The following is a 57,295-nucleotide window of genomic DNA, read 5'->3' on the forward strand; positions in this document are numbered from 1 at the left end:
CCGCCAGCCGCCAGCCGCCAGCCGCCAGCCGCCAGCCGCCAGCCGCCAGCCGCCAGCCGCCAGCCGACGGTCGGCAGCACCCCGAGCCACCCTGGCCCTCGCCACCACACGAGGACCAGCCCTCATTCCCGGGCCGCATCCCATCCCCCCGTTCACCGGGTGCGGCCGGGCTCCTCAAATGTGAGCGTCAAGTGCGAGCGCAGACTTTGACCAACTTCTCGACCAGCGGCGCGAGCAACTTCTGATCCTCGGGCCTGCCCGGCTCATACTCCACGATCCCCAGCCCCACTACTTCGAACCGCTCCGCCACCGCGCTGACCAGTCCAAGCAGCCCATCAGGTCGCATCCCGCCCGGGGCCGGCGTCCCCACGCTCGCGAAGACCTCCGGATCCAGCACATCAAGATCGATATGTAGGTAGACGACCTTCTCCTCGAATCCGCGCTCCTTCGGAAAACCAGCCCGCCCCTGATCGAAACCAGCTGAAGCGATCGCATCGACCAGCGTCGCGGGATCCGGCATACCCAGGTGGCACACCCCACTCGTCTCAACGAACGTACCCTCGGCCGGATCGAGATCCCGTACCCCGGCGAGCACGATCTGCCACGGACGGACCGGCTCCTCGGGCACCAGCCCCGCCGGTCCTTCACCGGTGAGGGCCCGCAGCACCATCCCGTGAAACGCCCCAGACGGTGAGTCGGCCAGCGTATTGAGATCCCCATGAGCATCGAACCAGACGATCACCAGCCGATCCCCGTACTTCCGCCGAGCCGCCGCCACCGGCTCCAACTCGACCCCGCAATCACCTCCAGCGGTGACCATGAGCCCCTCGCCCACCTGCGACATCATCGCCCGCACCCGAGAAGCCGTGATGATCAGATCATCATCGACTTCAACGCGCAGTCGCCGCCCCGCAGGCACCATCCCCGCCAACAACCGGGCACCCTCCCGAAGCCGCTCGGCCGTAGCTGATCCCGACCCCTGCCACTGCGGCACCTCAACAACCGTCACTTCCGACAAAACTCCCTCTTTCCCCCAAAGAGATGTATTTTCCCCTGATGTAGCGCGCCGTCCAAGTCGAGCCACTAGCCTGATCGTCGTGCTGCCGGAGGGCGGGGCCGAGGCGAGCGCGCCACGTGGGAAGAGCCCCGACCACGATGAGCTGTTCGACCACGCCGCCATGGAGTTTAGGACCGACTGACGATGAGCGCGGATGAGGATTTCAAGCAGGTCGGCGCTGAGCTGGCCGACCTGGGTGTACAGATCTCCAGGATGATGGGGAGTCCCGCACTCAAAGATCAGGCGGGGAAGGTGTTCGCGAGCCTGCAGCGTGACGGCGCGATGGTGTTCCGGCTGGTCAGGGACACCCCCGAACACACTGCCGCGCTCCAGCTGGCGGGGGCATCCCTGTTCGACCCCTCGGGGCAGGGCAGGGTGATAAAGGACTGGGTGGTCGTACCCCACTCCTCGGCCGAGAAATGGACGGATCTGGCTGAGGCCGCCCTCAGCCGCCCACGCTGATCAGTAGGCCATGCCGTCGGTGTGGCGGTGACTGCCCTAGTCGGGCAGGACGCGGTGCACGGTCGAGGTGGGCACGCCCAGGCGGGCGGCAATGCGGGCCGGGCTCAGCCGGTGTGTGAAGCGGATCTTGACGATCCGTCGTTCGGTCCGAGTGCCGGTGCGATGCGGGCTGTGATGGGACCGGCTGGGGCGGTCACTCATGCAGGCCGCCCCCTGCCGTCGGTAGCGCTCAGCCCATCGCCGCGCTGTGGTGTGCGAGACCTGAAAACGTTCGGCGGCCGGCCGCAGCGGCCATTCCTCATTCACGACGCAGCATGCCAGGCGAAGACGCCCCGTTCGGTCAGCAGGGCATTGCGGTGGGGCACGAGAACCTCCGGCGGGCGGTGCGTTTCTTGGTCGATACACACCACGCCCGGAGGTCATCACCATTTCAAGATCCTCGACGGCGAGTCACCGATCTTGTCCTTATGTCACCAAACGTCCGTGGTCAGTACAGCTAGCGCAGCCACCGCAGGGCGGCGTCGGCGCAGTCCTCGGGGCTGCTGTTGAAGGCGATGGCCGCGTCGGGCGCGTGCTGCCGGACCAGATTGACCGTCTTCTCGAAGAATTCGAGCAAGGGCTCGTACTTGCGGATGCCGCCGCCGATCACTATGCAGGCGTAGTCGTAGCGGGTCAGCGCCTCCACGATCGCGCCTTCGGGGTTGTCGTCAAGTGCCAACAGGCACCAGTCGGCCTCGATACCGTGATCGTCGAAACGGGCCTGACCGCGCGCCATTGCCGCCTGGACCGGCTCCAGGGCCCAGCCCTGGATCTTGGCGGGATCGAGACCGACCACCAGTACTCGTGCCACTGTCACGCGTCCTCCTTCTCCAAGAACGTTTCCGCCAGCGCGAGGGTTGAAGGTGGTGTCTGGGCGTACCGACATAGCCGATCTCCTCCAGAGGGCGCCACGTTAGCCCGATCCTGCCACGCACGCTTCTCGACGTGCTCTCGTCAGAGCGGCAGGAGGTCGTGCCAGTGCGATGCCCACGAACGTTCGCCGGGTATCCGTTCCTCCTCCTCTCGCCGGTAGGGGGCCCCTTCATTAGGGCCTCTGCGATGGCGGGTGGTTTCTTCCGTCTCGCCGGTTGGGTGGATCTCTCTGGGAGGGCCTCTGCGATGGCGGACGGCTTCTTGCCTCTCGCCCGTTGGGCGGATCTTTCCGATCGGGCCCCAGCCATGACGGACCGTTTCTTCCTCTCGCCCATAGGGCGGATCCCCTCAAGAGGGGCCCCAGCCACGATTGACCGTTTTCTTCCTCCTCTGAAGGGGCATCGCCTCCGAAAGGACCCCAGTCACCAGGGACCGTCACAGAGATCGAGACAGTCGTGTGACGAAACACCGGCGAACCCTCCTGGCCACCCCACTGGTCGGGGCCAAGAACTGCGCCGTTCGCGTCGTCTCCTAGGCCGTAGTCAGGCCGGCCTGCTTGGCAGCGGCGGCCACCGCCTCGAAGCCGTACTGGAGCATCTCCGCCTCATAGGCGTGTACGGCCTCGACGAGCGGCAGCCCGCGGTCGCGGGCATCAGCGAGTCGGCGCGTGAGCAGGGCGGCGTCGCGCAGGGCCACAGCAGCGCCGATCCCGGCCGGCACCATGCAGTGGATGGCGTCCCCGACCAGTGTCACCGGGCCGCTCGGCCACGGCTTCACCGGCTCCGACGTCCGCATGGATGCGGTGCGGACCGTAGCTGGGTCCGCCCGCCGGATGATTTCCCCGAGGCGGGGGTCCCAGTCGGTGACGCGTTCGCGGGCGGCGTCGCGCAAGCCGGCGCCGTCCAGCGCCGACACGTCGTCGGGGGTGCCGAGCACCCACATCACGTAGTCGCGGGTGTCAGTGAACTCCAGACCGGACCGGAGTTCAGCCGCGGCCTCGCGTGGGTCGCGCCGAAACCGGTGCCCGGCCAGCGGCATGAACCGGCCGCCGGAGCCGACGACGGTGGAAAACCCGTCCAGGGACTCGGCGGGGGTGATCGCCGCCACGTCGCTGGTCAACGGGGTCTTGCCGAAGATCAGCCGCATGCCGACGTCCACGACCCGGGCGTACGGGAGCAGCTGGCGCCGGACCCGCGACATGGACCCGTCGGCGGCGACCAGCAGGTCAGCCTCCTGTACGGCGCCGTCGGCGAAGCGTGCCCTGACCCGGTCACTGGGAAGGACCTCAAACCCGGTGAACTCGCTCCCAAACCGGGTCACCTTCTCCAGTTCGGCGAGCAGGATCGTACGCAAGGTAAGCCGGTCGACGCTGATGCCGCTGTCGGGAGTGAGCTCGGCCGCTGGGTCGTTGACCACGAACCTGTTGAGGACAGTGAGATCACTGGCGAAGATCGTCACGCCCGGGCCGGGCGTCCCCGCCGTGGCCAGCACCAGGCGGTGAAGGTGTTCGGGCAGGCAGTCGTGGAGGGCGCGGTTGCCCTCCGCTGCGATGTGGATGCGATAGCCCTGCCCTTTGGCCGGCTCCGGGTCGCGCTCATGCAACGTCACCTGGAATCCGGCCCGTTGTAACCCGTGGGCCAGGCATGGCCCCGCGAGCCCGCCTCCAATGATCGCGACATGCATTGACGCCTCCTGAGAATCCGTCTCCATAGTCGAGATATTACTCGTCAGCACGATCGCGTCAAGATATATCGCGTATTCCTGACATCCATGCTGATCGCTCTTGATCACATGCATTGAAGGCGAAAAGTCCGCATTGAGCGGGAAGCGGCGTCCATTGAGCTACTCAAGGCAATCGCCTATGCCTGGCGATAACGTCCTGCCGACAATCTCGAATCATCCCCAGAGCGGGGCGGCCTTGCGCCGCCGCTCGCCGCACGTGGCGCGCGACCTCCGGGGTAACGGCCTGCACCGCCCCATGCGATCGATTGCCTCAGCAAGATGACACGGCACGTGGATGCCTCAGTTTGGCGAGCCTGCCTCAATCTCGACGAGACAAGCAGGGGGCGGGGCCGGGCGGAGCAGGCCAGGGCGGAGCAGGCCAGGGTGGAGCAGGCCAGGGTGGAGCAGGCCAGGGTGGAGCAGGCCAGGGTGGAGCAGGCCAGGGTGGAGGCAGGCAAGGACGGAGCGCGACAGGGCGGTCCGGGGCAGGACGGAGCGGGACAGGCACGCAGGGCGGAGCAGGCAGGCGGGCTAGCGCGGGGCGGAGCAGCGCAGGGCGGAGCGGGGTGGGACAAGTTGAAATGGCGCCCCGAGTGCCCAGCCGGTAAAAGTGCAGCTAAGCGTGCGCCGCAGCCCCTCGGGTACGCGTGTTGGATCGGTCCCGTACGGGCGTCACCACTTCTGCCAAGAATCACGTGAGCAGGAAGCGAGCCACTATAGGCTCGAGTGTCCCTCGACAAGCTCGACAGTCCTCAACCCCGCCAAAGCGACGAAAGTGACAGAAGATCGATGAGTTCGGTTACCGTACGGGTGCCCGCGAAGGTCAACGTGCAGCTATCCGTCGGACCGCTTCGGGAAGACGGCTATCACGACCTGGTCAACGTCTTCCACGCCGTATCGATCTTCGATGAAGTGGTCGCCAACGAGTCCGAGTCGATCACCGTCACGGTGGGGGGCAACTGGGCGGACCGGGTCCCGATCGATGATCAGAATCTGGCGATCCAGGCCGCGAGAGCCCTGGCCAAGCACGCGGGCCGCACCTATGGCGCCGCGCTGGTGATCCACAAGGCCATCCCCGTGGCCGGCGGCATGGCCGGGGGGAGCGCGGACGCGGCGGGGGCTCTGGTGGCGTGCAACGAGTTGTGGGGGCTTGGGCTGCCGTTCGACGATCTCATGGAGATCGCCGGCGACCTGGGTAGTGACGTGCCCTTCTCGATGCTCGGGGGCACGGCAGTGGGGATCGGGCGAGGTGAGCAGCTCAGCGAGTTGCCGACCGGCGGCCGGTTTCACTGGGTGTTCGCGGTGGCGGAGGGCGGACTGTCGACGGCCGCCGTCTATGCCGAGTGCGACCGGCTCCGTGCCGCGACCGGTGCGGAGACTCCCTGGCCGCAGCTGAGCGACCCCCTGCTGGAGGCGCTCGGCGCCGGGGACGCTCGCAAGCTGGGCGCGTACCTCACCAACGACCTTCAGCCCGCCGCCCTGACACTTCGCCCGCAACTGGCCCGCACTCTCGAAGCCGGTCGCCAGTGCGGCGCGCTCGGCGCGATCGTCTCCGGCTCCGGTCCGACCTGCGCCTTTCTCGCGACCGACGCCGCCCACGCCGACCGCATGGCCGCCGCCCTCACCACGGCCGGCATCACCCGCACCGCCATCCCCGCCCACGGGCCGGTCGCAGGCGCCGTGGTGGTCTGACGGCGTTGACGCATTACGCGTCCTAGGGTCCGGGGACGCTATTAGCGGGTGGTGACGCTACGGATCGAGCCGCACGTCAGTGGCGTTGAGCGGTGGCGAGCCGAGGTAATCTCGCGGCCACGCACGGCTGGACGCTATACGACAGCCCGCCAGGCTCCCGAGATGAAGCGGCCCCCACCGGCAGCCCCACTGGGTCAGGCGGGGGCGTATGGGGATCTGTCGGCCGGCCGGTTCGTTGATCAGCTCGATCTCGGCGGCCAGGACACCCAGAGCTTCCTCCTCCAGCCTCCGATCGGATGTAGGTCACGGGGCTGGTGGGATTGACCTTCTCAGGTCGGAAGCAAGGGACGAGAGCTGATGGGCGACCGCGCGGCCGTGGAGGACTTCGGCCCGCGCATTGCCGTCAATCTGACCGCTCTCTGTGCCGCGAGGTGCGTGCAGGCACGCGATGGTGTCCCACTGAGTGGTGGATCCACGATCTCGCTGCCTGGCTTCTACCAGGGATGGTCAGGGCCGAGTGGCCGGGAAACCACACCACTGTGCCCATGCCAGGGCGGTCGGCTGGGCCGCCGCCCTGGTTCTCGTTGTCGTCAGCCCTCTTCTGTTGTGATCAGGAGCGTTGGCCGGCCTGGTTCACGATCTTGGCTTCGAGCTGGGCGGTCAGGCCCACCGTGCCCGCCTTGAAGGTCTCCTTGCTGTCGTCGGCCCACTTGTAGGTCCGGTCCTTCAGCCGCGTTGAGTTGGTGCCCAGGTAGCGGAAGGTCTCCGGGTCCAGGATCAGATAGCTGCGTACCTCGGCGTCGGTGAGACTGAATGCCACACCTCGCCGTCCGTCGGCGACGGGCACGTCCTGCGTCACCGTGATGCCCTTGATCGTGGGCAGCGCGCGGAAGAGCGCGGCCCGTACATCGGGGGCGAGCCACTGCTCGGTGATGAGCTGGTTGATCTCCATGAAGAGCATCCCCGGCGGGACCTGGCCGTTCAGCTCCTGCGGCCCCCGGTGGTCTTCGTCGAGGATGGCCGCCTCGATCTTGGCAATCACCCCGGCCGAGGTGACAGGGGGCTTGGCCAGCTCGGTGGGGTTCATGATCGCACTGCCCTGGAACATCAACTTGCCGCCCTGATACCAGGCCGACCGCTTGCCGTCCACGCTGGTCCACCGTTCCCAGGTGTCGCGCCGGTCTCGGTCGACGTCTCCTTCGACGCCGGTAAGCTGCAGTTCCTTGGTGTAGAGCCACTGGCCGGGACCTGGCGTCGGCGTGGGATCGTTCTCGGCCGCGCGGGCGGCGCGCTCGCCCAGCTCGGCCACGCTGGCCACCGGTGCCATGTCCGGCTGGTCCCTGAGCGTCACGACGGTCCCGCCGACGACCAGGGCCAGCGCCGCGGCCACCGCGACCCGCCGGCCGAGCCTTCTCGCGCGGGTCGCGGTCGGCTTCCCTACGGTCCTCGGCCCGTGGATCGCCGTCACCGGCTGTGTGGCCTCAGGCCCGTGGATCGCCGTCACCGGCTGTGTGGCCTCAGGCCCGTGGATCGCCGTCACCGGCTGGGTGGCCCAAAGCCCGTGGATCGCCGTCACCAGTCGTGCGGCCCATGGCTCCTGGTTCGCCGTCACCGGCTGTACGGCCCCTGGCTCGCGGATCGCCGTCATCAGCCGGGCCCTGGCCGCATCTGCGGCTTCGACGGTCATCGCCGGGGTGGTGTTCCGGCGAAACTCCTTGATCGCGTTCATCACAGCTCCTCGTCCCCGAGCACGTTCCTGGCCTTCTTCCGCGCCCGGTGCAGCCGTGACCGTACGGTCCCCACCGAGATGTCCAGCGCCCGCGCCACCTCCTCGTACGACATGTCCTCCCATGCCACCAGCAGTAGTACGTCCCGATGCCCGCGTGGCAACGCCGCCAGCGCCCCCGCCAGCTCACGATCCCTGCCCTGCGCCGTCACCCGGCGTGTCACGGTGTCGGCCAGCGCCTCAGGCAGAGGGTCCACCCCTGTACGACTCAGCGCCCGCAGCAGTCGCTCCTCCTGCCGCCGATGTCTGGCGATCAATGTGGTGGCGATGCCGTACAGCCACGGCCTGGCCAGTGCGAACGACGTGTCGTACGTCCCGCGCCTGCGGAAGGCCGCCAGGAACGTCTCGGCTACGATGTCGTCGGCGGCCTGCGTGCCGAGCCGCCGCGCCGCGTACAGGTGGATCTGCTTGGCGTAGCGGTCGAAAAGCGCGGCGAACTGCTCTGGGTCGTGCGCCGATCGACGGATCAGTTCTCCGTCGTCGATCTCGACGGTCTCAGCACTCAACGCCTCTCCTCCGTGAGTAGGTATTTCACCGTGCTGTCTCCCGGAGGGCGTCACCGAGTTCCCAAGAGTCGTGAGGCGGCGGAGAATGCGACGTCGCCCGCAGCTCATGGCGATGTTCGGTCGGCCGAGTTCAGTCGGTCGATCAGGAGAGTCGATCAGTGACCGGCACTATCAGTGCATTAGGGCTGGGGTTTCGGTTGCTGCGCCGGTCGGATGGTGAGGGTGAGGCCGGATTGGTGTCGTCACCACAGCGCCTTCGAGGCCGATACCCTGGTAGGGCCATGAATCTGGTAAATCTCGAGTCTGTTTCCCATGCCTACGGGCCCAAACCGCTGCTCAACGACGTCTCCCTCGGGGTCGAGGTCGGCGAGCGCATAGGTGTCGTCGGACGTAACGGCGGCGGCAAGACCACGCTGCTGTCGGTGATCGCGGCAGAGGTACGCCCGGACAGCGGCCGGGTCACCCATACCCGGGGGCTGCGGGTGGGCGTGCTGTCGCAGCATGACGCGCTCGATCCGGCGATGCCCATCCGGGAGATCGTGCTGGGTGAGAAGGCCGAGCACGAGTGGGCGGGGGATCAGGGCGTCCGCGAGATTCTCGGCAATCTCATCGGTGATCTCGATCTCGACGCCAAGGCGGGGGATCTGTCCGGTGGCGAGCGTCGGCGCACCGCGCTGGCCCAGCTGCTCATCGACGAGCACGACCTGATCATGCTCGACGAGCCGACGAACCATCTCGACATCGAGGCCATCGCCTGGCTGGCCGGTCATCTGGCCGGACGCAAGAGCGCGCTGGTGGTCGTGACGCACGACCGGTGGTTCCTCGACGCGGTCTCCACCAGGACGTGGGAGGTCGTGGACGGGCGGGTCGAGCGGTATGAGGGCGGTTACGCCGCGTACGTGCTCGCGAAGGCGGAGCGGGCGCGCATCGCCCAGGCCGCCGAGGAACGCCGCCAGAACCTTATGCGCAAGGAGATCGCCTGGCTGCGGCGCGGCCCGCCCGCTCGCACGTCGAAGCCGAAGTTCCGGGTGGAGGCCGCGCAGGCGCTGATCGCCGACGAGCCGCCGGCGCGGGAGAGCGTGGAACTGCTGAGGTTCGCGGCGGTCCGGCTCGGCAAGACCGTCTACGACCTCGAAGACGTCACCCTGCACGCCGGTGGCCCCGGCAGTGGGCCGCTGGTGCTCGACGAGTGCACCTGGCAGTTCGGGCCGGGCGACCGGGTCGGGCTGATCGGGGTCAACGGCTCCGGCAAGTCGTCCGTGCTCCGGCTGCTCGCCGACACGGTCCAGCAGGACTCCGGGCGGATGATCAGGGGCAAGACGGTACGCCTGGCACACCTGTCGCAGGAGCTGGCCGAGCTCGACCCCACCCGCCGGGTGCTGGAGACGGTCGAGGAGATCCGCAAGTACATCCAGGTCGGCAAGAAGGAGTGGTCCGCCTCCCAGCTGCTCGAACGCCTGGGCTTCAAGGGCGAGGCGCAGTGGAAGGTCGTCGGCGACCTGTCGGGTGGCGAGCGGCGGCGGCTGCAGCTGCTCAGACTCCTCATGGATGACCCCAACGTGCTGCTGCTCGACGAGCCGACCAACGATCTCGACATCGAGACGCTGAACGAGCTCGAAGACCTTCTCGACGGCTGGCCCGGCACCCTCATCCTGGTGAGCCACGACCGCTACTTCCTCGAACGTGTCACGGACAAGTGTGTGGCGCTCCTGGGCAACGGCAAGCTCTCCTTCCTTCCGGGAGGCGTGGACGAATACCTGGCCCGCCGAGCCCAAGGCACCGCCCTGACGGCGCGAACGACCTCACCCCAGTCGGCGGCCCCCGCACCGATCCAGCCCGCAGCCCCTCAGGAGGGCATGTCGGCCAAGGAAGAACGCGAGCTGCGCAAGGAGCTCAACCGCCTCGAACGCCAGCTCGACCGGCTGGGCGACCAGGAAGCCAAGCTCCACGCCGCCATGGCGGACGCGGCCAGCGACTACGCCAAACTGGGCTCCCTGGACGCCCAGCTCAGGGACGTTCTCGACCAGAAGGACGCAGTCGAGGCCGAGTGGCTCGAACTCGCCGACCGCCTGAGCGACTGACCGCCTGACTCGGGAGACGGCCAAGGACGATCCGAAGAAGGCGGCCAAGGACGAGTCGTCACGGCGAGCAGCCCGTGAGCCTTCACGACCGGCGCTTGACGGTCGCCCGCCCGCGACGGCGGGGCGGGCAACCCATGCGAAGCCGTACAGGAAAAGAGGTTGTCAAAAGCGGCGGCCTCGAACGCGACGCGGCGTCAGGAATCGAACGGCGTGAGGAGGGTGCGGAGCAGGGCGGAGAGGGTGCGTTGGTCGGTCAGCGGCAGGCCGGCGAGGAGGTCGTGCTCGCGCCGCAGCAGCCCGGCGAACGCCGCGTCCACCCGCGCCAGCCCGCTCTCCGTCAGCGACACCAGCACCCCTCGCCGATCCTCCGGGTCCGGCCGGCGCCGCACCAGGCCCGCCTGGGCGAGCCGGTCGATGCGGTTCGTCATCGTGCCCGACGTGACCAGGGTGGCCCGGATCAGGGCTCCGGGACTCAGCTCGTACGGCTTGCCCGCGCGCCGCAGCGCCGTCAGCACGTCGAACTCCCAGGGCTCCAGAGCGTGCTCGGCGAACGCCGCCCGCCTGGCCCGGTCGAGATGCTTGGCCAGCCGCGACACCCGCGACAGCACCTGGAGGGGCTCGACGTCGAGGTCCGGACGCTCTGCCCGCCAGGCCGCCACCAGCCGGTCGACCTCGTCCTGCGGCTCCTCGTTCATGACACCGCCTCGCCATGAGATCGCCGGGTCGGGGGGAGCGCATCCTGCGTCATGGTCAGAGTGTACTGTCTTGACATCGAGATACATATCTCGATATCAATTATCTCTATGTCGAGAGATATCTGGGATCCCACCATATACGCCAGGTACGCCGACGAGCGAGCACGCCCGTTCTTCGAGCTGACCGCCAGGATCGGTGCCGACAGCCCTGATTATGTCGTGGACGCCGGCTGTGGCACCGGCGAACTCACCCTCGAACTCGCCCGCCGCTGGCCCCAGGCTACCGTGGAGGGCTTCGACGCCTCCCCGGCCATGATCACGGAGGCTCGCCGGCACCAGCAGCAGCGGTTCACGGTCGCCGATGTCACGACATGGCGGCCCGACCGGCCGGTGGACGTGCTGGTGTCCAACGCCGTCCTGCAATGGGTGCCCGCGCATCGCGACGTGCTGGAGCACTGGGTCGACGCGCTGAGCCCCGGCGGCTGGCTGGCCTTCCAGGTGCCCGGCAACTTCAACGCCCCCAGCCACGTGGCGATCCGCGAGCTCTGCGCCGCGCCCGCGTGGTCCGATCGGCTCGGCGACCTCAACCGGGGCATTCCGGTGGACGACCCCATCGACTACGTCGACTTCCTGAGCGGCTGCCGGGTCGACGCCTGGGAGACGACATACGTCCATCTCCTCCAGAGCGACAACGGCGACAACGCGGTACTGAACTGGATCTCCGGCACCGCCTTGCGCCCGGTCTTCGACCGGCTGGACCCCGACGAGCAGAAGAAGTTCACGGCCGAGCTGGGGGCGCGGCTCGACGAGGTCTATCCGGCCAGGCCGTACGGGACGCCGTTCCCGTTCCGGCGCGTCTTCGTGGTGGCCCAGAAATGATCACCGGCCTGCACCACGTCCAGCTCGCCGCGCCCGCGGGGAGCGAGCCGTTGTTGAGGGAGTTCTACGGCGGAGTACTCGGGCTCCAGGAGGTGCCAAAGCCGCCTGAACTCGCCAAACGTGGCGGCGTCTGGTTTCGTGGCCGAGGGGTGGAGGTGCATCTCGGCATCGAGGACGGCTTTCGGCCGGCCAGGAAGGCGCACCCGGCGTTCCTGGTGGACGACCTCACCGCCTACAGCACCGAACCGCCCGACGACCTGCTCCCCGGCTACCGCCGGATCTACCTCATGGACCCCGTGGGGAACAGAATCGAGCTCCTCCAAGGCGTGTGAAGTTCGTCCAGCGGTGGCATGATTGTCCAAATCGGCCAAGGCTATGAGGTGCTGTGGGCATCGAAATCGAGGACAAGTTCGACGTTCCCCCCGACTACGCGATACCCGACCTGAGCAAGCTGGCAGAGATCTCGGGCCCGAAGAGTTACCAGCTTGTGGCGCTCTACTACGACACGCCCGATCTGAGGCTGGCCACCCGGGGCATCACGCTCCGGCGAAGACGCGGCGGTGACGACGCCGGCTGGCATCTGAAGTTGCCCAAGGCCAAGGGCGTACGCCAGGAGATCACCTACCCGCTCACCCGGAGCACGAAGATCGTGCCCGCCGAGCTGGCCGAGCTCGTCCGCGCCTACACCCGCGGCGCGGAGCTCCAGGTGGTGGCCGAGCTCGACACCCGCAGGACGGTCACGCTGCTGCACGACGGCCCGACCGGGCTCGTCGAGATCGCCGACGACCGCGTCAAGGGCACGGTCTTCAACGGCAAACCAGACGGCGAACCAGCAGGCGGGCCGCGGGTCGTGCGGTGGCGCGAGGTAGAGGCGGAGTTGCTGGAAGGCGACCAGGCCCTGCTCGCCAAGGTCGGCAAACGGCTCAGGAAGGCCGGAGCCACCCCGTCGGAGTCGGCCAGCAAGCTCGCCAGGCTCCTCGAACCACCCCCTCTCGCCCAGGCCCCCACGAAGGACGGCTCGGCCGGCCAGACCGTCATGGACTACCTGGCAGGCCAGGTGACGGCCCTCCTCTCACAAGATCCCCGAGTACGGCGAGCGGAACCCGACGCCGTCCACCAGATGCGCGTCGCCTCCCGGAGGCTGCGGAGCGCGCTCAAGGCGTTCGGCGGCATCGTCACCGGCACCAAGCGGGTCCAGGACGAGCTGCGCTGGCTGGGCACCGTGCTCGGCGAGGCGCGAGACCTGGAGGTGATCAGGGACAGGTTCGCCCGCGAGCTGGCGGCACTGGCCCCCGAGCTGGTCACCGGCCGCATCCTGGCCCGGCTCGGCGACGACCTGCACGCCCGCGAGCAGGAGGCGTACGGGCGCATCAAGGACACGCTCAGTGGCGAGCGCTACTACGCGCTGCTCAACGCCCTCGACACGTTGACGGCCGGCCCGAAGTTGACCAAGGCCGCGGCGGAGCCGGCACACGACAGGCTCAGCGACGTGGCCGCCGAGAACTGGGACCGGGTGGCCAAGACCTACGACACCGCCCAGGCGATCTCGGACCTCGATCGCCGCGAGCTCGCCATGCACGACGTCCGCAAGGCGGCCAAACGGGCCCGCTACACCGCCGAGGCCCTCCAGCCCACGCTCGGCAAAAGCATGGTCAAGCTGGCCAAGCACGCCGCGGCCGTACAGGAGGTGCTCGGCACGCATCAGGACGGCGTGGTGGCGCAGGAGACGCTGGTCAAGGAGGCGGCGGCCGCGCGGCAGGCGGGTGAGGACACCTTCACGTACGGCCTGCTCATCGGCCTCGAACGTGGCACGGCGGAGCGAGCACACGCGGACTTCCCCAAGGTCTGGGCCGAGACGGCGCGAGCCATTAGGAAACTACTATGAGTGACTTACCCGTCATACCTTTCGCACGACAGGACGCCCTGGAGGTCCCCGCGGCCTATCGGGAGCTGCGGGCCGAGAAGGGCATCACCAGGGTGCGGACCCGGGTGGGCGACGAGATCTGGCTGGTCAGCGGCTACGAGGACGCCCGCAAGCTGTTCGCCGACCCCCGGCTCGGGCGCTCGCACCCCGAGCCGGAGAAGGCCGCCCGCGTCTCCGGCTCCGCGCTGCTCGGCGGCCCCCAGGGCGACAGCGCGACCGAGAAGGCCGACAACGAGCGGATGCGCCGGCTGTTCATGCCCTCGTTCTCCGCCCGCCGGATGAAGGCGCTCAGCGATCACGTGGGGACCCTGGTCGACGAGCGGCTGGACCACCTGGCCACTCTGACGCCGCCCGCCGACCTGCACGCCGAGCTGTCCTTCCCGCTGCCCGTGCTGGTCATCTGCCAGCTGCTCGGCGTCCCCTTCGAGGACCGGGCCTACTTCAGCGGCGTCTCCAGCCGCATGGGCGACGTCGCGGACGAGGCCAAGGGCATGGCGGCGCGCGAGGAGCTGGGCGCGTACATGGCCGGGCTCATCGAGCGCAAGCGGCACGAGCCCGGCGAGGACGTCCTGTCGGATCTGGCCGGGGTGCTGGACGACGACGGCAGGGTGGCGCAGCTGGCCGGCGGACTGCTGTTCGCCGGGCACGAGACCACGGTGAACCGCATCGACTACGGCGTACTGTTCCTGGAGGCCAATCCCGACCAGCGCGCGCTGCTCAAGGCCGATCCCGGCCGGGCGCCCGCCGCCGTCGAGGAGATCCTGCGCATGGCCTCGCCCAGCCTGCACGGCCTGCCGCGCTACGCCCACGGTGACATCGAGATCGGCGGGGTCACGATCCGCAGGGGCGAGGCCGTGCTGATCATGCCCGGCGCCGCCAACAGGGACGAGCGGATCTACTCCGACCCCGACACCTTCGACGTCGGCCGGAAGTCCCTGGACCCGCACCTGAGCTTCGGGTACGGCCCGCGCTACTGCATCGGCGCCAGCCTGGCCAGGGTCGAGCTCGAAGGGGTCTTCAGCCGGCTCTACCAGCGCTTCCCGGACCTGCGCGTGGCCGTGCCGCTGGATCAGCTCCGCCGCAACGAGGGCCGGATCACCGAGGGCGTCGCCGAGCTCCCCGTCACCTGGTGAGCCTCAGGTCGGGTAACGCTCCACGCTGACGACCCGCTCGCCCAGCCGGTGCAGGACGGCGAACGCCCCCTTGCGCAGGTGCACGTCCTTGCCGCTGAGCGAGCGGATCAGATCGGGCAGCACCTTGCCGTGGCTGGACACCGCCGCCGCCATCCTGAGCTCCGCGACCAGCGCGGGCGTCTTGTCCGCGTCCTGGCCTTCCTCGCTGAGCAGCGGCTCGGTCCTGATGTTCCGGCCGTACGGCTGGAGCGTCTGAACGCATCGGAGACTGGGCGAGCTGACCAGGATCTCGGGACGGTAGGCGGGCAGCACCCGGGCGACCGTCTCCGCCTGGGCCCGGCCGTCCGTGTCGAGGGGGCGCAGGGCGTCATCACCCTGCCACGCCTGCCGGGAGCCCGCGGAGCCATGCCGTACCAGGACAAGGGGGACGGTGGCCAGCGGCGCCGCCTCCAGCGAGTGGAGCAGGCCCGCGTCCCATTCCCAGGTCAGCAGCTCGCGGGCGCGGTCGAGCGGCAGCCAGCGCAGCTCGTCCACCTCGTCGCCGGGGGCGAACGCCACGCTCTCGTCCGTGGCCTGGGCCGCCCAGTAGTCCACCCGCTTGAGCCGGTCCGTGATCAGATAGTGGACGGGCGGCAGGGCGCGGCCGAGCGTCGTGACCAGGCCGGTCTCCTCGCGCACCTCGCGCAGCGCCGCGGCGATCACGTGCTCGCCCTGCTTCAGCTTGCCCTTGGGGAAGGTCCAGTCGTCGTAGGCCGGGCGGTGGATGACGGCCACCTCGGGGCGGTGCTCGTCACCGCGCCACACCACGGCTCCGGCCGCGCGGAGCGGATCAGTCATCAACGCTCCTCCAGCGGCGGGTGCCGATCAGAATGCTCTGCAGGTCCTCGCCCGGATGACGCACCCAGGTGCCGTCGGAGTTCAGCAGCCACGCGCTCGTCGTGTCGGCGGTGGCGCGGTCCATCAGGTCGATGAGGTACGCCCTGTGCTGCTGGCTGGTCACCTTGACCAGGGCCTCGACCCGGCGTTCCAGGTTGCGGCGCATCAGGTCGGCGCTGCCGATCCACACCTCGGGCCGCCGGCCCAGGCCGAACTCGTAGATGCGGGAGTGCTCCAGGAAACGCCCCAGCACCGACCGTACGCGGATGTTCTCCGACAGATCCGGGATACCAGGGCGGAGGGCGCAGATGCCCCGCACCCACAGGTCCACCTGCACACCGGCCCGGGACGCCCGATAGAGGGCGTCGATGAGCGGCTCGTCCACCAGGGAGTTCGTCTTGATCCTGATGCGCGCGGGACGGCCCGCCTCCTGGTGCGCGATCTCCCGCTCGATCCTGGCCATCAGGCCGCCGCGCAGCGAGTGCGGGGCGACGAGCAGCCTGCGGTAGGCCGAGTGGTTGGAGTAGCCGGTCAGGTGGATGAACAGGTCCGTGACGTCCTCGCCGACCAGCGGGTCCGCGGTGAGCAGGCCGATGTCCTCGTAGTGCCTGGCCGTCTTGGGGTTGTAGTTGCCCGTTCCGATGTGGCAGTAGCGGCGCAGCTCGCCGGACGGCTCCTGCCGTACGACCAGGGCCAGCTTGCAGTGGGTCTTGAGCCCGACCACGCCGTAGACCACGTGGCAGCCGGCCTTCTCCAGCTTTCGCGCCCACTCGATGTTGGCGTGCTCGTCGAAGCGGGCCTTGATCTCCACCACCACGACGACCTGCTTGCCCGACTCGGCCGCGTCGATCAACGCGTCCACGATCGGGGACTCGCCGCTGGTCCGGTAGAGCGTCTGCTTGATCGCCAGGACGTTCGGGTCCTCGGCCGCCGCCTCGATGAAGCGCTGCACGCTGGTGGCGAAGGAGTCGTACGGGTGGTGCAGCAGCACGTCCCGCTCGCGCAGCGCCGCGAAGATGTCGTCGTCGGCCAGCACGGCCTCAGCGGGGACGAACGGCCGGTAGCTCAGCTCGGCCCGGTCCAGGTCGGCGAGGGCGTGCAGCCCGGTCAGGTCCAGCGGCCCGGCGAGCTGGTAGATCTCGTGCGGCGCGACTTCGAGCTCCTCGACGAGCAGGTCGAGCACCTCGGGCGTGATGGTGTCCTCGACCTCCAGCCGCACGGCCGGGCCGAAGCGGCGGTTCTTCAGCTCCCGCTCCAGCGCCTGCATGAGGTTCTCGGTGATGTCCTCGTCCACGTCGAGGTCCTCGTTGCGGGTCACCCTGAAGGCGTGGTGCTGGACGATCTCCATGCCCTTGAAGAGCTGGCCCAGATGGGCCGCGATGACATCCTCCAGCGGGACGAATCTGTCCTTGGAGGCGGTGACGAACCTCGGCAGCTGCGAGGGCACCTTGACCCGGGCGAACACGGTGTGATCGTTCGCCGGATTCCGCACCAGGACCGCCAGGTTAAGGCTGAGTCCCGAAATATAGGGGAAGGGGTGTGCGGGGTCGACGGCCAGCGGCGTCAGCACCGGCCGGATCCGCTCCCTGAACAGTTTGCGCAGCTCCGTGCGCTCCTCGCGGCCCAGGTCGTCCCATCTGACGATCTCGATGCCCTCGGTGGCGAGCTGCGGGCAGACCTGCTCGTGGAAGACGGCCGAGTGCCGCTTGGCCAGCGTGTGGGAGATCGCGGCGATCCGGGCCAGCTCCTCGCGCGGTTTCAGCCCGCTCTTCGTCCTGAGCAGCAGTCCGGTGGCCATCCGCCGTTTCAGCCCGGCCACGCGTACCCGGAAGAACTCATCCAGGTTGCTGGCGAAGATGGCCAGGAAGCGCACGCGTTCGAGGAGGGGGAGGGAGGAGTCCTCAGCCAGTTCCAGGACGCGTTCGTTGAACTGTAGCCAACTCTCCTCACGGTTGAGGAACCTCTCCTGTGGCAGAGGGAGGTCACTCTCGGGCTGAAGCGGTTCCGCGGACATATGAGAAATATGCCCCATTTGGTTGAACGGAACGTGAACTAAGCGGCAACGGCTTATTCCACCTGGTCAGCCTGCTCCAACCGAGCCGCGCGCTCGACCAGCCGGGCCTCCCGCTGGCGCAGCTTCTCCTCGCGCTCGCGGGCCTTCTCGGCCTCCTTCAGCAGCCGCTCGCGCTCCTTCAGCTCGCGGACCCTGGCCTTCTCGGCCTCTTTGAACTCCCGCTGGCGGGCCTTCTCGGCCTCCTTGAGCTCCTTGTCGCGGGCCTTCTCCAGCTCGCGCAGCTCCTTCTCGCTGGCCCGCGGCACGGCGACGACGGGGTGGGCGCGGCCGGAGGCGGTGATGGCCGGCTGCGGGTTGAGGCCGGTCAGGCCGTTCCAGGCCAGGTTCACCACGTGGGCGGCGACCTCCTCGCGGCCCGGCTTGCGCACGTCGAGCCACCACTGACCGGTCAGGGCCACCATGCCGACGAGCATCTGCGCGTACATCGGCGCCAGCTTGGGGTCGTAGCCGCGGGCCACGAACTCGTCGGCGAGCACGTCCTCGACCTGGCTGGCGATCTCGCTGATCAGGCTCGCGAACGTGCCCGTGCCCGAGGCGGCGTGCGAGTCGCGCACCAGGATGCGGAAGCCCTCGCTGCTCTCCTCGATGTAGTGGAGCAGCGCCAGGGCCGCCCGCTCCAGCTTGATCAGCGAGTGGGAGGCGGAGAGCGCCTCGGTGATCATGCTGAGCAGCTTCTGCATCTCCCGGTCGACCACGACCGCGTAGACGCCCTCCTTGCCGCCGAAGTGTTCGTAGACCACCGGCTTCGAGACCTGGGCCGTTGCCGCTATCTCCTCGATGGAGGTCCCGTCGAACCCCTTCTCGGCGAAGAGCGTGCGGCTGATCTGGATCAGCTGCTCTCTTCGCTCTCTGCCGGTCATGCGCCTGCGAGATCTGGGTTCGGTCACGGTTTCCATAATGGCGGTGCTCGAAGAAGAGCCCGTCATCAAAGGATCGGTCAGCAATGAGCCGGAATCAGCCAATGCGCTTCGCCGCCAGGCGTTCGGGGGTCGGCCAGCGTACGTCGTGGACCCAGCCGAGCCGCTCGAAGATCCGGATGAGGCCGGCGCTGAGGTCGATCTGACCCTTCAGCGCGCCGTGCCTGGCGCAGGTGGGGTCGGAGTGGTGCAGGTTGTGCCACGACTCGCCGAAGGAGGGGATGGCCAGCCACCACACGTTGCGCGACTTGTCGCGGACCTGGAAGTCCTCCTCGCCGAACACGTGGCAGATCGAGTTGATCGACCAGGTCACGTGGTGCAGCAGGCCGATGCGGACCAGCGAGCCCCAGAACAGCGCGGTTAGCGCGCCCTGCCAGGACCAGGTGACCAGGCCGCCGAGGACGCCGGGCAGCAGGAGCGAGGTGAGGGCCAGCGGGCCGAACCACTTGTGCAGCTTGACGACGTCGTCGTCCTTGACCAGGTCAGGGGCGTACTTCTCGCGGTTGGTCCGGTCGGCGTCGAACATCCAGCCCATGTGGGCGTACAGCAGGCCCTTGGACAGCGACTTGAAGCCGGGCCCGAAGCGCCACGGCGAGTGCGGGTCGCCCTCCTTGTCGGAGAACTTGTGGTGCTTGCGGTGCGTGGCCACCCAGTCGAGCACGGACATCTCCAGCGAGAGGCTGCCCGCGATACCCAGCGCGATCTTCAGGGGCCGCTTGGCCTTGAACGAGCCGTGCGTGAAGTAGCGGTGCAGGCCGACGGTCACGCCGAGCCCGCTCACGACATAGAAGACGAACGCGATGACGATGTCGCTCCAGCCGAGACCCCATCCCCACGCGAACGGCACCGCGGCCACGATCGCGATGAGGGGGAGCCCTACCACGAGGGCGAAGGTGACGAGCTCGGCCTTGGTCCGGGGGTCGGGTTCGATGTCGGGCTTCGGTCCAGGGGAGGTGCGCTCGGTGATAACGGTCATGGGCTACCTCTCACGACATGTATGAGGATGAATGTCCTGGCTACGCCACCGTAACCTACGCCATCGTAAGTTAGTAAGACCTAAGCGGCGAGTGTGGCGAAGGCGACTTCTGTCCCATGAGAGGAGTAGCTTCTGTATCTTGCGGCTTTTCGGGCGGTCTGTTATGTGGCGCGCGCGTGGGCCAGGGATCGGTATCGTAGGAGTGCGTCGGACGCTCAGGTGTCCGATTTGGTCCCGGATCGTCTAATCGGCAGGACAAGTGGTTTTGGTCCACTTTGTAGGGGTTCGAGTCCTCTTCCGGGAGCTTGGAGGCACTCCCCGCCGCTAGAGCGCGAGTGTCGGTTGGGTATCCTCACGGTGTCGGGAGGGTGGCGGTGCGAAAGCTGCCGCCCCGAACCGCCCAGCCACAGGGAGCCCCAGTCCGTGAGTGTGCCGCGCCCGGCCGCAGTCATCGTCCTCGCCGCAGGCGAGGGCACCCGGATGAAGAGCCAGACCCCCAAAGTCCTTCATGAGATGTGCGGCCGCACTCTGGTCGACCACATGCTCACCGCCGCTCGCGACCTCGGTCCCGAACGGCTCATCGTCGTCATCGGCCATGCCTCCGAACGGGTCGGCGCGCACCTGGCGGAGACGAGTCCCGACGCGCGCGCCGTCGTCCAGCGTGAGCAGCGCGGCACCGGCCACGCCGTGCGCACCGTGCTCGAAGAGCTCGGCACGATCGCCGGCACCGTCCTCGTCACCTACGGAGACGTGCCGCTGCTGCGTACGGAGACCCTCGCCGAGCTGCTCCACCGGCACACGGGTGACGGCAACGCGGTCACCGTGCTGACGGCCGAGGTGCCCGACCCGACCGGCTACGGGCGCATCATCCGCGGCCCCGGCGGCGCCGTCCTGGAGATCGTGGAGGAGAAGGACGCCACCCCGGAGCAGCGCGCCATCACGGAGATGAACTCCGGCATCTACGCCTTCGACGGGCTGTTGCTCGCCGACGCCGTCAAACGGGTCTCGACCGACAACGCGCAGGGTGAGGAATACCTCACCGACGTGCTGTCCATCCTGCGGGAGGACGGCCACCGGGTCGGCGCGCACGTCGCCGCCGACTTCACCGAGGTCGAGGGCGTCAACGACCGGGTACAGCTGGCCTTCGCCCGCAAGGTGCTCAACCAGCGGCTGCTCGACGGCCACATGCGCGCCGGAGTCACGATCATCGACCCGGCCAGCACGTGGATCGACGTCGGCGTCGAGATCGAGCCCGACGCGGTCGTCCACCCGGGCACGCAACTGCACGGCCATACCGTCATCGAGGCCGGAGCGGAGGTCGGGCCGGGCTCCACGCTCACCGACACCAAGGTCGGCGCGGGCGCGGTCGTGCGCAACGCGGTCTGCGACCACGCCGTGGTCGGCCCGGAAGCCAGCGTCGGCCCCTACGCCTACCTGCGCCCCGGCACCGTGCTCGGGCACAAGTCCAAGGCGGGCACGTTCGTCGAGATGAAGAACACCCAGGTCGGCGAGCGGTCGAAGGTGCCGCACCTGTCGTACGCGGGCGACGCCACGATCGGTGACGACGTCAACATCGGCGCGGCCGTGATCTTCGTCAACTACGACGGCATCAACAAACATCGCAGCAAGGTGGGCGACGGCGCGTTCGTCGGCTGCGACTCCATGCTCCTCGCCCCCGTGACCGTGGGCGACGGCGCGTACACCGCGGCCGGTTCGGTCATCGACGGCGACGTCCCTCCGGGCGCGATCGGCGTGGCCAGGGCGCGACAGCGCAACATCGAGAAATGGGTCTTGCGCAGGCGCGCGGGCACGAAGTCGGCTGCGGCGGCCGAAAAGGCGCTGGCCGAGCAAGAGCAGCAGGAGAGTGGCGCATGACCGAGCTTGCCGAGGTCATCATTAACAACCGCACCGTGGTCACGAGACCGACGAAGGAGATCTCATGACCAGCATCAAGCAGCCGGGCGAGAAGAACCTCATGCTCTTCTCCGGCCGGGCCTACCCGGAGCTCGCCGAGGAGGTCGCCGAGCACGTCGGCGTCTCCCTCACGCCCACCAAGCTGATCGACTTCGCCAACGGCGAGATCTACGCCCGCTACCTCGAATCCGTCCGCGGCTGCGACGCCTTCGTGATCCAGAGCCACACCGGGCCCATCAACCAGTGGATCATGGAACAGCTCATCATGGTCGACGCGCTGAAGCGGGCCTCCGCCAAGCGCATCACCGTGGTCATGCCGTTCTTCGGCTACGCCAGGCAGGACAAGAAGAGCCGCGGCCGCGAGCCGATCACGGCCAGGCTGATGGCCGACCTGTTCAAGACCGCGGGCGCCGACCGGCTCATGTCGATAGACCTGCACACCTCGCAGATCCAGGGCTTCTTCGACGGCCCCGTCGACCACCTGTTCGCCATGCCGGTGCTCGAGAGCTACCTGAAGAACCGGCTCGACCTGGCCAACACCACGGTCGTCTCGCCCGACACCGGCCGGGTCCGGCTGTCGGAGCGCTGGGCCGACACGCTCGGCACGCCGCTGGCCTTCATCCACAAGCGCCGCGACCTCGACGTGGCCAACTCGGTGAAGGTCAGCGAGGTCGTCGGCAAGGTGCAGGGGCGCACCTGCGTGCTGATCGACGACATGATCGACACCGCGGGCACCATCTGCAAGGCCGCCGACGCCCTCTACGAGCAGGGCGCCACCAACGTGATCACCGCCGCCACCCACGCGGTGTTCTCCGATCCCGCGGTCGACCGGCTGAAGAACTCCCGGATCTCCGAGGTCATCGTCACCAACACCCTGCCGTTGTCCCAGGCCAACAGGTTCGACAAGCTCACCGTCCTGTCGATCGCGCCGTTGATCGCGCGCGCGATCACGGAGGTGTTCACCGACGGGTCGGTCACCAGCCTGTTCGAGGGCGACACCTGAGCCGGTAGACTTTTACGGTTGCGTTCGTAACGCCTTCCGCTAGGGCGGGTGAGGGGGAGCGCAAATCCCGCAATGCATCCCTAGGAGATGTCGTGTCTGAAGTACGTATCGCCGCCGAGCCGCGCACCACGTTCGGCAAGGGCGCCGCTCGCAAGATCCGTCGTGACAACAAGGTGCCCGCGGTCCTCTACGGCCACGGCACCGACCCCAAGCACCTGACGCTGCCCGGCCACGAGGTTCTCCTCGCGCTCCGCACCGCCAACGTGCTGATCCACCTTAAGGGCGACGGCGTCGACGAGCTCGCGCTGCCCAAGGGCGTTCAGCGCGACCCGATCAAGGGCTTCGTCGAGCACGTCGACCTGCTCCTGGTCCGGCGGGGCGAGAAGGTCACCGTCGACATCCCGGTCACCACGGTCGGCGCCGTCAACTCCGAGGGCCTGCTCGACCAGCAGCTCGTCTCCGTCTCGGTCGAGGCCGAGGCCACCCACATCCCGACCGGCGTCGAGGTCGACGTCGAGGGTCTGGTGATCGGCACCGTGATCACCGCCGCCGACCTCAAGCTGCCTGAGGGCTCCACGCTGATCGCCGAGGGCGAGACCGTCATCCTCCAGGTCATCCCCAAGCCGGTCGAGGAGCCCACCGAGGCCGAGGCCGAGGCCGCCGAGGCTGCCGCGACCGCCACGGTCACCGAGGAAGCCGGCGAGTAGCACACCGCTGTTCGGCGACGGGGCAGCCGCCGGCTGCCCCGTTTCGCTTGTGGGAGACACTAAGGAAGGCACATGGACCGCTGGTTGATCGTCGGGCTCGGCAACCCGGGCGCCGAATACGCCGGCAACAGGCACAACGCGGGCTTCATGGTGCTCGACGAGCTGGCCGCCAGGGCCGGCGGGCGGTTCAAGGCGCACCGGAGCCGGGCCGAGGTGCTGGAGTCCAGCCGCGCGGTGCTCGCCAAGCCGCTGACGTACATGAACCTGTCGGGCGGCCCGCTCAAGGCACTGTCCGACTTCTACAAGCTCGGTCCCGACCGGCTGATCGTGGTCCACGACGAGCTCGACGTCCCCTACGGCGCGCTGCGCGCCAAGCTCGGCGGTGGTGACAACGGCCACAACGGGCTGAAGTCGATCACCAAGGTGCTCGGCACCCGCGACTACCTGCGGGTCCGCTTCGGCATCGGGCGCCCGCCCGGCCGCATGGACCCAGCCGCCTACGTGCTCAAGGACTTCGCCACGGCCGAGCGCAAGGACCTGGCCTTCCTGGTCGACCGGGCGGCCGACGTGGTGGAGTCGCTGATGGAGCGCGGGCTCGAAACCACGCAGAACGAGTTCCACCGCGCCGATCTCCACATTTCCGGCCCTCCTCGCTGACCATCGCATAGAGGCGTTCGCGGTTTCCCGCGTGTCGCTCAGCGCTACGATCTGGTGACTGTCTGTTGATCAACGGTCACGTGGAGGATTCGTGCGCGACGGCGAAGGGCTGCTGACCGCTGCCCGGTCCGGCCACGCCAGGTCCGGGCGGCTCAGTCCGCACCTGCCCCCCTGGATACGCGCCTACCGCGTTCGCACCATGCTCGGCGACTTCCTGTGCGCGGGGGCGGCGTCCGGCTTCGCGTTCTTCGTCAGGTTCGGCGGTTTCACCGCCTACTCCGCGCCGTACCTCATGGTCAGCGTGGCTCTGCCGGTGCTGTGGGTCTGCACGGTCGCCTTCAACCGGGCGTACGAGCCGCGCATGCTCGGCATCGGGCCCGAGGAGTTCCGCCGCGTCGTGCAGTGCGGCGTCGCGCTGACCGCCGCGACGGCCATCGGCTCCTACGTGACCAAGACCGACATCGCCCGCGGCTACGTGGTCCTCGCCCTGCCGCTCGTGACACTCCTCACTCTTTTCTGCAGGTACGCCCTGCGCTGCTCGCTCCACCGCCGCCGGGCCGCGGGCGCGTGCATGCGCAAGGTAGTGGCCGTCGGGCACGCCTCCGCGATCGCCGAGCTGGTCCATCTGTTCCGCAGGGAGCCCTATCACGGCATGGAGGTCGTGGCCGCCTGCCTGCCCGACGACGCGCCCGGCGAGCGGGTCGGGGAGGTGCCCGTCGCGGGCGGCTTCAGCGACGTGTCGATCGTGGTCGACCAGTCCGGCGCCGACACCGTGGCCGTGCTGGCCTGCCCCGAGATGGACGGTCAGGCGCTGCGGCGGCTGGCCTGGCGGCTGGAGCGCACCCGGACCGACCTGGTGGTCGCCCCGGCGCTGATGGACGTGGCCGGGCCGCGCACGATGATCCGGCCGGCCGCCGGGCTGCCGCTGCTGCACGTCGAGCACCCCGAGCTGGCGGGGGTCAGGCAGCTGGTCAAGAACGGCTTCGACCGGGTGGTGGCCGCCCTGCTGCTGGTGTGCCTGGCTCCGTTGCTGGGCGGGCTGGCGCTGGCCGTACGCGTGACCAGTCCCGGGGCGGCGCTGTTCAAGCAGATCAGGGTCGGCAAGGACGGCCGGCCCTTCATGATCGTGAAGTTCCGCACGATGCGGCGCGGTTCGGAGCAGCAGAAGATCACCCTCGTCAGCGACAGCGACGGTGTGCTGTTCAAGGTCCGCAACGACCCCCGGGTGACGCCGCTCGGCACGCTGATGCGGCGGCACTCGCTCGACGAGCTGCCGCAGCTCATCAACGTGGTGCTCGGGCACATGTCACTGGTCGGCCCGCGCCCGCCGCTGCCGGAAGAGGTCGCTCGCTACGGCGACGACGTCCGCCGGAGGCTGCTGGTCCGGCCGGGGCTGACCGGGCTGTGGCAAGTCAGCGGAAGATCCGACCTGTCCTGGGAGGAATCCGTCCGCCTCGACCTGCGTTACGTGGAGAACTGGTCTCTTATGTTGGATCTACAGATTCTTTGGAAAACCTGGTCGGCCGTCGCCCGCGGGCAAGGAGCTTATTGATGACGATTCGGGACGACCACGCCCTCGCCGCCGACCTGGCGACGGAGGCCGGCGAGCGGTTGCTGGAGGTTCGCAGGCGTTCCGGTTTCGCCGACGCGTCCGCGTTGCGGGCCGAGGGTGACCGTAGCGCGCACGTCTTCCTGATGGAGTCGCTGGCCCGGCTGCGGCCGAGCGACTGCGTGCTCTCCGAGGAGGCCACCCGCGAGGAACGCCTCGACCCGCGCAGGCAGAGCGCCTCACGGGTGTGGATCGTCGACCCGCTCGACGGCACCCGCGAGTTCTCCGAGGAGGGCCGGTCCGACTGGGCCGTCCACGTGGCGCTCTGGGAGCAGGGCGCGCTGAGAGCGGGGGCGGTGGCGCTGCCCGCCCAGGGCCGCACGCTCAACACCGCCGAGCCGCCCACGCTGCCCACCTTCGACCCCGCCGTCAACAAAGGCAGGTTCCGCATCGCGGTGAGCCGCACCAGGCCGCCCGAGTTCGTGCAGAAGCTGGCCTATCTGGTCGGCGCCGACCTCGTGCCGATCGGGTCGGCCGGAGCGAAGATCTCCGCTGTGCTCACCGGCGAGGTCGAGGCGTACGTGCACGCCGGAGGCCAGTACGAGTGGGATTCGGCCGCGCCCGTCGCCGTCGCGCAGGCGGCCGGGGCCCACGCCAGCCGCATCGACGGCTCGCCGCTGACCTACAACCAAGCCGACCCCTCACTACCGGATATCCTTGTTTCCCTACCGGACTTGGCGTCTGCCCTGCTCGCCGGGATTCGGGACCTGCATCGCTGAAGGCCGGAGGAAGCCCCTATGCTCCAGCGCGACTACACGACGTCGCAGCTCGACGTACTCGAAGCCGAGGCCATTCACATCATGCGTGAAGTGGCGGCGGAGTTCGAGCGCCCCTGTCTGCTCTTCTCGGGCGGTAAGGACTCCATCGTCATGCTGCGGATCGCCGAGAAGGCGTTCTGGCCGGCACCGATCCCGTTCCCGCTGATGCATGTCGACACCGGCCACAACTTCGACGAGGTCATCGAGTTCCGCGACCGCCGTTCCGAGGAGTTGGGCGCCCGCCTGATCGTGGCCAGCGTGCAGGATTCGATCGACGCCGGGCGCGTGGTCGAGGAGACGGGCCGCCGCGCCTCGCGCAACCGCCTGCAGACCACCACGCTGCTCGACGCGATCGAGGACCAGGAGTTCGACGCCGTCTTCGGCGGCGCCCGGCGCGACGAGGAGAAGGCCCGCGCCAAGGAGCGGGTGTTCTCCTTCCGCGACGACTTCGGCCAGTGGGACCCCAAGAACCAGCGCCCCGAGCTGTGGAACCTCTACAACGCCCGGATCCGCAAGGGCGAGCACATCCGGGTCTTCCCGCTGTCCAACTGGACCGAGCTCGACATCTGGGACTACATCCGGCGCGAGGGCATCGAGATCCCGTCCATCTACTTCTCCCACACCCGCAAGGTCTTCGAGCGTGACGGCATGCTGCTGCCCGACTCCGAGGTCGTCAAGCGGGGCGATGACGAGCCGCTGTTCGAGGCGGTGGTGCGCTATCGCACGGTGGGCGACATGACCTGCACCGGGGCCGTGCAGTCCACGGCCGCCACGGTGGAGGAGATCATCGAGGAGATCGCGGTCACCCGGATCACCGAGCGCGGGGCCACCAGGGCCGACGACCGCGCCTCGGAGGCCGCCATGGAGGATCGCAAGCGGGAAGGCTACTTCTAAACCCATGGACATTCTGCGTTTCGCCACGGCGGGAAGTGTCGACGACGGCAAGTCCACCCTGATCGGCCGCCTGCTCTTCGACTCCAAGGCGATCTTCGAGGACCAGCTGGAGGCGGTCGAGCGCACCTCGCGCGACCGCGGCACCGAATACACCGACCTGTCGCTGCTCACCGACGGCCTGCGGGCCGAGCGGGAGCAGGGCATCACGATCGACGTGGCCTACCGTTACTTCGCGACGCCGCGCCGCAAGTTCATCATCGCCGACACGCCCGGCCACATCCAGTACACCCGCAACATGGTCACCGGCGCCTCCACCGCCGACCTGGCGATCATCCTCATCGACGCGCGCAAGGGCGTCCTGGAGCAGTCGCGGCGGCACGCCTTCCTGACCACGCTCCTGCGGGTGCCCCACCTGGTCCTGGCCGTCAACAAGATGGACCTGGTCGACTACTCCGAGGAACGCTTCGAGGAGATCCGCGAGGAGTTCACGGCCTTCGCCTCGAAGCTCAACGTGGCCGACCTGACGTTCATCCCCATCTCGGCGCTCAACGGCGACAACGTGGTCTCCCGGTCCGAGAACATGCCCTGGTACCACGGCTCGTCCCTGCTGCACCACCTGGAGAACGTCCATATCGCCTCCGACCGCAACCTGGTCGACGTGCGCTTCCCCGTCCAATACGTGATCCGCCCGCAGCGGGCCACCGACCACGCCTTCCACGACTACCGCGGCTACGCGGGCCAGGTGGCGGGCGGCGTGCTCAAGCCCGGCGACGAGGTCGTCCACCTCCCCTCGGGCCTGGCCACCCGGATCGCCTCGATCGACACCTTCGACGGGCCGGTGGAGGAGGCGTTCCCGCCCATGTCGGTGACGCTCCGCTTCGAGGACGACATCGACATCTCGCGCGGCGACATGATCGCCCGGCCCAACAACCAGCCGCAGGTGGCGCAGGAGATCGACGCCATGATCTGCTGGATGGCCGACAGCGCCAAGCTGGCGCCGCGCTCCAAGCTCATGATCAAGCACACGACGCGGACGGCTCGGGCGCTCGTCCGCGACCTGCACTACCGGCTCGACGTCAACACGCTGCACCGCGACGAGACGGCCACCTCGCTGTCGCTCAACGAGATCGGACGGGTGTCGTTGCGGATCACCCAGCCGTTGTTCGTGGACGACTACTCGCGTAACCGGCTGACCGGTGGGTTCATCCTGGTGGACGAGGCCACGAACGGGACCGTCGGAGCCGGCATGATCATGGACCTGCGTTGACGCGCTCCCCGGGATGAATCCCGGGGATTCCGCCTGTGCCGCATGGTGTCATGCGGCATTTCGGTGGCTTCCTGCTTCGTCGGTCGTGCCCGGCGCTTGCGCGCTGGGTGTGGGGTCTTATCTGCCTCCACAGGCGTTTGGGGTCTCCGCTTCCCGCCCATCTCAGGTTCGGGTTTCCGTCCAGCGGCGACCTGCCGCCTCCCGGCGGCCAAGATGTTGATCGCGGCGTTCACATCCCGGTCATGCATCACGCCGCAGGCGCACACCCACTCCCGCACGTTCAGCGGCATCACCTGCGCCAGGTTCCCGCACGCCGAGCAGAGCTTGGAGGAGGGATGGAACCGGTCGATCCGGGCGAAGGTACGACCGTGGAGTTTCGCCTTGTACTCCAGTACGCCCACGAACGCCGACCAGCCCGCATCGTGCACGCTCTTGGCCAGCCGCGTACGGGCCAGCCCCTTGACCGCCAAGTCCTCCACATAGATCGCTTGGTTCTCGCGAACTATCCGCATAGAGGCCTGATGGTGGAACTCCCGGCGCGCATCGGCGACCTTCGCATGCTGCCGGGCCACCTTCATCCGGGCCTTGGCCCGGTTCGCCGATCCCTTCTCCTTGCGCGAGGACAGCTTCTGCAGGCGCTTGAGTTTCTTCTCGGCTCGGCGCAGAAACCGGGGCGAGTCGATCTTCCGGCCATCGGCCAGCACCGCGAAATGCCCCAACCCCAGATCGATACCGGTCTCCACCTCGATGCGGGGCAACGGCCGTTCGGCGACCTCGACCACGAACGAGGCGAAGTACCGGCCCGCCGCGTCTTTGATCACCGTCACACTGGACGGATCGGACGGCAGGCGGCGTGACCAGCGCACCGTGAGGTCACCGATCTTCGGCAGGGACAGTTTCCCGCCTGTCGCGATCGTGAACCGGGCGTTCCTGGTGAACCGGATCGCCTGCCGGTTGTCCCGTCGAGAGCGGAACCGGGGTGGCTCCTACTTCGCCGGATCCGCCGACGGTGCACCGTTGTCGATCGTGCGCCAGTACATCGAGCAGCAGAACCCACTGCTCTGAGCCCAGCGCCTCCCGGATCCGGACTGCCAGCGTCCTCTTGGGGAACGCTGCTCGCACCACCCGGGCGGTCAACTCCGGCACGTCCCGACCCGCCCAAGATTCTAACGACATGCCCGCTCTTTGCATCCGACCAGCAACTTGCAGTCACTACAACCATGCACGGCAAACAACTACGCTTCGACTCGATTGATGAATTGCTCAGCAGAGTCCTGAAGGGCGGAGCACTGCCGATGAACCCGGTAGCCGACCGGGTCGTGGCCGACGTCCAGCGGGCCGGGCGCCCGCGTCAGCGCGCCCATGGCTGAGGGCTTGGCTTGGCCCAGGTGGCTCGGGACCTTAGGTAGATCCTTTGTCGTTTCGCGGATGGGGTGATTACTCTCCGCGCTAGCCTCTCCACGTTCCGTATCCGTGACGTGAAGGCCATTCCCCCGTGACGCATCGTTCGACCGCCTTCCGGGTGGTCTACCTGGGCGGCCTCGGCCGTAGCGGCACCACGCTGCTCGAGAGACTGCTCGGCGAGATCCACGGCGTGGCACCCCTCGGCGAGGTCGTACACCTCTGGGCCCGAGGCGTGCTGGCCGGCGAGCCATGCGGCTGTGGCGAGCCCTTCCCCGCCTGCGCGTTCTGGCGCGAGGTCGGCGAGACCGCGTTCGGCGGATGGACACAGGACCTGGCCGAACGCGTCCTCACCCTGCGACACCGCGTCGATCGCACCCGCAGGATCCCCCGCCTCGCCCACCCGGAGCTCGCCGAGTACGCCGGCACCTACCAGCGCCTCTATGACGCCGCGGCCAAGACCGCCGGCGCGAGGACCGTGATCGACTCCGGCAAACACGCCTCCCTGGCCTTCTGCCTCGCGGCGGCCGGGGTGGACGTGCATGTGGTCCACGTGGTCAGAGACCCGCGGGCCGTCGCCCACTCCTGGCGCAAGACCGTCGAACGCCCCGAGGACGGCCGCCCGATGACCCGCTGGGGCTCCGCCCGCACAGCAGCCCACTGGACGGCCCAGAACCTCGCCCTGGACCTCCTCGCCACCCGCGGCGTCCCGGTGACGAGACTCCGCTACGAGGACCTCCTGGCCGACCCAGCGGCCGCTCTGGCGACATTGGCCGACATCCTGGGCCTGGACACGGCGCTGCCGTTCCTGACCGGCACGACCGCCCACCTGACCACCGCCCACACCGCGTCGGGCAATCCCATGCGCTTCACCGTCGGCCCGGTCGAACTGCGACGAGACGACTCGTGGCACTCCGGCCTCCCGCGCCACCACCGGCGCCTGGTGACGGCACTCACCTGGCCGCTCAGGTCCCGGTACGGCTATGGGGAGGCGGCGGCATGAACGGGTCTCGCGCGGTCGGGCCTCGGATGATCGGGTCCCGTGGGGCCGGGTCCCGTGCGGCCGAGCGTCATGTGATCGCGTCTCGTGCGGCCGAGCGTCGTGTGGTCGGGTCTCGTGAATTGGTCGCCGACGCCGCAGCGTGGGCCGTACCTCTGGAAGTGGGGGTCGCATGAGTGCGTCCGTCGGCGTGGTGATCCCCACTCGGGGCGACCGGCCCGAACAGCTGCGGGCAGCCGCCCAAGCCGTCCTGGCCCAGGACTACCCGGGCCGGATCTCGCTGGTCATCGTCGTCGACGGTGGCGATCCCGCCGCCGTCGCCGAGCAGGTGGCCGATGTGGTGACGCCGAGCGCCGCCACGAACGCCCGCCACCGCGTGCTCGTCCTGCCCAACGCCCTCAGCGCCGGGCTGCCGGGCGCGCGCAACACCGGCATCTCCGCGTGCGACACCGATGTGGTCGCCTTCTGCGACGACGACGACGTGTGGCTGCCGGGCAAGCTGGCCGCGCAGACGCAGGCGATCGAGGATGGCGCCGAGTTCGTCAGTTGCGGCATCGAGATCGAGTACGGCGTACGCCGGGTGCCGAGGCTCGCGGGCAGCGACACGGTCACGGCGGCCGACCTGGTGCGCTCGCGCATGGTGATGGTGCACTCGTCGACGTTCCTGTTCAAGCGTGGGGCCCTGTGGGTGGACGAGAGCGCCCCGGCCGGCCAGAACGAGGACTGGGACCTGGCCCTGCGCGCGGCCAAGCGGCATCCGATCGCGAATATCGATCGCCCACTTGTACGTATCCGTTGGGGCAATTCCCACTATGTCGCCTGCTGGGCCGACCGCATCGCCGGGCTGGAGTGGATGCTCGCCCGACACCCCGAACTGGCCGTGGATCCGCGCGGCGCGGCGCGGGTCTACGGCCAGCTCGCCTTCCACCACGCCGCGCTGGGGCGGCGTCGTGAGGCCGGTCGCTGGGCCCTGCGCACGTTCGCCGAGCGCATCGGCGAGCCACGCGCCCCGATCGCCCTCGCCGTCGCCGCGGGGCTCATCTCCGCGCCGGCGGTGCTCGCCCTGCTCCACGATCGAGGGCACGGCATTTGAACGCCGTCACGGCGGACGTGGTCACCGCAGGCGTGGTCACGGCGGGCGTCGTCACAGGGAGCTCCGGCGCGGGGTTCGGTGCGGGGAGTCCTGATGTCGACCCCGCCACACGGGGTCCGGATACCGGGGCTTGACACGGGTGAATTCACGGGGGCGTTGGGAGAGGGGCCGGGGATGGCTGGGGAGCGGGCGAGGCCGACGCGGGTGCTGGTCGGGGGGGTTGCCGTCGATCCGCTCACCGAGCGCCAGGTCGTCGAGCACGTGGACGGTGAGCTGGGCGCGGGCAGGGGCGGGCGGATCGTGACGCCGAACGTCGACATCTGCCGCGCCGTCGCGAAAGACGTCAAACTCCGTCACCTCGTCAACTCCGCGGACCTCGTCGTGGCCGACGGGATGCCGTTGGTGTGGGCGTCGCGGCTGCTCGGCACGCCGATACCCGAGCGGGTCACCGGGGCCGACCTGATCTGGTCGTTGAGCAAGCTGGCCGCTCGCCGAGGGTGGCCCGTCTACCTTCTGGGCGGCCCGCCGGGGGTGGCCGTGTCCGCCGCTCGTGAGCTCACCGCCTGCTATCCCACGCTTCAGGTCTGCGGAGTGGACGCGCCGCCCTACCGGTTCGAGAGTGGTGCCGGTGAGCGTGAGCGGGTGCGGCGGAAGGTCGTGGGGGCGGAGCCGAAGATGGTGTTCGTCGGGCTCGGGTTTCCGCGACAGGATCGGCTGATCGCGCGGCTGAGCCAGGATCTGCCGGGGGCGTGGTTCGTGGGATGCGGGTCGGCGATCGCGTTCGCCGCCGGTACGGTGCCCCGGGCGCCCGAGTGGATGCGGGGAGCGGGGCTGGAGTGGGCGTTCCGGCTGGTGAGCGAGCCCGGCCGGCTGGCCAGACGCTACCTGGTCGACGACCTGCCGTTCGCGGCCCGGCTGCTGGGCGACTGCCTGAGGGCACGGGCCTCGTCGGGAAGCGCACGCGAATAGGTCGCCTGCCGACGGTCGCGCTTCCTCGAGGACTCCTCCAGACCCGCCCAGACCCGTTCAGGCGCTCATCAAGCGGAAGTGAGCTCCCGTACGCGGGCCGCTTCCGCCCGGGTCAGGCCGAGGGTCGCCGTTTCGAGGGCGCGGCGCGAGTTCATGGGCCGGAAGGCCGTGCGTGACAGGCCCGACCAGGCGAAAGCGCTCCCTACTCCGGCGGGGGCCGTGCACGCTCGGGTGATGCGGCGCTCGGCCGCGGGTGACCAGGCGAGGCCCGCGTACGCGTACAGATGCCGGAAGCCCGGGACCGGGGCGGCGGCCAGTTCGTCGTAGGAGGTCAGCAGGATGCCGGGAGTGCGGGCGAGGATCGCCTGCGTGACCCGCCACAGCGCCGCCGCCTTGGCGATGCGGTCCTGGGAGCCGACCAGGGCGCGGAGGTCCAGGAGTTCGGGGTGGTCGCGGACGAGCAGGGGCTGTTCGAGGAGTTCGTGGAAGTAGACGGTCCAGCCCAGGCGTTGCCAGCTGGCCACGAACGCCACCGGGTCCCGGGACAGTGCGATCACCTTGCAGCCCAGCCGCGTGGCGAACCAGCCTGCCGAGAGCACCGCGAACGGGTCGTCGAGCAGGGCCCGCCGCCCCAGCAGGCGGCCGAGCGTGAAGGCCGTGCCGTAGCGGGTCATGCGGGCCAGATCGTACGGCGAGCGGTTGGTCCGCAGTTCGGCCAGGTAGCGGTAGCGAAGTGCGACCGTGTCCCGGAAGGCGGGCAGCCAGTCGGCGGCGTTGTCGTCGCAGATGTACTGGAACCGGTGGGTGACCTGGGCCCGCAGGACACCGGGACAGCGGCCGGGCGGGTGCTGGGGGTTGAGCGGCTCGTTGACGTAGACCAGGTCGCCCCCCGCCGCCAGCATCTTGCCCGTCCAGCTCGTGCCGCTCCTGGGCAGGCCCGTCACCAGGATGGGACCGCTCATGCCGCCACCGAGGAACGCGAGAAGCGAGCGCCTGCGGAGCGAAGGGTGGGGCCGGTCACACCGCGGTCCAAGGGCACGCGCGTGAGGCGCGGGGTGCGGCCGGTCACGCGGTGGTCCAGGAGCGGAAGCGGAGTGCGGGAAGGCTGTGGCGGCCGAAGGGGTGCAGGCCGTAGCGGTGGTGCAGTTGCCAGAGCGGGAGCAGGTTCTTGGCGATCATCCCGCCCGCCCAGCCGAGCACCGCCCCGAAGGCGCCGTGGGCCGGGATGAGTGCCACATCCAGCGCGACCGTGCAGGCGATGGCCGCCACCAGGTTGAGCAGGCTGGCCGTGGTGTGCCCGGCGGCGGTCAGGACGACGTCGACCATGCCGCACGCGGTGGCCATCATCATCGTGCCGGCCAGCACCAGCGCCACCGGCACGGCGGCGCCATAACCCGGCCCGAACAGGCGCAGCAGCCACGGCGCCAGAGCGGCGTACCCGAGCCAGATCGGCCAGGTGAGCAGCACCAGCCAGATCGTCGCCGCCTGGTACAGCTCCCGCGCCCGCGCCAGCTCGCCGTCGGCCAATGCCCTGACCAGGCGCGGTTGCACGGCCTGCGCCAGCCCCTGGTTGGCCAGCTGGCCGACGACCTTGAACCGGGTGGCGGCGGTGTAGACGGCCGCCTGGACCGGGCCGCCGAGCAGCGCGACGACCACGATGTCGAGCCGCTGGAACACCGCCTGGATGGCACCCGCCGCCGAGCGCGGCGCCGTGTAGCGCCACAGGTCGCGGCCGGTGCCCGGCAGGTACGGCGTACGCGGCAGCCGTTCGCGCAGCCGGATCGCGGCGAGCAGCGTCACCGGCAGGTACGGCAGCGCCCACGCGAGCGGCAGCCACTGCGGCCTGGCGGCGACGGCCGCCGCGGCGACGAGCAGGAGCTGGAGCGCCGGCAGCGCCATCCCGTCGAGCAGCACGGTGGGCCGCATGGCGCCGAAGCCGCGGGTGGCGGCGAGCAGGAGGTCGGCGGCGACCATCACGGGCAGGACCGCCGCCAGCAGGCCGAGTCGCGGGTAAAGGGCCGCTCCGCAAGCAGTGGCGAGCAGGATCGCCGGGACGAGAGCTGCCCGGATATATCCGGAAATGCCGTGGTGGTCGGCGGTCTGGGCGCGGGCGATGAAATAGATGAGGCCGTTGCCCGCGTCGAGCTTGGCCACGCCGGCCACCATGAGGGCCAAGGCGGTGGCGGTGAAGAAGGTGCCCGCCTGATGGGCGCTGAACGCCCTGGTGACCACCACGACCAGCAGAAACTGGGCCCCGGCGCTGATGACGGCCCCGGCGATGCCCGCGATGCCGCCCCTGGCCACCTGGCCGAGCGGCCCCGCCAGGCGAAAGGTCAGCGCCGCCACGACGGGTCACCGCCCAGCCAGCGGGCCAGCCGCGTGTCGTACACCTCGAAGTGGTCCCTGAGCCGCTGCCTGACCGCCTCGGGCAGCGGCCGGGGGAGTGGCCGTCCGTTGTGGCGTTCGAAAACCGGGTAGCCCAGGTGGGGCAGGCCGAGGAAGTCCAGGACCCGGTCGTACGCGCGTTCCGGCTCGGCGAAGAAGCGGTGGCTGTCGAGCACCAGGACGCGTTCGCGGCCGAACAGCGGCTCCAGCCGGTCGAGTTGCTCCGCGTAGCGCCCGCGCGCCAGGTAGGCGTGGTGGCGGTGCGCGTGGTGGACGGTGTGGGGCCGCTCGCGGATGCTCAGCTCGGCTCCCGCCAGCCGCCGCTCCTCCAGCTCCAGGGCCCGCTCGAAGTCGGACTCGGTCTCGTAGCCCCTGGCCAGCTCGTGGGCGTGCGCGGAGCACGCCCGCTCGACCGGGTCGCGCACCAGCACGATGAGCCTGACCCCGGGCAGGTCGGCCGCGATGCGCTCCCCGGCCAGCGGATGGAACAGGTAGTAGGGCGACGACTCGAACGCCTGCGGATGCGTGCCGTGGCGGCGGGCGAGCCGCGCGGCGGCCACCCGGAGCGGAAAGTGCCCCTGGTACCAGGGCAGGCCCCGCCCGTAGTCGGCGTCGAAGTAGTGGACGCCCTTGTGCAGCACCGGTTTGAGCAGTAGCGGGTGCCGCGCCAGAGCCCGGTACAGCGACGTGGTGCCGCACCGCTGCGCTCCGGCGATCAGGAACGACGGCAGCATCCGTACGCTCGAGGTGAACCTCCCGGTGGTCCGGGAGACGGACAGGACCGACTGCTTCATGGTGTTCACGTCAGCGGCTCCTGGTGATCGACGAGGGGGTTGAGCCATGTGTCCGGCGGCCCGAGGGGTTCGTGGCCGTCGGCGGCGTGCCGGTCGGCCAGCGCGATGAGGTAGTGCAGGGTCGTCCGCCTGGCCTCCGCGGCCGACAGCCCGAGCGGCGCGAGCACGGGTACGGCCTGCGCCAGGCAGGCCCGCGCGGCCGTGGCCGGGTCCATCCGCCGCAGCGCGCGCTGGAAGAAGTGGTGCACGGCGTCGAACCCGTAGGGCACGCCGACCGCGTAGCGCTCCCAGTCCCAGACGAGCAGCCGCCCGTCATCGGAAGGGGCGATGTTCCAGGGCGACAGGTCGCCGTGCCAGGCCGCTCCCTCGGTGCCGCCGGTGCCCGCGATCTCCTTGACGGCCTCGGTGAGCAGGGCGGCGGGGACCCGGCCGCGCCTGATCGGCAGCGGCGAGAGGGCCAGGACGGAGAACTCGCCCCACCGCTCGTGGCGCAGCACGGTCGGCGCGACGACCGTCTTGAGCGCCAGAGCACCCAGCTTCCTGAGCGTGGCGGCCTCGCCGTCGACCAGCTCGCGGGCGCGCGGGGTGTCGCCGACCTTCACGAAGGCCAGGCGGGAGCCCTCGCCGTACGCCTCCAGGATGGGTTTGCGGTTGGCCCGGCGGGCCGGCCGTACGTGGAGGACGGTCTCGACGGGAACGCCGAGGACGCCGCTCAGGTACGTCTCGATCGAGCCCTCGACCGGCACCATGACCGGACGGCCCAGCAGCCCGTGCCATCGGCGCCGGGGCGCCAGGCGGCGCGGCAGCAGCCGGTGCGGCAGCACGCTGTAGGCGCGCGGCGAGCCGGGGCCGGGGTAGAGCGACCGCACGGTCTGATCGAGGTAGCGCAGCCGCAGCTTCGCGTCGTTCACGCGGCCTCCCCGGTGTTACGCCACAGGAGGGCGAAGGAGATGAGGTAGAGGCTGAGCGGCGTGACCAGGCCGTCGTACACGAACATGTAGAGCAGCACGAGGATCATGACGAGCACACCCGCGAGCCCGATCGGGCTGCGGTCGGGCCAGTGGCGCCGGATCGCGCCCAGGAAGAACGCCACATAGAGCGCCGCGCCCGCGAAACCCTGGGTGATGATCAGCAGCCAGAGCTGACCGTCGCTGCCCAGCGGCGGATGGCCGCAGCCGCCGCACCACTCGGTCTTGCCGGTGGTGATCGTGCGGTGGTTGCCCATGGCGTTGCGGGTGTTGCCGTAGCCGATGATAGGCGAGTGCGTGGCCGCCGAGATGGTCGCCGACACGGTGAAGGCCCTGATGTCGTTGGAGTGCGGATTGTCCAGGCGCTGGCCGACCAGCGAGGCGAGCGGGCTGAGCGCGAACACCAGCGTCGCCGCCACCGCCGTAACGCACAGGGCCAGCCTGGTGCGTCCGCCGACCCGGACGACCAGGTAGAGCCCGGCCAGCCCGAGGCCGATCCAGAGGCCGCGGTTGAGCGAGTAGACGATCGGGATGGCGGCCACGGCGGTCAACGAGATGGCCACCGCCTTGCGACCGCCCCCGCCGTAGACCCACCAGCCGACCACGAACCAGATGAGCAGCACCGACACGTTGCTGCCCCACGCGTTGGCCCACTCGAACGGCGCCTCGGGGCGCGGCGAGGCGTAGCCGAGCACCTTCTGAGTTTGGGCGGCCGTGGGGTGGATGAGGTTCTGGACGAAGGCGTTGTCGCTGATCCCTCTAGGCAGCACCATCTCCACCGGCGAGGTGAACTCCAGCCGGGGGAAGAACACGCCGAGCAGCCCGCCCGCCACGGTCGTGACGAACAGCACCCCGAGCATCCGTACGAGCCTGAGCTGCGGTAGCTCCCGCTCGGTCAGGTTGCCCAGGTAGAGCACCATGATCAAGAGCGCCGCGTAGAGCGCGAACCGGATGAGGTAGCCGATGACCCGCCCGGCGTTGAACGCCCCGTACGTGTCGGGCGGCATGTCGGCCAGCATCAGCGCACTCACCGCGTAACCGGCCAGGAGCAGCAGCCACAGCCCGAACCCGCGCGGCACCCGGATCGGCCGGCGCCGCCAGAGCACGACGGCCATGGGCACCGCCAGGACGATCACCGACAGGCCGCCGAAGCCGAGCGCCCACCACACGGGATAGCCGATGAGGAGCGCGCCGATCGGCCACGCCGGACCTCTCATGCCGAGGAGCCCGGCGGGCGGGGGAGCGAGGTCATGGGAGCCGCCTCGGCGGACTGGCCGGGCTCCAGCTCGCCGCTGGCGACCAGCTTGCCGAGCGGGTTGCCGTCGATCGGCTCGGGTCGCGGGGTCAGGTCCGTCGTGGTCACCACACCGATGATCGGTACGTTGTGCCTGCCCAGATGGCGTACGGCGGCGGCCACCTGTGTCGAGGTGGCCCGGCGGAGCCCCACCAGCAGCAAGGCCGCGTCGGCCCGGGCCAGGTCGCCCACGTCGGAGCCGGTCAGCAACGACAGCGGGGCGGTGCATGCCAGCGGCACGACCACCGGCGTCGCGCCCAGCTCGGCCGGGATCGCCCTGACCAGCAGCCGCTTGCCCGGGCAGGCGGCGATCACGGCCGAGGCCAGGTCGTGCGGCACGCCCCGGCGGAGCGGGTCCGACAGGTCGCCGAGCACGGGCAGCCCGGTCAGCCGCTCGACGTCGGCGGCGGTGCGCAACCGGGTGTCGAGCCGGTCGCGGGCGTAGGCGGTGGCCGTGCCGAGGAGCAGGCCCATCATGAGCCCGGTGCCGAGGTAGAGCGGCAGGCTGGGCGAGCTCGGCACGGCCGGCGGCGTGGCCTGGCTGATGACCGACCCGGGAGTGATGGCGACGGTACGCAGCGCGTCGTACTTGAGCGTGAGGCTGTAGGCCTGCCGGTTGAGCACGCTCTGCCGGTGCGCCGCGATGGTGTGCTCGATGGTGCCCTTGCCCGCCAGGGCGAGCTCCTTGATCACGGCGTCGAGCGCGGTGTTGACCTGCTTGAGCTTGACCAGCATCGCCTTCTGCTGCGCGGTCATCGTCGCCTGCGCGCTCTCGGTGCGGTTGGCCAAGTACGCCTGCGCGTACGCCCGCGACTGGGCCGCCGCCACGGCGGGGTCGGTGGCGGTGACGGAGATCCACAGCACGGCCGAGTTGGGCGGCACCGAGACCTCGACGGGCTCGGGCGTGCCCGTCTTGAGCTCCTTGGCGGCCTTGGCGGCCACCACGGACGACTGCGCGATCTGCGCCTCGGTGTCGAGGTTGAGCGGCTCGCGCTGCCGGTTGGTCACCTGGTTGCCCTGGTTCTGGACGCCCACGGGCGCGACCAGGACCTGGGTGGTCGCGGTGTAGGCGGCCGGGGTGATCCGCAGCAGCGCCAGCCCCGCCGTGCCGCCGGCCAGCAGGAACCCCAGGAAGAACAGCCAGCGCCGGCGCACCAGCGACAGGTGGTCCGCCAGGTCGGTGGCGTGGCGGCGGCCCGGGAAGTCCGGCGACAGGCTCATTGGAGCGGATCTCCTTCGAGTGTGTGCGCGGTGTCGCCGATCGGCGACTGTGCGTCACAAGTCGCGGCGTCCGCCCACTATAGGCCGGACAGATATTACCCAGGCTGAATCCAGAAGATTTTCTCTGATACGGCCAGCAATTCGCCCCACGATAGCCCGAAATAATATGAAATTGAGGGCCGGTCGGATGCTGGCTGAGCTGGCGATACACCCGCTCCGGCTGAAGTTCTGGGAATGGCATGGCATGGTTCAGGTTTGATAGGACGGGGGTCCTTGGTTGAGGGGGTTGAACGGCCTTGAACCGGTGGGGAATTTCTCATAAAGCGGTAAATATCAGTGTTAAAGGTGTGGCGCTGTTGGTCGTCGCCGTGCTCGCGGGCTGCTCAGGTGCGCAGGGTTCGGGGAGTCCGGCGCAGGTCGCCCAGCCGAGCGCCAGAGGGCCGAACGTGGAGACCTCGCCGGCCTGCGCCGTCACCGCCAGGCTCATTCCCTCTTGTGGTGCCTGGTGGGGGATCGCCCCGGAGGTCTTCACCGGCACGGGCATCGAGCGGTCGCTGCACGGTGCCGAAACCCGCATCGGTGGCACCGCCGACGTGCTGCACGTCTATCACCGGGGCAAGGAGGAGTTCCCCACCAGCGAGGAGGTCGCGCTGGCCCGCGACCCGGTCCGGCCCAGGCTGCTGCTCATCAACTGGAAGCCGTCGCTCGACTACACCTGGGCGCAGATCGCCCGTGGTGCCATCGACCGCAGGATCGACCGGCTGGCCGACTACATCAGGCGCACCTTCCCCGAGCGGTTCTTCCTCACCCTTCACCACGAGCCGGAGAACGACGTCGACGCCGCCCCCGGCTCGGGCATGCAGGCCACCGACTACGCCGCCATGTACCGCCATGTCGTGCTCAGGCTGCGCGACGAGGGCGTCAAGAACGCGGTCACGGTCATGACCTACATGGGCGCGCCCAACTGGGCGGCCAAGCCCTGGTTCGAGCAGCTCTATCCGGGTGACGACGTGGTCGACTGGGTGGCCCTCGACCCCTATGCCGACAACCGGGTCCGCGACTTCGACGGCCTGGTGAACAAGACCCGGCCCGACTTCGACCAGTGGCCGGGGTTCTACCGGTGGATGCAGTGGCGCTTTCCCGGCAAGCCGGTCATGGTCGCGGAATGGGGCGTGTTCGAGCGGGCCGACGACCGTACGGCCAAGCGCTCGTTCTTCGAGTCGGTCCGTACGCAGATCCAGCGCTATCCGCAGATCAAGGCGCTGATCTACTTCGACTCACCGCACGCGCCGCGCGGCGACACGAGCTTCGACTCCGACCCCGCCGCCGGGCGGGCGTTCAGCGAGCTCGCGCGAGATCCCTACTTTCACTCGACGCCCGTGCCGCGGCCCTGACGCGCCAGCGCCAGCCCGCGACGGTCGCGAGTACGGCGCCCGCCAGCGCCCACACCGTCACCGTGTTGCTCACGTCGAGCAGCTTGAGCGCGGAGGCGAGCAGGACGATCCCGAGCAGTGCCCTGATGAGGCCGCCCGGCGCCCTGGAGGAGATCCGGGCGCCGAGGTAGACGCCCGGGATCGAGCCGATGAGCAGTGAGACCGTCAGAGTGAGCTGGAAGTCGCCGAAGAGCAGGTGGCCGAGCGCGGCCGAGGCGACCAGCGGCACCGCCTGCACCAGATCGGTGCCGACGAGCTCGTTGGCCTTGAGCGCCGGATAGAGGGCCAGCAGGGCCACGATGATCAGGGAACCCGAGCCGACCGAGGAGATGCCGACGATGAGTCCGCCTACCGTACCGACCAGTACGGTCGGGATTGGGCGCACGACAATGTCACGGGCGCTCGACGAGCCGCCCTTCCCGGCCAGCAACGTCTTGGCGACCAGGCCCGCGACGGCGAGCAGCAGCGCCACGCCGAGCGCGTACTTCACCGCGTCGTCGACCGCGAACGCGCGCGCGATGAACACCCCGCAGAACGCCGCCGGCACGGACCCCACGCAGAGCCAGCCGACCAGGCGCAGGTTGACCGTGCCCCTGCGCAGGTGTACCGCGCTGCCGACGGGTTTCATCACAGCGGAGGCGACCAGGTCGCTGGAGACCGCGGCCAGCGGCGGGACGTTGAAGAAGAGCATCATCATCGGCGTCATGAGCGCGCCGCCGCCCATGCCGGTGAGCCCGACGACGATCGCGACCAGAAAGGACCCGGCGATCAGGGGAAAGTCGATCAACGAACCCAGCCTCCGCTCCGCAGCGCCCCCAGCACCTGGGTGACGGCCGCCTCGATAGAGATGTGCGTCGTGTCGATGATCAGATCGGCGTCGTCCGGCTCCTCGTAGGGGTCGGAGACGCCGGTGAACTCGGGGATGAGCCCGGCGCGGGCCTTGGCGTACAGGCCCTTGCGGTCGCGGCGCTCACACTCCTCCAGCGGGGTGGCCACGTGCACGAGCAGGAAGTCGGCCCCGACCGACTCGACCATCTCGCGCACCTCCTCGCGGGTGTCCGCGTAGGGGGCGATGGGGGCGCAGATCGCCAGCCCGCCGTGACGCGCGGCCTCGGCGGCGACGAACCCGATGCGCCGGATGTTGAGGTCGCGGTCGTCCTTGGAGAACGTCAGGCCCTTGGACAGCAGGTGGCGGACCACGTCGCCGTCGAGGTAGGTGACCGTGCGGCTGCCCAGTTCGAGCAGCGAGTCGCGCAGGCCGCGGGCGATCGTGGACTTGCCGGAGCCGGACAGGCCGGTGAAGAAGACCACGAGCCCGCGCCGGTGCGGCGGTCCGGGGATGCGCACCGGCTCGGGACCCGCCAGGTGCTCGGTCGCGCCGTAGGCGGTGGCGACGTGCTCGCGCAGCTCCAGGTCGATCTCGGGCTCCTCGCGCGGCGCCAGCGGCACCGAGACCACCAGGGTGCCCTCGGGCAGCTGCTCCTTGGCGCGCAGCGCGGCGCGTACGAGGGCCGGGCCCGTCTCGCCGTACGAGAGGGGGAGCAGCACGATCACCGCGTCGAGCTCCTTGGCGGTGGCGACGATCTCGGTGAGATCGTCGAGCGGTCCCCGCATGGTGACGGCGAGCGCCGCCCGCCCGTCGAGCTCTTCGCGTATCTGCGCCGGAGTACGGCGAAGCCGGGCGAACGGCCCGTGCTCCGGGGCGCCCAGGCCCTTGACCGGTCCGGAGGCCAGACCGTCGGGCTCGCGCTCGGCGACGGTGAGCACGGCCAGCGGCACGCCCTCGGGATCGAGCAGCGTGACCTCGGTGCCCGGGGTGGCCGCTTCCGGCAGATGGAGTGTGACGGGCGCCGGCCACGGGGTGCCGTCGGCGAGGGTGCCGCGCTCATGCACCGCGTGCAGGTCGTCGTGCCCGAGGAACCCGCTCAGCGGCTGGAACGCGCCGGAGAGCAGCAGCTCCAGGTCGGCCAGCTCGTACGCCCCTGGGGTCCACTCCACGGTCTGCCATCCCAACTATTCCGATTGACTTGGTAGGAAAGGAGTCTAGCCTTTGGTACAAGTGTGTCGCTAGTGCGGTGTCCCCGAACCTTCGCCGGACATTCCGTTCTTTCCACTCCTGCGACGGGGTGTCCCTCTATGGGGGCCTCTGTCATGGCGGGCCGTCTTCTTCTGTTCCCCCAAAGGGGCCCTCTATGGGATGTCGGCCACGACGGACGGTCTTCTTCCACTCCCCCGGAGGGGCTTCCCTCCCTGGGGATCTCAGCCCCGACAGGCCGTCTTCCTCTCCCCCGGAGGGGGTGTCCCTCCCTAGGGACGTCAGCCACCACGGACCGTCACAGAGATCGAGACGGTCGTGACGAACCGCGCGGACCCTAAATGAGCCGCGCGAAGTGGTTCTGCGGCTTTTTGATGACCATGGCGATCTCATCATGTGTGGCCGGAAACCGGTCGCGGGTCAGCTTGGCCGTCATCCTGACGGCCAAGCGGCCGACGCGCCCCATGGCCGGACCGCTGGTCGCCGTGTGGTCGTCGGTGATCATGAGCCCGCGCGTCAGACAGAACGTGTGGATCCCGTCGCGCGAGGTCACCGGCCCGTAGACGGCCGGCAGCGGGCCCGGCGTGCCCGCCGACACCAGGTGCCGCCAGATCAGCCGCCGCAGCCACCACGGGGTGATCCGATCGAGTAGGCCGTAGGCGGACTTGCGGTCGCGCATGCGCAGCAGGATGAGCCCGCCGGGGCGCAGCGCCTGCAGCAGCCGGTCGAAGACCAGCTCGGCGTGCTGGATGCGCTCGAGCAGGAACGACAGCTGGATCACGTCCACCGACCTCGGAGGCAGGGGGACGCAGCGCAGGTCGCCCAGCGACCACATGGCGAGATCGGCTCGTTCGCCGACCACTCCCCTGATCGGGGGCAGGTCCTCGTCGACGCCGGTGGCCCTGGTGTCGATCCGGTCCAGGACCAGTGGCTCGTCGTGCGCGCATCCGGCGACGAGCACGTCGAGCCGCCTGCCGAGCCGTCCGGCCCACTGCTCGCGGATGCGCTGACCAAAGAGATCGCCCCTTGGGGCTACCGACCGCACCTCAGACATGTCACCCAGAGTAATCAATCGACGCCAATTAGTAAGCCATTTCCCTGCTAGCGTCCTGCGCCGTGAGCGATCTCGTGTACGTGGGCAACGCGAATGTCGACGCCGCGACCGACCACGGCTGGCTCCTGGGCCATTTCAAACCCTTCGGCGACCCGAGACACAGCGACGGGGTGGAGATCAAATGGGGCACCCACTCCCCGGGTGACGAACGTGCCGAGTGGGTGCGGGGCGAGGAGCGTACGGCGCTGCTCATCCTCATCTCGGGTCGCTTCCGCGTCGAACTGCCGGGCAGGAGCGTCCTGCTCGCCGAGCGGGGCGACTACGTGGTCTGGGGCAAGGGCGTGGACCACTCCTGGCACGCGGAGGAGGAGTCGGTGGTCCTGACGGTCCGCTGGCCGTCCGTCCCGGGCTACAAGGTCCCGGAGCCGGACGAGGTCTCGGAACCGGACAAGGTCTCGGAGCCGTACAAGGTCGTGGAGCCGGACAGGGGCCTGGAGCCGTACAAGGTCTCGGAGCCGGACGGGGGCGTGGGGTAGATGCGAATAGGCTTGTAGCACAACCCCCACGCCCGCCGGCTGGGGGTAATCGTCGTGGGGCTGTCGAAAATGAGTCTGTCCGGGCTGCTTGATCTTGTCGTCACCGATCCCAAGCTGACCGCCGCTCTCGAAGAGGGCGGCGACATCGCGCTGGTGGCGCCGTCCGCGCTGCGGCCGTTCGGGGTGGCCGCGCTGGCCGGGCACGATCAGCGGACCGTGCTGGCGATCACCGCCACCGGCCGCGAGGCGGAGGACCTGGCGAGCGCGCTGACCAGCCTGATGGAGCCGAGCTCGGTGGCCGTCTTCCCCGCCTGGGAGACGCTGCCGCACGAGCGGCTCTCCCCGCGCAGCGACACCGTGGGGCAGCGGCTGGCCGTGCTCAGGAGGCTCGCGCACCCGGTCAAGGACGACCAGGCGGCCGGGCCGCTCAGCGTGGTGGTCGCGCCGGTCAGGGCGCTGCTCCAGCCGATCGTCAAGGGCTTGGGCGACCTGGAGCCGACCCGCCTGCGCGCGGGCGACGACGCCGACCTCGACGGGGTCGTACGGCGGCTGGTCGACAACGGCTATCACCGGGTCGACATGGTGGAGAAGCGGGGCGAGGTGGCGGTCCGCGGCGGGCTGCTCGACGTGTTCCCGCCGACCGAGGAGCATCCGCTGCGGCTGGAGTTCTGGGGCGACACGGTCGAGGAGATCCGCTGGTTCAAGGTGGCCGACCAGCGCTCGCTGGAGGCCGCCGACGGCGGATTGTTCGCGCCGCCCTGCCGTGAGCTGCTGCTCACCGCGGAGGTCAGGGAGCGGGCGCGCGAGCTGGGCCGGGAGCACCCGGCGCTGGCCGAGGTGCTCGACCAGCTCGCCGAGGGGGCGCCGGTCGAGGGCATGGAGGCGTTCGCGCCCGTGCTGGCCGGGGAGATGGATCTGCTGCTCGACCACCTGCCCGGCAACGCCGCGGTGTTCGTCTGCGATCCCGAGCGGATCAGGGGCCGGGCCGAGGAGCTCGTCCGGACGTCGCAGGAGTTCCTGGAGGCGTCGTGGATCAACGCGGCGGCCGGTGGCGAGGCGCCGATCGACCTCGGGGCGGCGGCGTTCCGCTCGCTCGACGACATCCGCGGTCACGCCGACGTGCTGGGGCAGGCGTGGTGGACGATGGCGCCGTTCGGGGCCGGGATCGAGCTCGACGCGCAGGACTCCGAGGCCTACCGGGGTGACACCAGGAAGGCGCTCGAAGACATCAAGGGCTATCTGGCCGAGGACAAGGCGGTCGTGCTGCTGAGCGAGGGGCACGGCCCGGCCGAGCGCATGGTCGAGGTCCTCAAGGGCGTGGACGTTCCCGCCCGGTTGGTGAAATATCTGGATAAGTCGCCAGAGGCGAAGGTCGTCCACGTGTCGACGGGGTTGATCGAGCACGGGTTCATCACCCCCAACCTGGCCGTGCTCACCCACCTCGACCTCGTCGGCCAGAAGGCGTCCACCAAGGACATGCGGCGCCTGCCCTCCCGCCGCCGCAACATGGTCGACCCGCTCCAGCTCAAGGTCGGCGACAACGTGGTGCACGAGCAGCACGGCGTCGGCCGCTACGTCGAGATGGTGCAGCGCACGGTCCAGGGCGCGACGCGCGAATACCTGGTCATCGAGTACGCCAAGGGCGACCGCCTCTACGTCCCCACGGACCAGCTGGACGAGGTCACCCGCTACGTCGGCGGCGAGGCCCCGACGCTCAACCGGATGGGCGGCGCCGACTGGGCCAAGGCCAAGACCAGGGCGAAGAAGGCGGTCAAGGAGATCGCGGGCGAGCTCATCCGCCTCTACTCCGCCCGCATGGCCTCGCCCGGTCACGCCTTCGCCGCCGACTCCCCGTGGCAGCGCGAGATGGAGGACGCCTTCCCGTACGTCGAGACCGGCGACCAGCTGGAGGCCATCGACGAGGTCAAGCGCGACATGGAGCGCGGCGTCCCGATGGATCGGCTGATCTGCGGCGACGTCGGCTACGGCAAGACCGAGATCGCGGTGCGGGCGGCGTTCAAGGCCCTCCAGGACGGCAAGCAGGTCGCCGTGCTGGTGCCGACGACGCTGCTGGTGCAGCAGCACATGTCGACGTTCACCGAGCGGTTCTCCAGCTTTCCCGTCTCGCTCAGGGCGGTCTCCCGCTTCCAGACCGACGGCGAGGTCAAGGGCACCCTGGAGGGCCTGCGCACCGGCGCCGTGGACCTGGTGATCGGCACCCACCGGCTGCTCAGCCCGGAGGTCCGGTTCAAGGACCTGGGGCTGATCATCATCGACGAGGAGCAGCGGTTCGGCGTCGAGCACAAGGAGGCCATGAAGCACCTCCGCACCCAGGTCGACGTGCTGGCCATGTCGGCCACGCCGATCCCGCGCACGCTGGAGATGGGCCTGACCGGCATCAGGGAGATGTCGACCATCCTCACCCCGCCGGAGGAGCGGCACCCGATCCTCACCTTCGTCGGACCGTACGACGAGAAGCAGATCGGGGCCGCCATCAGGCGCGAGCTGATGCGTGACGGCCAGATCTTCTTCGTGCACAACCGGGTGGCCTCGATCAACCGGGTCGCCGCCCGGCTCAGGGAGCTGGTGCCCGAGGCGCGCATCGCGGTGGCGCATGGGCAGATGAACGAGCACCAGCTGGAAAAGATCATGGTCGGCTTCTGGGAACGCGAGTACGACCTGCTGGTCTGCACCACGATCGTGGAGTCCGGGCTCGACGTGCCCAACGCCAACACGCTGATCGTCGACCGGGCGGACAACTACGGCCTCTCGCAGCTGCACCAGCTCAGAGGCCGGGTCGGGCGGGGCAGGGAGCGGGGTTACGCCTACTTCCTCTACCCGCCGGAGAAGCCGCTCACCGAGACCGCCCACGAGCGGCTGGCGACGATCTCGCAGCACACCGAGATGGGTGCCGGCATGTACGTCGCGATGAAGGACCTGGAGATCCGCGGCGCGGGCAACGTGCTCGGCGCCGAGCAGTCGGGCTTCATCGCGGGCGTCGGCTTCGACCTGTACGTCCGGCTCATGGCCGAGGCCGTGCAGGAGCAGAAGGCCAAGCTGTCGGGCGCGGAGGTGAAGGAGGAGCACCGCGACGTCAAGGTCGAGCTGCCGATCAACGCGCACATCCCGCACGACTACGTCACCTCCGAACGCCTGCGCCTGGAGGCGTACAAGCGGATCGCCACCATCTCGGCCGAGATCCACATCGACGAGGTGCGCGCCGAGCTGACGGACAGGTACGGCAAGCCGCCCGTCGAGGTGGAGAACCTCCTGGCCGTCGCCCGCTTCCGCATCAGCGCCCGCCAGGCCGGGCTCACCGATGTCACACTGCAGGGCCAGAACATCAAGTTCGGTCCGGTCAGGCTGCGGGAGTCGCAGCAGGTACGCCTCGACCGCCTGTACAAGAAGGCCATCTACAAGCAGGCGGCGGAGACGCTGCTGGTGCCCGTGCCGAAGACCAAGCCCCTCGGCGGGCAGCCGTTGCGCGACCTCGACCTGCTCAAATGGTGCGGTGACCTGGTCGAGGCCATGTTCTTGGAGCCCGCGAGGGTAAGCTAGCCGCGGTTTTGTCGGGAAAGGACGCACGTGAAGTCGATTCGAGTGGCAGTGGCCGCTGCCGTGGTGGGTGTCGCGCTGACCGCCTGCTCCTCACCCATGGAGGCCGGAGCCGCGGCCGTCGTGGGCAGTGAGCGCATCTCGTCGCGCGAGCTGAACAAGAACGTCCAGGAGTACGAGGCCGCGCTCCGGAAGGTCAACATCGAGCCGTCGCAGCTCGGCGTGTCGGTCAACCAGTTCGTCCTGTCCAGGATGGCGGAGCAGAGCCGGCAGCAGCAGCTGGCCGACAAGTTCGGCGTTCAGGTGAGCGACGCGGAGATCGACGCCGCGGCCCAGGACAAGGGCGAGCAGCAGTCGGCCGAGATGAATCTGCTGTCCAAGGCCGTCGCTCCGGCCAACCCGCGCGGTTACCTGCGGGCGATGCTCGGCGTGAACAAGGTGCTGGAGAAGTTCGGCGGGTCGCAGAACCAGCAGGCCGTGGAGAAGTTCAAGGCCGAGTACAACGCGATCGCCCCCGTCTTCAGCCCGCGCTACGGCAAGATCGGGCAGCAGGGCTTCGTCGACGCCGCCCGGTTCGGCAAGCCGTCGGCGACGACCGAGCAGCCCGAGCAGGCCGGCCAGGCCGAGCAGCAGCAGCAGTCGCAGGGCTAGCCGTGCCGCTGATCGTCGTCACCACCTCACCGCGGGTCGCGCCGGGTCTGCTGAGCCACCAGGCGTGGCAGGCGTTCGGCTCGGGCCGCGTGCTGACCGGGTCCGCGGATCATCCGCAACTGCCCTACCTGGCCGAGGCCGGGGTCGAGGTGGCCGTCGTCACGCCCGACCCCGCCGCGCTGGCGCGGCAGGCGGTGACGGAGACGGTGGTCTGGCTGGCCGCCGAGGATTCCGAGAACTTCATGCGGGCGGTCGGCCACGCGGCCGTCGCGATGGCCGAGCCGCCGCTGATCGAGGTGGTGCCGGGCTCCTACGACCTGCCGGGCGCGCGGGTGCTTGACCTGGTCGCGGTGATGGAGCGGTTGCGTACCGAGTGCCCCTGGGACCGTAAGCAGACGCACGAGACCTTGGTCCCGTACCTGCTCGAAGAGGCATACGAGGTGCTGGAGACGATCGAGCAGGGCGACTACCCGGCGCTGCGCGAGGAGCTGGGCGATCTGCTGCTGCAGGTGGTCTTCCACGCCCGGGTGGCCGACGGGTTCGACATGGACGACGTGGCCGAGGGGATCGTCGAGAAGCTGGTGCGGCGGCATCCGCATGTGTTCGGCTCGGTGCGGGCGGAGACCGCCGACGAGGTGAACGACAACTGGGAAGCGATCAAGGCGGCCGAGCGCGCGGCGAAGGACGAGCGTCCATCGGTGCTCGACGGGGTGCCGATGGGGCAGCCCGCGCTGTCGCTGGCCGCCCAGCTGGTGCGGCGGGCCGAGCGCGGGGGCGCCCCCGACGGGCTGGCCGCCGCGATCTCGCAGGGGGTGGGGCGCGAGCTGTTCGACCTCGTACGCCGCGCCCAGGAGGCGGGAGTCGACGCCGAAGCCGAGCTCCGCGCCGCCGCCCGCGCCTACCGTGACCGCGTGCTCCGCTGGGAGTCGGAGCACCGATAGGCTCTGAAGGCATATTGCCTTTCGATTTAGGAGCGCAAACCCGTGGCTACCATCGAGGTCGTATACGCGCGCGAGATCCTCGACTCCCGGGGCAACCCGACCGTCGAGGTCGAGGTGATCCTCGACGACGGCGGCAGGGGGCGCGCGGCGGTGCCCAGCGGCGCGTCGACCGGCCAGTTCGAGGCCGTGGAGCTGCGTGACGGAGACGAGCGCTACGGCGGCAAGGGCGTCGAGAAGGCCGTGCTCGCCGTCACCGACGAGATCTTCGAAGAGATCAACGGCATCGAGGCCGAGGACCAGCGCATCATCGACCAGATCATGATCGATCTGGACGGGACGCCCAACAAGGCCAAGCTGGGCGCCAACGCCATCCTGGGCGTCTCGCTGGCCGTGGCCAAGGCCGCCGCCGACAGCGCCGACCTGCCGCTCTTCCGTTACCTGGGCGGCCCCAACGCCCATCTGCTGCCCGTGCCGATGATGAACATCCTCAACGGCGGCGCCCACGCCGACACCAACGTCGACATCCAGGAGTTCATGATCGCGCCGATCGGCGCGAGCACGTTCCGCGAGGCCGTGCGCATGGGCACCGAGGTCTACCACGCGCTCAAGGGCGTGCTGAAGGAGAAGGGCTACGCCACCGGGCTGGGCGACGAGGGCGGCTTCGCGCCCAACCTGCCGTCCAACCGTGACGCCCTCGACCTGATCCTGGTCGCCATCGAGCGGGCCGGCTACACGCCGGGCGACGACGTCGCGCTGGCGCTCGACGTGGCCGCCTCCGAGTTCCACAAGGACGGCGTCTACACGATCGACGGCAAGGGCCTCTCGGCCCAGGAGCTCATCGCCTTCTACGCGGACCTGGTCGACAACTACCCGCTCGTCTCGATCGAGGACCCGCTCGACGAGGAGGACTGGGCCGGCTGGAAGGCCATCACCGAGGCCATCGGCGACAAGGTCCAGCTGGTCGGCGACGACCTGTTCGTGACCAACCCGGAGCGGCTCGGCCGCGGCATCGCCGAAGGCACCGCCAACGCGCTGCTGGTCAAGGTCAACCAGATCGGCACCCTGTCCGAGACCCTCGACGCGGTCGACCTGGCCCACCGCAGCGGCTACCGCTGCATGATGAGCCACCGTTCCGGCGAGACCGAGGACACGACGATCGCCGACCTGGCCGTGGCGGTCAACTGCGGCCAGATCAAGACCGGCGCGCCCGCCCGCTCGGACCGGGTGGCCAAGTACAACCAGCTCCTGCGCATCGAGGAAATTCTCGACGACGCCGCTCGCTACGCGGGTCGTGCGGCTTTTCCGCGTTTCCAGCGCTAGTTTCGGGTACGGCTCGCGGCATGGCGGGTATGCCGCGAGCCGGTCAGAAGGGTGCAAATAGCACCATCCGCTAAGTTCGGCCACCGAACTGGACACGGAGGTGTGCGACGTTGGCGAAGAGGCCGCAGCTGACCGGGCGGGCCGCCATCCTGGCGATCGTGGTGTGCGCGATCGCGATGAGCCTGGCCTACCCTGTACGCGAATACATCGCGCAGCGCCGCGGCATCGCGGAGCTGCGGGCGGAGAAGGCGCGGGTCGAGGCCGACCGCCAGGCGCTGGCCGAGCAGGCCGAGCAGATCCGCGATCCCAACTGGATCAAGCGGACGGCCAAGGAACGGCTTCACTACTGCGGGCCGGGCGAGAAGTGCTACGTGGTCATGGACGCCAAGCCGGACAAGGCCACGACGACGGTCAAGCAGCCCGCCGCGACGCCGCCGTGGTACCAAACGCTGTGGGAATCGGTCGAAGCCGCCGACACGGGCCAGGGCCGCAAGGCCGGATGAGCACCGGCGCGGGCCACAACCGCGCACCGGCGCGGGGAGCGTCGGCGGCGTGTGAGAGGAGAGCGTTGGACAGCAGAGACGTCGACGCGGTGCAGCGACAGCTGGGCCGCCCGCCGAGAGGGCTGCGCGAGGTGGCGCACCGCTGCCCGTGCGGCAACCCCGACGTGGTGGAGACCGCGCCGAGGCTGCCCGACGGCTCGCCGTTCCCCACGCTCTACTACCTGACCTGTCCCAAGGCGGCCTCCGCGATCGGCACGCTCGAAGGCTCGGGGCTGATGCGCGAGATGCAGGCCCGGCTGGCCACAGATCCGGAGCTGGCCGCCGCCTATCAGGCCGCGCACGACGACTACGTGGCCAGGCGCGACAAGGCGGCGGAGGAGCAGGGCACGGAGCCGCTGCCGCGTGACATGCAGAGCACCGGCGGCATGCCGCTGCGGGTGAAGTGCCTGCACGCGCTCGTCGCGCACGAGCTGGCCGTGCCAGGAGCCAACCCGTTCGGCCGGGAGGCGCTCGATGCCCTCCCCGAGTGGTGGAGTGACGGACCATGCGTGTAGCCGCCGTTGACTGCGGCACCAACTCCGTACGCCTGCTGATCGCCGACGTCGGCGACAACGATCTCACCGAGATCGAGCGGCGGATGGAGATCGTACGACTGGGCGAGGGGGTCGACCAGACGGGACGGCTGGCTCCCGAGGCGCTGGAGCGGACGTTCGCCGCGATACGCACCTACCGCAAGCTCATCGACCAGCACGGCGCCACGGCGACCCGGGTGGTGGCGACCAGCGCGACGCGCGACGCCGCCAACAGGCAGGAGTTCGTCGACGGGGTGCGCGAGATCTTCGGGGTGGAGCCCGAGTTGGTGACGGGCGCGGAGGAGGCCGAGCTGTCGTTCGTCGGCGCGACCAGGGGGCTGGTCCGGCTGTCGCGGGAGACCGGGGTGCCGCAGGGGCCGCTCCCGCCCTACCTGGTCGTCGACATCGGGGGCGGCTCGACCGAGTTCGTGGTCGGCTCCGAGCACGTCATAGGCGCGCTGTCGGTCGACATCGGCTGCGTACGGCTGACGGAGCGGCACCTGCGCGACGCGGGTGATCCGCCCTCGGCGGAGGCGCTGGAGGCCGTGGTGGCCGACATCGAGGCCGCGCTCGACCGGGTTGCCGAGGCGGTGCCCGTCCAGGAGGCCCACACGCTGGTGGGTCTGGCCGGCTCCGTCACGACGGTGGCGGGCATCGCGCTCGATCTGCCCGCCTACGATTCGGAGCGGATCCATCACTCGCGGATGACCGCCCAACAGGTTCACGAGGTCACGCGACGGCTGCTCGCGATGACCCATAGTGAGCGTTCACAGATTCCGGTGATGCATCCCGGACGCGTTGACGTGATTGGGGTGGGTGCCCTGATTCTGGACCGCATCGTGCGGCGTTTCGCGTTTTCGCAGGTCGTCGTGAGCGAACACGACATCCTCGACGGAATCGCCTACTCCATGGCCTGATTTTTTCCGTCTAAAATCGGACAAATCTGAGATTCTGCTGTGTTGAGTGTGCAATCAGTTTTATGCTTAGGTAAAGGGGCATTGCGGGGGCTTTGTCATATTGCCGGACACGGGTGGTGTCGGCGTGGCGACCGTTCCCGAGCGCATCTTTTCCCTAACGGAATGGAGCACTCTCACATGAAGTCTTCTCGTCCTTTAGCGCGTAAGGCGGCGGCGTTCGGCGCCTCCGCCGCCGTGCTGGGCGCCATGGTCGCGGGGCTGGCAGCCGCCCCCGCGCAGGCGTCCACCCAGGCCACCGCGGGCAAGGCCGGCACCGCGGCGACCACCACCAAGGCCAGGCCCAAGGTCTCGGTGTCCACGCCCACGGCGTCGTCCCGCGACAACGACGGTTCCTGCCCGGTGAAGGTCGACATCTCGGCCAAGATCAACGTCAAGCTCGACGGCAAGACCGAGCTCGCCTACCGCTGGCTCCACGGAGACGGCTCCAAGGGCAAGGTCAAGGTGCTGAAGCTCAAGGGCCACGGCACCAAGTCGGTCAAGATCGGCCAGACGCTCACCTTCAACGAGGAGGTCAAGGGCTGGGAGGCCGTGCAGGTCCTCGGTCCGCGCAAGCTGACCTCCAAGAAGGGCTACTTCTCGGTCACCTGCCAGGACGCCGTCGTCGTCGACGGTGACCAGCTCGACAAGAAGAAGATCTCGGTCAGCGCCTGGGCCGACCCGAGCTCGTACGTCGGGCCCTGTACCCCCGGCGACAAGGTCGACTTCCTTGGCCGGATCAAGGTCAGCGACCCGACGTGGGTCAAGTACCGCTGGGTGCTGAACGGTCGCGTCGTCGACTATGGCCGGACGAAGGTCTACCACTCGAAGACCGTCTCCTTCGGCTACTCGCCGCGTGAAAGCCAGCGGGGCTACGCCGTCCTGCAGGTCGTCGGGCGCGGCGGCTCCTCCTCCTCCGACCGGGCCTACTACAAGGTCTGGTGCAAGGACGAGGCTCCTTCGGTGCGGGTCTCGGCCACCAACCTGGTGACCGCGACCAACAACGACGGCTGCAAGGTCGGCGCGCACGCCACCATCAACTCGACCGGCCGCGCGCGGGTCGAGTACACGTGGTACGTCAACGGTCAGTCCGTTGACAGCGGTGCGGTCGGGTTCGGCCGCGAGGGCTCGCGTACCGTCGAGCTGTCGGACCGCGTTCTCTCCGGTTCCGCGACGAAGGGTGGCCGGATCACCCTGGCCATCTCGGGGCCGAACAACAACGACTCGATCAGCCAGTCCTACGCCGCCTGCGAGGCGCCGAAGCCGAAGATCTCGGTCTCGAGCCTGGCGGTCTCCGGCCAGCGCAACGAGTTCTGCGCCGACAAGCGCGGCCCCGGCGTCGACTTCAAGGCGACGATCTCCAGCACCGTCCCGACCACCGTCAAGTACTACTGGGTGATCGACGGCAAGCGTGAGAACCCGGACCTCGAGCGTCAGGTCACCGGCAGTGTCGATGTGACCTGGGGCATCGCGGGCGCGCAGAGCGCCAGCGAGACCAAGGGTTCTGTCCAGCTCGTGGTCGTCAGCCCCGACTCCGCTTCCGCGGCCACCAGCTTCTCGGTGAGCTGCCCGAAGTCGGCCGGCGCCTGATCATCAGTTGAGTTGAACCGGGTGGTGCCCTCGTGGCGCCGCCCGGTTTTTCTGTTCGCCACTACTTCCAGCCCGAGTCCTTCGGCCACCAAGTGATCGGGCACCATCGGTGCCATGAGCTTCGTACCTCCAGGCACCGGTTGGCCCGGCGACCCGGCGACCGCTGACACCCCGGTCGCCCACGACCCCGAGGACGTGCGCCGCCTCGCCGCCGCCGGCCGCACCCTGGCGGAGCTCACGGCCGCGCAGTCCGTCTGCCGGGCCTGCCCGCGCCTGGTGGAATGGCGCGAGGAAGTGGCCGAGGTGAAGCGGCGCGCGTTCGCGGACGAGACCTACTGGGGGCGGCCGGTCGCCGGATGGGGCGACGACCAGCCGCGCGTCCTGCTCGTCGGGCTGGCTCCGGCCGCGCACGGGGGCAACAGGACCGGGCGGATCTTCACGGGTGACCGCAGCGGAGACTGGCTGTTCGCCTCGCTGTACCGAGCCGGACTGGCCGTACAGGAGACGAGCACGCGCGCCGATGACGGGCAGCGGCTGATCGGCGCCCGGATGGTGGCCTCAGTGCGGTGCGCGCCACCCGCGAACAAGCCCACGCCCGAGGAGCGGGCCACCTGCTTCCCGTGGCTGTCGCGGGAGCTCACGCTGACCGCGCCGAGCGTGCGGGTGGTCGTCGCGCTGGGCGGGTTCGCCTGGCAGGCCATGTGGCCCGCCCTGAAGGACGCGGGCTACACGCTGCCGCGCGTCAGGCCGCCGTTCGGGCACGGCATCGAGGTCCAGGTCTCGTACGGGCCGGCGCCGGTGACCCTCATGGGCTGCTATCACCCCAGCCAGCAGAACACCTTCACCGGCCGGGTGACCGCCCAGATGCTCGACGACGTCTTCGTCAGAGCCAGGGCGCTGGGAGTGTGACGCGTCGCACCACCTGGGGATTGGCTTTATGGGGCGCCCTTGACGTAGCCTTGTGAATAGTTTCACAAGCGCTCCCATGGGATGGGGAACCGAGGATGAACAAGCACATTCTGATCGTCGGCGGCGGTTACGTCGGCCTCTACACGGCATTGCGACTGCAGCGCACGCTCCGCTCGGAGCTGCGCGACGGCGAAGTGCGCATCACCATCATCGACCCCCACTCGTACATGACCTACCAGCCGTTCCTGCCCGAGGCGGCGGCGGGCAACCTGTCTCCACGGCACGTGGTCGCCCCGCTGCGCCGGGTCCTGCCCAAGGTGCGCGTGCTCAACGGCAGCGTCACCGCCGTCGACCACGACGAGCGGACCGTCACCTTCCAGCCGGCCGAGGGCGAGCCGCGCGAGATCGCCTACGACGTGATCGTGATGGCCGCCGGCTCGATCTCGCGGACGCTGCCGATCCCCGGCCTGACCGACATCGGCATCGGGTTCAAGACCGTGGGCGAGGCCATCGCGCTGCGCAACCGGGTCCTGCACCTGCTCGACGTGGCCGAGTCGACCGATGACCTGGAGGCGCGCCGCCGGGCGCTCACGTTCGTCGTCGTCGGCGCGGGCTTCGCGGGCGTCGAGGCGCTGGCCGAGCTCGAGGACATGGCCAAGGACTCCACCCGCTACTACCGCAACATCAAGCCGTCCGACATCCGCTGGGTGCTGGTGGAGGCCACGAACCGGGTGCTGCCCGAGGTCGGTCCCGAGATGGGCAAGTGGACGCTGGAGCAGCTGCGCGAGCGCGGGATCGACGTGAAGCTCGACACGCGCCTGGAGTCCTGCGAGGGCGGCCACGTGGTGCTCTCCGACGGCTCGAAGTTCGACGCCGACACCCTCGTGTGGACCGCGGGCGTCAAGCCCAGCCCGGTGGTCAACGACGGCGGCCTGCCCCTCGACGAGCGCGGCCGGATCAAGACCACGACGAGGCTGACGGTCGCGGGCGTCACGGACGCCTTCGCCGCCGGTGACGCGGCGGGCGTCCCCGACGTGACCAACCCCGGCCAGTATTGCGCGCCCAACGCCCAGCACGCCGTACGCCAGGCCAAGGTGCTGGCCGACAACCTGGTCCGCCATCTGCGCGGGCAGGAACTGGTCGACTACCGCCACAAGTATGTCGGATCGGTCGCCGGTCTCGGCCTGCACCAGGGCGTCGCGAACGTCTATGGCGTCAAGCTTCGCGGATTCCCTGCGTGGTTCATGCACCGCACTTACCATCTGTCGCGGGTGCCGACGCTGAACCGCAAGGTCCGTGTCGTCGTCGACTGGACTCTGGCCCTGTTCTTCAAGCGGGAGACCATCTCTTTGGGCGAGATGGAGCACCCCCGCGACGGGTTCAGGGCCGCCGTGGCGACGACCCGCCGCTAGCCCGTGTACAGCAGCGCCCCGGTGCGGCCGCATCGGGGCGTTTCGGCATTCTCGATCTCAATCGAGAGGGGATCCACGAGTGGGGCTCTCAGCGGTGACGGTGCTCGGCGTGGACCGGCCCGGCGTGATCGCCGCGGTCACCGGCTCGCTCGCCGACTGCGGGGCGAACATCCAGGACTCGACCATGACGCTGCTCGGCGGCCAT

51 protein-coding genes, 1 tRNA gene and 2 pseudogenes (1 of these 54 running past the window's edge) are annotated in these 57,295 nt (G+C 69.4%); 33 read left to right on the forward strand and 21 right to left on the reverse strand.

The window, feature by feature from the left end; genetic code table 11:
- Window positions 1-187: 187 nt before the first annotated feature.
- Complete coding sequence (locus LDL49_RS31425; protein WP_225296548.1) at window positions 188-1,009, reverse strand: arginase family protein; 822 nt, start codon at window positions 1,007-1,009, stop codon at window positions 188-190.
- 192 nt (window positions 1,010-1,201) lie between these two features.
- On the opposite strand from LDL49_RS31425, the gene LDL49_RS31430 reads away from it, so the two are divergent.
- On the forward strand, window positions 1,202-1,519 hold the full coding sequence (locus LDL49_RS31430) for a hypothetical protein (RefSeq protein WP_225296295.1): 318 nt from the start codon (window positions 1,202-1,204) through the stop codon (window positions 1,517-1,519).
- A gap of 45 nt (window positions 1,520-1,564) precedes the next feature.
- Here LDL49_RS31430 and LDL49_RS31435 read toward each other — a convergent pair.
- The 3 genes and pseudogenes from LDL49_RS31435 to LDL49_RS31445 form a co-directional block, all read right to left on the reverse strand.
- Window positions 1,565-1,884, reverse strand: a pseudogene (locus tag LDL49_RS31435) (helix-turn-helix domain-containing protein); the annotation flags it as partial.
- Window positions 1,885-2,015: 131 nt separating this feature from the next.
- Complete coding sequence (locus tag LDL49_RS31440; RefSeq protein WP_225296297.1) at window positions 2,016-2,375, reverse strand: hypothetical protein; 360 nt, start codon at window positions 2,373-2,375, stop codon at window positions 2,016-2,018.
- Between the two features lie 587 nt (window positions 2,376-2,962).
- A complete protein-coding gene (locus LDL49_RS31445; protein WP_225296299.1) occupies window positions 2,963-4,114 on the reverse strand; it encodes an FAD-dependent oxidoreductase in 1,152 nt (383 codons plus the stop codon).
- Window positions 4,115-4,942: 828 nt separating this feature from the next.
- Here LDL49_RS31445 and LDL49_RS31450 point away from each other — a divergent pair.
- Window positions 4,943-5,845 carry a 4-(cytidine 5'-diphospho)-2-C-methyl-D-erythritol kinase gene (locus LDL49_RS31450; protein WP_225296301.1) on the forward strand — a complete coding sequence of 301 codons (903 nt, stop codon included), beginning with the start codon at window positions 4,943-4,945 and terminating at the stop codon, window positions 5,843-5,845.
- A gap of 610 nt (window positions 5,846-6,455) precedes the next feature.
- Here the strand turns inward: LDL49_RS31450 and LDL49_RS31455 are convergent.
- Entirely contained in the window at window positions 6,456-7,574 is a 1,119-nt protein-coding gene (locus LDL49_RS31455) for a CU044_5270 family protein (protein WP_225296303.1), read from the reverse strand.
- Window positions 7,574-8,137, reverse strand: coding sequence for an RNA polymerase sigma factor (locus LDL49_RS31460; protein ID WP_225296305.1), 564 nt, complete (start codon window positions 8,135-8,137; stop codon window positions 7,574-7,576). The genes LDL49_RS31455 and LDL49_RS31460 overlap by 1 nt, the downstream gene beginning before the upstream one ends.
- Window positions 8,138-8,418: 281 nt before the next feature.
- Between LDL49_RS31460 and LDL49_RS31465 the strand changes: the two genes are divergently transcribed.
- Window positions 8,419-10,218, forward strand: coding sequence for an ABC-F family ATP-binding cassette domain-containing protein (locus LDL49_RS31465; RefSeq protein WP_225296306.1), 1,800 nt, complete (start codon window positions 8,419-8,421; stop codon window positions 10,216-10,218).
- A 194-nt stretch (window positions 10,219-10,412) separates the two neighbouring features.
- On the opposite strand, the gene LDL49_RS31470 is transcribed toward LDL49_RS31465, so the two are convergent.
- Window positions 10,413-10,913, reverse strand: a complete 501-nt coding sequence (locus LDL49_RS31470) for a MarR family winged helix-turn-helix transcriptional regulator (RefSeq protein ID WP_225296308.1) — start codon at window positions 10,911-10,913, stop codon at window positions 10,413-10,415.
- A 108-nt stretch (window positions 10,914-11,021) separates the two neighbouring features.
- Between LDL49_RS31470 and LDL49_RS31475 the strand changes: the two genes are divergently transcribed.
- The 4 genes from LDL49_RS31475 to LDL49_RS31490 are packed head-to-tail and all read left to right on the forward strand — an operon-like array spanning window position 11,022 to window position 14,849.
- Window positions 11,022-11,792 carry a trans-aconitate 2-methyltransferase gene (locus tag LDL49_RS31475; RefSeq protein WP_225296309.1) on the forward strand — a complete coding sequence of 257 codons (771 nt, stop codon included), beginning with the start codon at window positions 11,022-11,024 and terminating at the stop codon, window positions 11,790-11,792.
- Window positions 11,789-12,124, forward strand: coding sequence for a VOC family protein (locus tag LDL49_RS31480; RefSeq protein ID WP_225296311.1), 336 nt, complete (start codon window positions 11,789-11,791; stop codon window positions 12,122-12,124). The genes LDL49_RS31475 and LDL49_RS31480 overlap by 4 nt, the downstream gene beginning before the upstream one ends.
- Before the next feature lie 53 nt (window positions 12,125-12,177).
- Window positions 12,178-13,677 (forward strand): CYTH and CHAD domain-containing protein, encoded by a 1,500-nt coding sequence (locus tag LDL49_RS58545; RefSeq protein WP_225296313.1) that lies wholly within the window; start codon window positions 12,178-12,180, stop codon window positions 13,675-13,677.
- Window positions 13,674-14,849: a cytochrome P450 gene (locus tag LDL49_RS31490; RefSeq protein WP_225296315.1), complete on the forward strand. Its 1,176-nt coding sequence runs from the start codon at window positions 13,674-13,676 to the stop codon at window positions 14,847-14,849. The genes LDL49_RS58545 and LDL49_RS31490 overlap by 4 nt, the downstream gene beginning before the upstream one ends.
- A gap of 3 nt (window positions 14,850-14,852) precedes the next feature.
- Here LDL49_RS31490 and LDL49_RS31495 read toward each other — a convergent pair whose 3' ends face one another.
- From LDL49_RS31495 to LDL49_RS31510, 4 genes are read right to left on the reverse strand one after another with little or no spacing between them, the layout of a single operon-like run.
- Window positions 14,853-15,686 (reverse strand): NUDIX hydrolase, encoded by an 834-nt coding sequence (locus tag LDL49_RS31495; RefSeq protein WP_225296317.1) that lies wholly within the window; start codon window positions 15,684-15,686, stop codon window positions 14,853-14,855.
- Window positions 15,679-17,739 (reverse strand): RNA degradosome polyphosphate kinase, encoded by a 2,061-nt coding sequence (locus LDL49_RS31500; protein WP_225296319.1) that lies wholly within the window; start codon window positions 17,737-17,739, stop codon window positions 15,679-15,681. The genes LDL49_RS31495 and LDL49_RS31500 overlap by 8 nt, the downstream gene beginning before the upstream one ends.
- 53 nt (window positions 17,740-17,792) lie before the next feature.
- The gene (locus LDL49_RS31505; protein ID WP_372470473.1) at window positions 17,793-18,695 is read right to left on the reverse strand and encodes a TetR/AcrR family transcriptional regulator; all 903 of its coding nucleotides are present in this window, start codon (window positions 18,693-18,695) and stop codon (window positions 17,793-17,795) included.
- 58 nt (window positions 18,696-18,753) lie between these two features.
- Window positions 18,754-19,692, reverse strand: a complete 939-nt coding sequence (locus LDL49_RS31510; protein WP_225296321.1) for an acyl-CoA desaturase — start codon at window positions 19,690-19,692, stop codon at window positions 18,754-18,756.
- Between the two features lie 232 nt (window positions 19,693-19,924).
- Between LDL49_RS31510 and LDL49_RS31515 the strand changes: the two genes are divergently transcribed.
- The 9 genes from LDL49_RS31515 (at window position 19,925) to cysN (ending at window position 28,501) form a co-directional block, all read left to right on the forward strand.
- Window positions 19,925-19,996 (forward strand) — tRNA-Gln (locus LDL49_RS31515).
- Between the two features lie 119 nt (window positions 19,997-20,115).
- On the forward strand, window positions 20,116-21,567 hold the full coding sequence (gene glmU, locus LDL49_RS31520; RefSeq protein ID WP_225296323.1) for a bifunctional UDP-N-acetylglucosamine diphosphorylase/glucosamine-1-phosphate N-acetyltransferase GlmU: 1,452 nt from the start codon (window positions 20,116-20,118) through the stop codon (window positions 21,565-21,567).
- Between the two features lie 64 nt (window positions 21,568-21,631).
- Window positions 21,632-22,609 carry a ribose-phosphate diphosphokinase gene (locus tag LDL49_RS31525; protein WP_225296325.1) on the forward strand — a complete coding sequence of 326 codons (978 nt, stop codon included), beginning with the start codon at window positions 21,632-21,634 and terminating at the stop codon, window positions 22,607-22,609.
- Window positions 22,610-22,701: 92 nt separating this feature from the next.
- Window positions 22,702-23,316 (forward strand): 50S ribosomal protein L25/general stress protein Ctc, encoded by a 615-nt coding sequence (locus LDL49_RS31530; RefSeq protein WP_225296327.1) that lies wholly within the window; start codon window positions 22,702-22,704, stop codon window positions 23,314-23,316.
- A gap of 72 nt (window positions 23,317-23,388) precedes the next feature.
- Entirely contained in the window at window positions 23,389-23,973 is a 585-nt protein-coding gene (gene pth, locus LDL49_RS31535; protein WP_225296328.1) for an aminoacyl-tRNA hydrolase, read from the forward strand.
- A 199-nt stretch (window positions 23,974-24,172) separates the two neighbouring features.
- Complete coding sequence (locus LDL49_RS31540) at window positions 24,173-25,525, forward strand: sugar transferase (protein WP_225296551.1); 1,353 nt, start codon at window positions 24,173-24,175, stop codon at window positions 25,523-25,525.
- Complete coding sequence (locus LDL49_RS31545) at window positions 25,525-26,301, forward strand: 3'(2'),5'-bisphosphate nucleotidase CysQ (RefSeq protein WP_225296330.1); 777 nt, start codon at window positions 25,525-25,527, stop codon at window positions 26,299-26,301. Before LDL49_RS31540 ends, LDL49_RS31545 begins: the two co-directional genes overlap by 1 nt.
- An 18-nt stretch (window positions 26,302-26,319) precedes the next feature.
- Window positions 26,320-27,234, forward strand: coding sequence for a sulfate adenylyltransferase subunit CysD (gene cysD / locus LDL49_RS31550; RefSeq protein ID WP_225296332.1), 915 nt, complete (start codon window positions 26,320-26,322; stop codon window positions 27,232-27,234).
- Window positions 27,235-27,238: 4 nt separating this feature from the next.
- Window positions 27,239-28,501, forward strand: coding sequence for a sulfate adenylyltransferase subunit CysN (cysN, locus tag LDL49_RS31555; protein ID WP_225296334.1), 1,263 nt, complete (start codon window positions 27,239-27,241; stop codon window positions 28,499-28,501).
- Here cysN and LDL49_RS31560 read toward each other — a convergent pair.
- On the reverse strand, window positions 28,408-29,445 hold the full coding sequence (locus tag LDL49_RS31560) for an RNA-guided endonuclease TnpB family protein (RefSeq protein ID WP_308016220.1): 1,038 nt from the start codon (window positions 29,443-29,445) through the stop codon (window positions 28,408-28,410). The genes cysN and LDL49_RS31560 overlap by 94 nt on opposite strands.
- Between LDL49_RS31560 and LDL49_RS59870 the strand changes: the two genes are divergently transcribed.
- The 4 genes from LDL49_RS59870 to LDL49_RS31575 all read left to right on the forward strand — a co-directional run bounded on the left by LDL49_RS59870 (window position 29,369) and on the right by LDL49_RS31575 (window position 32,964).
- Window positions 29,369-29,566, forward strand: coding sequence for a hypothetical protein (locus LDL49_RS59870; RefSeq protein ID WP_308016217.1), 198 nt, complete (start codon window positions 29,369-29,371; stop codon window positions 29,564-29,566). The genes LDL49_RS31560 and LDL49_RS59870 overlap by 77 nt on opposite strands.
- Before the next feature lie 430 nt (window positions 29,567-29,996).
- Entirely contained in the window at window positions 29,997-30,905 is a 909-nt protein-coding gene (locus LDL49_RS31565; protein ID WP_225296336.1) for a sulfotransferase, read from the forward strand.
- A gap of 169 nt (window positions 30,906-31,074) precedes the next feature.
- The gene (locus LDL49_RS31570; RefSeq protein ID WP_225296338.1) at window positions 31,075-31,995 is read left to right on the forward strand and encodes a glycosyltransferase family 2 protein; all 921 of its coding nucleotides are present in this window, start codon (window positions 31,075-31,077) and stop codon (window positions 31,993-31,995) included.
- Window positions 31,996-32,169: 174 nt separating this feature from the next.
- Entirely contained in the window at window positions 32,170-32,964 is a 795-nt protein-coding gene (locus LDL49_RS31575; protein WP_225296340.1) for a WecB/TagA/CpsF family glycosyltransferase, read from the forward strand.
- A gap of 68 nt (window positions 32,965-33,032) precedes the next feature.
- On the opposite strand, the gene LDL49_RS31580 is transcribed toward LDL49_RS31575, so the two are convergent.
- The 6 genes from LDL49_RS31580 to LDL49_RS31605 all read right to left on the reverse strand — a co-directional run bounded on the left by LDL49_RS31580 (window position 33,033) and on the right by LDL49_RS31605 (window position 39,626).
- A complete protein-coding gene (locus LDL49_RS31580; protein ID WP_225296341.1) occupies window positions 33,033-33,926 on the reverse strand; it encodes a sulfotransferase in 894 nt (297 codons plus the stop codon).
- A gap of 103 nt (window positions 33,927-34,029) precedes the next feature.
- The gene (locus LDL49_RS31585; RefSeq protein ID WP_225296344.1) at window positions 34,030-35,310 is read right to left on the reverse strand and encodes a lipopolysaccharide biosynthesis protein; all 1,281 of its coding nucleotides are present in this window, start codon (window positions 35,308-35,310) and stop codon (window positions 34,030-34,032) included.
- On the reverse strand, window positions 35,298-36,143 hold the full coding sequence (locus tag LDL49_RS31590) for a sulfotransferase domain-containing protein (RefSeq protein ID WP_225296553.1): 846 nt from the start codon (window positions 36,141-36,143) through the stop codon (window positions 35,298-35,300). The genes LDL49_RS31585 and LDL49_RS31590 overlap by 13 nt, the downstream gene beginning before the upstream one ends.
- Window positions 36,144-36,148: 5 nt before the next feature.
- A complete protein-coding gene (locus LDL49_RS31595) occupies window positions 36,149-37,054 on the reverse strand; it encodes a hypothetical protein (protein ID WP_225296346.1) in 906 nt (301 codons plus the stop codon).
- The gene (locus LDL49_RS31600; RefSeq protein ID WP_225296347.1) at window positions 37,051-38,328 is read right to left on the reverse strand and encodes an O-antigen ligase family protein; all 1,278 of its coding nucleotides are present in this window, start codon (window positions 38,326-38,328) and stop codon (window positions 37,051-37,053) included. The genes LDL49_RS31595 and LDL49_RS31600 overlap by 4 nt, the downstream gene beginning before the upstream one ends.
- Complete coding sequence (locus LDL49_RS31605; protein WP_225296349.1) at window positions 38,325-39,626, reverse strand: YveK family protein; 1,302 nt, start codon at window positions 39,624-39,626, stop codon at window positions 38,325-38,327. The genes LDL49_RS31600 and LDL49_RS31605 overlap by 4 nt, the downstream gene beginning before the upstream one ends.
- Before the next feature lie 347 nt (window positions 39,627-39,973).
- Between LDL49_RS31605 and LDL49_RS31610 the strand changes: the two genes are divergently transcribed.
- On the forward strand, window positions 39,974-41,020 hold the full coding sequence (locus LDL49_RS31610) for a glycoside hydrolase family 26 protein (protein ID WP_225296352.1): 1,047 nt from the start codon (window positions 39,974-39,976) through the stop codon (window positions 41,018-41,020).
- Here LDL49_RS31610 and LDL49_RS31615 read toward each other — a convergent pair.
- The 3 genes from LDL49_RS31615 to LDL49_RS31625 form a co-directional block, all read right to left on the reverse strand.
- Window positions 40,965-41,846: a sulfite exporter TauE/SafE family protein gene (locus tag LDL49_RS31615; protein WP_225296354.1), complete on the reverse strand. Its 882-nt coding sequence runs from the start codon at window positions 41,844-41,846 to the stop codon at window positions 40,965-40,967. The two genes, LDL49_RS31610 and LDL49_RS31615, sit on opposite strands and share 56 nt — an antisense overlap.
- The gene (gene cysC, locus LDL49_RS31620) at window positions 41,843-43,057 is read right to left on the reverse strand and encodes an adenylyl-sulfate kinase (protein ID WP_225296356.1); all 1,215 of its coding nucleotides are present in this window, start codon (window positions 43,055-43,057) and stop codon (window positions 41,843-41,845) included. Before cysC ends, LDL49_RS31615 begins: the two co-directional genes overlap by 4 nt.
- Before the next feature lie 374 nt (window positions 43,058-43,431).
- Window positions 43,432-44,148, reverse strand: a complete 717-nt coding sequence (locus LDL49_RS31625) for a class I SAM-dependent methyltransferase (RefSeq protein ID WP_225296357.1) — start codon at window positions 44,146-44,148, stop codon at window positions 43,432-43,434.
- 62 nt (window positions 44,149-44,210) lie between these two features.
- Between LDL49_RS31625 and LDL49_RS31630 the strand changes: the two genes are divergently transcribed.
- The 12 genes and pseudogenes from LDL49_RS31630 to LDL49_RS31685 form a co-directional block, all read left to right on the forward strand.
- Window positions 44,211-44,684, forward strand: a complete 474-nt coding sequence (locus tag LDL49_RS31630; RefSeq protein WP_225296359.1) for a cupin domain-containing protein — start codon at window positions 44,211-44,213, stop codon at window positions 44,682-44,684.
- 69 nt (window positions 44,685-44,753) lie between these two features.
- Window positions 44,754-48,242, forward strand: a complete 3,489-nt coding sequence (gene mfd, locus LDL49_RS31635; protein WP_225296555.1) for a transcription-repair coupling factor — start codon at window positions 44,754-44,756, stop codon at window positions 48,240-48,242.
- Between the two features lie 24 nt (window positions 48,243-48,266).
- Window positions 48,267-48,890 (forward strand): annotated as a pseudogene (locus tag LDL49_RS31640) (SurA N-terminal domain-containing protein); the annotation flags it as partial.
- 2 nt (window positions 48,891-48,892) lie between these two features.
- On the forward strand, window positions 48,893-49,831 hold the full coding sequence (locus tag LDL49_RS31645; protein ID WP_225296363.1) for a nucleoside triphosphate pyrophosphohydrolase: 939 nt from the start codon (window positions 48,893-48,895) through the stop codon (window positions 49,829-49,831).
- A 42-nt stretch (window positions 49,832-49,873) separates the two neighbouring features.
- Entirely contained in the window at window positions 49,874-51,151 is a 1,278-nt protein-coding gene (gene eno / locus LDL49_RS31650) for a phosphopyruvate hydratase (protein WP_225296365.1), read from the forward strand.
- A gap of 110 nt (window positions 51,152-51,261) precedes the next feature.
- Entirely contained in the window at window positions 51,262-51,654 is a 393-nt protein-coding gene (locus LDL49_RS31655; protein WP_225296367.1) for an FtsB family cell division protein, read from the forward strand.
- A 65-nt stretch (window positions 51,655-51,719) separates the two neighbouring features.
- Window positions 51,720-52,208: a DUF501 domain-containing protein gene (locus LDL49_RS31660; protein ID WP_225296369.1), complete on the forward strand. Its 489-nt coding sequence runs from the start codon at window positions 51,720-51,722 to the stop codon at window positions 52,206-52,208.
- Window positions 52,199-53,143: a Ppx/GppA phosphatase family protein gene (locus tag LDL49_RS31665; RefSeq protein WP_225296371.1), complete on the forward strand. Its 945-nt coding sequence runs from the start codon at window positions 52,199-52,201 to the stop codon at window positions 53,141-53,143. The genes LDL49_RS31660 and LDL49_RS31665 overlap by 10 nt, the downstream gene beginning before the upstream one ends.
- A 177-nt stretch (window positions 53,144-53,320) precedes the next feature.
- Window positions 53,321-54,769, forward strand: coding sequence for a hypothetical protein (locus LDL49_RS31670; RefSeq protein WP_225296372.1), 1,449 nt, complete (start codon window positions 53,321-53,323; stop codon window positions 54,767-54,769).
- Between the two features lie 114 nt (window positions 54,770-54,883).
- On the forward strand, window positions 54,884-55,678 hold the full coding sequence (locus LDL49_RS31675; RefSeq protein WP_225296374.1) for a uracil-DNA glycosylase: 795 nt from the start codon (window positions 54,884-54,886) through the stop codon (window positions 55,676-55,678).
- Window positions 55,679-55,773: 95 nt separating this feature from the next.
- Window positions 55,774-57,090, forward strand: a complete 1,317-nt coding sequence (locus LDL49_RS31680) for an NAD(P)/FAD-dependent oxidoreductase (RefSeq protein WP_225296376.1) — start codon at window positions 55,774-55,776, stop codon at window positions 57,088-57,090.
- A 79-nt stretch (window positions 57,091-57,169) separates the two neighbouring features.
- Window positions 57,170-57,295 carry the 5' portion of a glycine cleavage system transcriptional repressor gene (locus LDL49_RS31685; RefSeq protein WP_225296378.1) on the forward strand. The gene runs 387 nt beyond the window's last position, so 126 of the gene's 513 nt are visible here — the first part of the coding sequence; it begins with the start codon at window positions 57,170-57,172; its stop codon lies beyond the right edge, outside the window.

It is taken from the genome of Nonomuraea aurantiaca (assembly GCF_020215705.1).
Taxonomy (GTDB): Bacteria; Actinomycetota; Actinomycetes; order Streptosporangiales; family Streptosporangiaceae; genus Nonomuraea; species Nonomuraea aurantiaca.

Excerpts from the sequence above, each read along its gene's own strand:
- mfd (WP_225296555.1), top strand. The coding sequence starts at position 44,754 with ATGAGTCTGTCCGGGCTGCTTGATCTTGTCGTCACCGATCCCAAGCTG.
- LDL49_RS31525 (WP_225296325.1), top strand. The coding sequence starts at position 21,632 with ATGACCAGCATCAAGCAGCCGGGCGAGAAGAACCTCATGCTCTTCTCC.
- LDL49_RS31580 (WP_225296341.1), bottom strand. The coding sequence starts at position 33,926 with ATGAGCGGTCCCATCCTGGTGACGGGCCTGCCCAGGAGCGGCACGAGC.
- pth (WP_225296328.1), top strand. The coding sequence starts at position 23,389 with ATGGACCGCTGGTTGATCGTCGGGCTCGGCAACCCGGGCGCCGAATAC.
- LDL49_RS31665 (WP_225296371.1), top strand. The coding sequence starts at position 52,199 with ATGCGTGTAGCCGCCGTTGACTGCGGCACCAACTCCGTACGCCTGCTG.
- LDL49_RS31540 (WP_225296551.1), top strand. The coding sequence starts at position 24,173 with ATGCTCGGCGACTTCCTGTGCGCGGGGGCGGCGTCCGGCTTCGCGTTC.
- LDL49_RS31575 (WP_225296340.1), top strand. The coding sequence starts at position 32,170 with ATGGCTGGGGAGCGGGCGAGGCCGACGCGGGTGCTGGTCGGGGGGGTT.
- LDL49_RS31475 (WP_225296309.1), top strand. The coding sequence starts at position 11,022 with ATGTCGAGAGATATCTGGGATCCCACCATATACGCCAGGTACGCCGAC.
- LDL49_RS31675 (WP_225296374.1), top strand. The coding sequence starts at position 54,884 with ATGAGCTTCGTACCTCCAGGCACCGGTTGGCCCGGCGACCCGGCGACC.
- LDL49_RS31450 (WP_225296301.1), top strand. The coding sequence starts at position 4,943 with ATGAGTTCGGTTACCGTACGGGTGCCCGCGAAGGTCAACGTGCAGCTA.
- LDL49_RS31495 (WP_225296317.1), bottom strand. The coding sequence starts at position 15,686 with ATGACTGATCCGCTCCGCGCGGCCGGAGCCGTGGTGTGGCGCGGTGAC.
- cysD (WP_225296332.1), top strand. The coding sequence starts at position 26,320 with ATGCTCCAGCGCGACTACACGACGTCGCAGCTCGACGTACTCGAAGCC.
- LDL49_RS31455 (WP_225296303.1), bottom strand. The coding sequence starts at position 7,574 with ATGAACGCGATCAAGGAGTTTCGCCGGAACACCACCCCGGCGATGACC.
- LDL49_RS31500 (WP_225296319.1), bottom strand. The coding sequence starts at position 17,739 with ATGTCCGCGGAACCGCTTCAGCCCGAGAGTGACCTCCCTCTGCCACAG.
- LDL49_RS31430 (WP_225296295.1), top strand. The coding sequence starts at position 1,202 with ATGAGCGCGGATGAGGATTTCAAGCAGGTCGGCGCTGAGCTGGCCGAC.
- LDL49_RS31590 (WP_225296553.1), bottom strand. The coding sequence starts at position 36,143 with ATGAAGCAGTCGGTCCTGTCCGTCTCCCGGACCACCGGGAGGTTCACC.
- LDL49_RS31680 (WP_225296376.1), top strand. The coding sequence starts at position 55,774 with ATGAACAAGCACATTCTGATCGTCGGCGGCGGTTACGTCGGCCTCTAC.
- LDL49_RS31545 (WP_225296330.1), top strand. The coding sequence starts at position 25,525 with ATGACGATTCGGGACGACCACGCCCTCGCCGCCGACCTGGCGACGGAG.
- LDL49_RS31445 (WP_225296299.1), bottom strand. The coding sequence starts at position 4,114 with ATGCATGTCGCGATCATTGGAGGCGGGCTCGCGGGGCCATGCCTGGCC.
- LDL49_RS31470 (WP_225296308.1), bottom strand. The coding sequence starts at position 10,913 with ATGAACGAGGAGCCGCAGGACGAGGTCGACCGGCTGGTGGCGGCCTGG.
- LDL49_RS31570 (WP_225296338.1), top strand. The coding sequence starts at position 31,075 with ATGAGTGCGTCCGTCGGCGTGGTGATCCCCACTCGGGGCGACCGGCCC.
- LDL49_RS31625 (WP_225296357.1), bottom strand. The coding sequence starts at position 44,148 with ATGTCTGAGGTGCGGTCGGTAGCCCCAAGGGGCGATCTCTTTGGTCAG.
- LDL49_RS31605 (WP_225296349.1), bottom strand. The coding sequence starts at position 39,626 with ATGAGCCTGTCGCCGGACTTCCCGGGCCGCCGCCACGCCACCGACCTG.
- LDL49_RS31480 (WP_225296311.1), top strand. The coding sequence starts at position 11,789 with ATGATCACCGGCCTGCACCACGTCCAGCTCGCCGCGCCCGCGGGGAGC.
- LDL49_RS31670 (WP_225296372.1), top strand. The coding sequence starts at position 53,321 with ATGAAGTCTTCTCGTCCTTTAGCGCGTAAGGCGGCGGCGTTCGGCGCC.
- LDL49_RS31510 (WP_225296321.1), bottom strand. The coding sequence starts at position 19,692 with ATGACCGTTATCACCGAGCGCACCTCCCCTGGACCGAAGCCCGACATC.
- LDL49_RS31465 (WP_225296306.1), top strand. The coding sequence starts at position 8,419 with ATGAATCTGGTAAATCTCGAGTCTGTTTCCCATGCCTACGGGCCCAAA.
- cysN (WP_225296334.1), top strand. The coding sequence starts at position 27,239 with ATGGACATTCTGCGTTTCGCCACGGCGGGAAGTGTCGACGACGGCAAG.
- LDL49_RS31505 (WP_372470473.1), bottom strand. The coding sequence starts at position 18,695 with ATGGAAACCGTGACCGAACCCAGATCTCGCAGGCGCATGACCGGCAGA.
- LDL49_RS31490 (WP_225296315.1), top strand. The coding sequence starts at position 13,674 with ATGAGTGACTTACCCGTCATACCTTTCGCACGACAGGACGCCCTGGAG.
- LDL49_RS31600 (WP_225296347.1), bottom strand. The coding sequence starts at position 38,328 with ATGAGAGGTCCGGCGTGGCCGATCGGCGCGCTCCTCATCGGCTATCCC.